We start from the raw sequence: 57671 nt of genomic DNA, 5'->3' as shown, positions 1-57671 counted from the left end.
CTAAGTGTTCAAGCATTAATACACCTGAAAGTAATACTGAAGATGGGTTTACTTTATCTAAACCAGCATATTTTGGAGCTGTACCATGAGTAGCTTCGAAGATCGCATGTCCAGTAACATAGTTAATGTTAGCTCCTGGAGCGATACCGATACCACCAACTTGTGCAGCAAGTGCATCAGAAATATAGTCACCATTTAAGTTCATTGTAGCTACTACATCGAACTCAGTTGGACGAGTTAAGATTTGTTGTAAGAAGATATCAGCGATAGAATCTTTTACTAAGATTTTACCAGCTGCTAAAGCATCAGATTGAGCTTTGTTTGCTGCTTCTTCACCTTGTTCAGCTTTGATTGCATCGTATTGGTTCCAAGTGAAAGTTTGATCAGCAAATTCTTTTTCTGCTAATTCATAACCCCATTTTTTGAATCCACCTTCAGTGAATTTCATGATGTTACCTTTATGAACTAAAGTAACAGATGGGCGTTTATGTTTAATTGCGTATTCGATAGCAGAACGTACTAAACGCTCAGTACCTTCTTTAGATACAGGTTTAACACCGATACCAGAAGTTTCTGGGAAACGGATTTGATTTACACCAAATTCAGATTGTAGGAAGTTGATGATTTTTTGAGCTTGTTCTGAACCAGATTCGAATTCAATACCAGCGTAGATGTCTTCTGTGTTCTCACGGAAGATAACCATATCAACGTCTTCTGGGCGTTTAACTGGAGAAGGCACTCCATCAAAGTGACGTACTGGGCGTAAGCATACATATAAGTCAAGTTGTTGACGTAATGCTACGTTAAGAGAGCGGATACCACCACCGATTGGTGTAGTAAGAGGACCTTTGATTGCAATTAAGTATTCATTAATTTTGTCTAAAGTTTCTTGTGGTAACCATTCACCAGTTTGGTTAAATGCTTTTTCACCAGCTAAAACTTCTAACCATTCAATTTTCTTTTCACCGTTATAAGCTTTTTCTACTGCTGCGTCGATTACGCGTGATGCTGCTGCCCAGATATCTGGACCAATTCCATCACCTTCGATGAAAGGAATTACTGGATTATTTGGTACATTAAGTACGCCATTTTCAACTACAATTTTGTTTGACATTCTGTTGCCTCCTAAATTCATAATCATAGGACTGTGTTAGTGATAACACAGTCCCAAACATTCTAGCATATTTTCCAAATTAGCGCTCGCTGATTGGAACATATTTTTGCATGCCTGGTCCAACATACTCAGCACGTGGACGGATTAGGCGGTTATTTGCATATTGCTCAAGGATATGTGCCACCCAACCTGAAGTACGTGATACTGCGAAAATTGGTGTGAACAGGTCATGATCAATACCTAAAGAATCATACACTGACGCAGAGAAGAAATCTACGTTAGCTGGTAATTTCTTTTGTTCAACGATCATGTCATGGATTTTAACTGACATTTCATAAAGCTCTGGTTTACCAGTTAGTTCAGTTAATTTTTTAGACATTACGCGTAAATGTGGTGCACGAGGGTCGCCTTTGCGATATACGCGGTGACCGAAGCCCATGATTTTTTCTTTGTTGTCTAATTTATTTTGAATGTAAGATTCAACATTTTCAAGTGAGCCAATTTCAGTTAACATCTTCATAACTTGCTCATTTGCTCCACCATGAAGTGGCCCTTTTAAAGCGCCGATTGCTGCAGTTACACCAGAATAAACGTCTGATAATGTAGCTACACATACACGTGCAGTGAATGTAGATGCATTTAACTCATGGTCAGCATGCAATACTAGTGCTTTGTCGAATGCTTCAATTTCAATATCTGCTGGCTCTTCGCCTTTAAGCATGTATAAGAAGTTTGCCGCATATCCTAGTTCAGGTTTTGGTGAAACTGGTTCTAAACCTTTACGAACACGTGCAAATGCAGTTACTACTGTAGCAATTTTAGCTTGAAGACGAATTGCTTTACGGTAGTTTGCTTCTGGGTCCATAACATCCGCTTCTTCATCGAATACACCAAGTAGAGATACTGCAGTACGTAGTGCAGCCATTGGATGTACAGTTGAAAGTGGGTATGTTTTGAATTGGTCGACAATCGCTTGCGGAATTGACATATTGTCTGCCAATTGTTGTTTTAACTCAGCTAGCTCGTCCGCTTTTGGTAAACGAGTATGCCATAACAAGTAAATTACCTCTTCAAATGACGCATTTTGTGCTAAATCATCAATGTTGTAACCAACATATGTAAGTGTGTCATCGATAATTGAACTGATTTTAGATTCCGCTGCTACGATACCTTCTAATCCTTTAGTTGCTGACATAAATTATCGCTCCCTCATATTTATATTTTGTTGTAAATGCGTTTTTTTCTTGCATTTACGGTTTTTGCTCATATGAACCATTAAGTAAATCGCTTACATTGCTATTATAATCATTTTTGACAGCTTTGTGAATGAAAATCCTCTAAATAAAGAAAAAGACGTCCGAACGACTATATATTTGTCCCAAAGAGATTTTATTGTATTTTTTGACATTATGATTTGAGGTGAATTTGTTAAAATGAGGAATTTAAAGTATTTTTCATACGAAAGAACCACAAGTATTTTACTTTTTATTTTTTACTTAGTCATACTTTGGTTTGTATTACCAGTATCACTTGCGATTTTTTTGTCATTTTCGACGTACCCTGTCATAAATTTCTTGCATAAATATTGCAGGATCGCCTATTGGATAGCAGCAATAATTGTGGAGGTATTGATTTTAACTTGTATTTTTTTGCTTGTCGTCATATCCATCAATAGTGTGATTGTCATCTTTCCGGAGATTCGTAATACATTACAAAACTTCCCACTTTTCAGTGAATATGAATCGATGTTTATACAAGTTTTAAAGGAGAAATCACTTTCTATTTTTGATTCGATCATCATATATACAGCTGATCTTTTCCAATTATTAATGAAACATGTCATTGAGGTATTCATTTTCTTGGTAGCTTATTATTTCGCTCTCCTAGAAACGCGTAAATCACGCTATTGGTTTTTTCAATATGTGCCAAAGAAATATCGTCAAGAATGGCAATCACATTTCGCGAAAATCATGCAACTTTTTCATTATTTTTTATATGTGGAATTTCAATTATTTACAATAACCTTACTTATTCTTTGTGGAGGCTTTATGATCCTTCAATTTGAACAAGCTATTATTAAAGCTTTTATTGTAGCTTTCGCAGATGTCCTGCCATTTTTCGGTATCGGTGTATTTCTTGTCCCGATGAGTATTTATTTTTATTTCAATGGAAATACATTTTTATGTGTAGCCATTTTACTGTTGTATTTATTTGTACAATTAACAAGGCAGCTAGCTGAATCAATGCTTTGGTCCAACACGCTTCAATTACGTACATTCCATACATTTTTCATCAGCGCCGCCTCTATTCTATTATTTGGCTTTTATGGAATATTACTTAGCCCGATCTTTTTATTTTTAGCGGTTAAGCTAAAAGAAAACTCTATCTTTGAACGATAATAAATTGACCTTTTTTCATTTTTTTACGCATCCAATAATAGACAACCGGTTGGAACATTTTTCGTGAAAAAGGCAAAAGCAGTAGTAAGCCAATAAGATCTGTCATAAAGCCTGGTAATGCTAAAAGCAGTCCACCACTAAAAGTTAATAATGTATCAACCAACGCAGATCCCGGAGCCTCTCCACGTGCTAATGTATTTTTTACATTTTGGACAGAATTCATACCTTTATTTTTCATTACATAAACCCCAAGTACACTAGTGGCAATAATGAGTAATAATGTACTTAAAACACCAATGTTTTGCCCAATAACTATTAATAACGCCAATTCGGCTAATGCGTAGACAATGAAACCAAGAAAAATTTTTCGCATATTTTTCTCCTTTCTACTTGAAAAGGTATACCTTTTATACGTTATTATAGCCCATTTAGTTTCATAAAAAAATGAATGCCTCCCATCAAATAATACCAAATCACTTATCTTTTTTGATGGAGATATAAAAAGTAGCTTTCCATATAGCACGAAATATAGTTAATTTGTACAACCCTTATTAAAAGCTCTAGTACAACAAATCGCACTAGAGCTTTTTGTTTATAATTAAAGAACGCTAGCATGTCCTTTATAGATAACGCCTGTTTCAGCGTCCATCGTAATTTCTTGACCATGGCGTAATAATGTTGTTGCTTCTTTTACGCCAACAATTACTGGAATACCAAGACTTAGTCCAACTACTGCAGCATGACTAGTTAGTCCACCTTCTTCAGTAATTAGCCCAATGCAATTTTCTATTGCTGGCATCATTTCACGGTCTGAACCAACTGTTACAAGTATACTTCCTTCCGTATCATAAGCAAGTGCCTCAGCCGCATTTTTAGCAATAACCGTTTTACCTACAACCGATGCCTTGCCAATCCCTTGCCCACGAGCTAGTAAATCGCCAATAATGTGTACTTTCATTAGGTTTGTAGTACCCGCTTCACCAACTGGCACACCTGCTGTAATTACAACAGCATCACCATGTGTGACAAAACCGTGTTTCAAGCTTTCATCTACAGCTAATTCTAAAATCTCATCTGTAGTTGTAACACGTTGGCAAACAATTGGGTGTACACCCCACACTAATGTTAATGTTTGAGCCGTATTTGTTGAGCCTGTTACTGCAACAATAGGTACACCAGGTCGGTATTTGGCAATCATTCTAGCTGTATTTCCACTTTCTGTTGGTGCTAATACGGCTTTGACACCTAAATTAATGGATGTATAAGCGACTGCTTGTGAAATAGCTTCTGTCATATTGGCTTCTTTTTCACGACTACGTGTAGAAACAATTGATTTATAATCTAATGAATTTTCAGTACGTTGAGCAATTTTATTCATTGTTTGTACTGACTCCACTGGATATAGACCCGCAGCAGTTTCTCCTGATAACATGATTGCATCTGTACCATCAATGATGGCGTTCGCTACATCACTTGCTTCTGCACGTGTTGGACGTGGGTTACGTTGCATAGAATCCAACATTTGAGTAGCCGTAATAACTGGTTTCCCTACTTGATTACATTTTAGAATTAACTTCTTTTGTACAAGAGGTACTTCTTCTGCTGGAATTTCAACACCTAAATCTCCACGTGCTACCATCAATCCATCGGATACAAGGATAATCTCATCGATATTATCGACACCCTCTTGGTTTTCAATTTTCGGGATGATTTGGATATGCCCACCGCCATTTTGCTCAAGTAACTCACGAATTTCAAGCACATCTTTTGCACGACGAACGAATGAGGCAGCAATGAAATCTACACCTTGTTCAATACCAAATAAAATATCCTGAGCATCCTTTTCAGTAATACCTGGAAGTTGTACAGAAACACCTGGTACGTTGACACCTTTTTTATTTTTCAATACGCCCGCATTTTCTACAATCGTATGAATTAAACCTTTTTCAACATCTGTAGCTAGTACACGTAATTGGATCAGACCATCATCAAGTAAAATAATTGAGTTTTGCTCAACATCTTCTACTAGTTGCTCATAAGTAACAGAAAAGCTTGTCTCCGTACCTTCTACTTCAGTCATTGAAATATCAATCACTTGGCCAGCTGATAAATGAAGCTCACCATTTTTCATGTTATGCGTACGAATTTCAGGACCTTTTGTGTCTAATAAAATTCCTACTGGTTTATTTAACTTTTGTGCCACTTCACGAATTAAATGAATTCGTCCCGCATGCTCTTCATGAGAGCCATGTGAAAAATTCAAGCGGGCTACATTCATACCTGCTTCAATTAATTTTTCTAATGTTTCTGGTGACTCACTTGCAGGTCCAATTGTACATACGATTTTTGTTTTTCTCATTTTTGCCCACTCCGTTTATAACAAATTATATTGATAGTTCTTTCATAAGTGTGTATAGACTTACATCTGCCTCATGATTTTTTTCAAAAGCCTCCGGCATATCATAATCGATAACCTGATGATTGCGAATACCTACCGCTCGGCCATATTTGCCTTCCATTAGTAACTCCACTGCATGTGCGCCAAACTGACTTGCCAATACGCGATCACGTGCAGTTGGGGAACCACCACGCTGAATATGACCTAACACAGAAACACGTGTTTCTTTACCAGTCTTTTCTTTTATCAACTTAGCTAGTTCATTTCCAGACATAACGCCTTCTGCCACAATAATGATACTATGCTTCTTCCCACGTGCTGCACCACGATCTAAGCGTGCCACAATATCATCTAAGTCATAATCCTCTTCTGGAATTAAGACTGTTTCAGCACCGGCAGCAAGTCCTGCCCATAAAGCAATATCTCCTGCATCACGACCCATAACCTCAACTATGAAAGAATTTTCATGAGAAGTAGCTGTGTCACGAATTTTATCGATGGATTCTACTACTGTATTGAGTGCCGTATCAAAGCCTATCGTATATTCTGTTCCTGGAACATCATTATCGATAGTTCCTGGTACACCTACAGCAGGGAAGCCTTTTTTCACTAAATCCATAGCCCCTCTATAAGAACCATCGCCACCAATGACAACAAGTCCTTCAATTCCGGCAGCTCGTAAATTTTCAATGCCTTGTAGTTGCACGGCATCTTCTTTAAATTCTGGACATCTCGCAGAATTTAAATGGGTACCACCACGCTGAATAATACCACCAACCGAACCTAGATCAAGTTCTTCTAAATAACCTTTTACTAAGCCCTCATAACCATGTTTAATTCCGACAACATCAATTCCATGGAATGCTGCCTTACGAACAACCGCTCGAATAGCTGCGTTCATTCCAGGCGCATCTCCACCACTAGTTAATACAGCAATTTTTTTCATTGTCGAACCTCCTGCAGTTACTATTATTATTCACATTAACATGAAAAAACAAACTATGTAAGGGTTCTGAGGCTACAAAAACATAACTTTTACATAAAAAATGAAAAGAATGCGCTTTCACACACTCTTTCCATCCAAAAACATCCTAAATCTAACAAATTTCCAAGAAGTCTGACGTTCAGATTGCGTAACTAGCTTCTTTAATTTTTATAGCTTTTTAATATGTTAAGAAACAAATTTTGTCTCTTAACGAGCAAATTCATATCCCCATATTTTTGCTGCTATCAGAAGATAGCCTTCCAAAAATGTGTTTTATACTTCTGTATATTGTCCGATTTTTTTGAACTTCTCATAACGATCTTCAATTAATTGTTCTCCATTTAGAGAATTTAATGCATGAAGTGTAGTGCTGATGCATTCTTTAATATAAAGTGCCTGTTTTGCTACATTGCGATGGGCACCACCAATAATCTCAGGGACGATACCATCTATAACACCAAGCTCTTTTAAATCCGGTGCTGTTATACGCATTGCTTCAGCCGCTTGCTTAGCAAGGCTACCATCACGCCATAAAATCGACGCCGCTCCTTCTGGAGAAATAACGGAATAGGTTGAGTTTTCTAGCATAAAGACACGGTTTGCAACACCTAATGCTAGTGCACCACCACTTCCTCCTTCTCCAATCACAATACTGATGACTGGTACTGTTAAGCCTGCCATTTCAACAAGGTTTCTAGCGATTGCTTCACTTTGCCCACGTTCTTCAGCAGCTTTACCTGGATAAGCACCTTTTGTATCAATAAAACAAATTATTGGTCGATTAAATTTTTCTGCTTGCTTCATCAAACGTAGGGCTTTACGATAACCTTCTGGGTGAGGCATACCAAAATTACGTCGTATATTTTCTTTTGTTGATTTTCCACGTTGGTGTCCGATTATTGTTACAGGTTGCCCTTCAAAAATACCTATTCCACCAAGAATTGCAGCATCATCACCAAAAGTACGATCTCCATGCAATTCAATGAAATTCTCACATATCGCTTCAATATATTGTAAAGTAGTAGGTCTTTCTGGATGTCTTGCTACTTGCACACGATCCCACGGCTTCATATTCGCATAAATCGATTGCTCTAATTGGGATAGCCGTGTTTCTAGTTTCTCGATTTCACCCGTCATATCGACATCAGCTTCAGTGGCTATTGTTTTTAATTCATCAATTTTTTCTCGTAATTGGATAACTGGTTCTTCAAACGCTAAATTTTTAGACATGTTGCACGCCGCCTTTCGTATGCATTTTTACAAGTAAAGAAACTTGTTTACGTAAATCTTTGCGAGGGAAAATGGCATCAAGTTGGCCATGCTCTAATAAAAATTCTGCCGTTTGGAAATCATTTGGTAGTTTTTCTCTTACAGTTTCTTCAATAACACGACGGCCTGCAAAGCCAATTAATGCTTGTGGTTCTGCAATATTTATATCACCTACAGAGGCAAAGCTTGCTGAAACCCCACCAGTTGTAGGATGCGTTAAAATGGAAATAAATAATAAACCTTGATCGCTATGACGCTTTAAGGCAACACTTGTTTTTGCCATTTGCATTAAAGATAGTACACCTTCTTGCATACGCGCACCGCCACTAGCCGTAAAAATAATAAATGGCACACCTAATTCAGTTGCTTTCTCTACTGCGCGAGTAATTTTTTCGCCCACAACTGAACCCATGGACCCCATACGGAAGTGAGAATCCATAATGGCAACAACAATTTCTTCTCCATCTAATGTACCAACGCCTGTTAGTACAGCTTCATTCAAGCCTGTTTTTTCTTGGTCAGCTGAAATTTTCTCTACATATGCTGGGAAATTCAATGGATTGCTTGTTTGTAAATGATCGTCCATCGAAACGAATGAACCTTCATCCAAGAAATAGTCCACACGTTCTTGTGCAGTCATTTTGAAATGATGACTACATTTTGAACACACTTTATCATTCTTTTCTAGTTCTTTCGTTAATTGAATATGGCGGCATTCAGGACATTTTGTCATTAATCCTTCTGGAAATGCCTTTTCCTGTCCATCCTCTTTCTTTTTTCGATTACCACTAAATAAGCTACGTATTGCCATGTTTGACTCCCCCTTTGTTGTTGTCTAAGTGCTTTGTACAGTACTCATCCACTGCTCATAAGCTTTTAGTGCTTCTTTTTCGTACCCTAGCTGCATCGATTTCAACATAGTTTGAATGATTATTTTTTCATCTTCTGTTGAGTTTCGATTTAAACGGTCGCCATCATAAGCTGCCAATTGAAACCAGATTTTTAATGATAAACGATTACCTGTTGTGATTAAAAGTTCTCGCAATATATCACGACAATTAATCATACCTTCTAATTCTAGTTTCACAAAAAAACTATCCCACACAGGTAGTGTGCGAAGAATCTCTGTACAACTTATTACGCGAATAGCTTCCTTTTCATGAATTTGTCGCGTAAATTCGACATCTTTTTTTGATTTTACATCTTCTAATATAAACATCGACAGGATTTCTACAAGCTGATGCTTATGTGTGGAAGCAAGAAAAGTACCACCACCATGTCTCGTTTCTATAAGACCTAGCAATTCTAGACTTCGCAATGCCTCTCTGACAGAGGATCGCCCGACACCTAGACGCTCAGATAAGACTCGTTCGGAGGGAAGCTTTTCACCTGCTTGAATTTTTTCCAATTTAATGAGTTGACGTAGTTGTTGGACGATTTCTAAAAACACTTTTTTTTGTTCGGTTTTTTTATCCATACGACTAACTCCCCTTATCAAAAAAGTGGTCAGACCACTTTTTAACGTTGACTCTAGCTTACAAAATAACTGCCCAAAAGTAAAGAAAAAACTGCATAAAATTTAATGCAGTTTCTAAATTTTCGTTTCATTTTATATCTTTTTCGTCGCTTGCGCATGTTTTACTTTAATTTGTGGTTTTCCAAAACGTCTTTCTATAGTTCCTTCTATAAACAGAATTTCATCTTCTATTAACAAGTCTTGAACGAATTGGAAAACTTGTGGGAATAACGTAGCGGAAACAGCTCCATGCTCATCCTGTAACTGGACAAAGGCCATCTGTTCTCCTTTTTTGGTACGAATTTTTTTTACTTCTTCAATGACACCAATCATTTTCACATACGTCCCATCTCGCATCTGCTTTAACTCACGACAAGTACTATTCACATCAGCCCAATATAGTCTTTCTTGCGTAACGGGATGGGCAGAAATGTAAAAACCTAAACTTTCCTTTTCATGCATCAATTTTTCCTTTTGTGGCATATCATCCACCTGCATATATTTTGGCTTTCCAAAGCTAAATTCTGTAGCAGTTGATATATCAATATCCTCAGTTGGTCGTAGGAGTTCAGCGTGTTTTAATGCAGCGTCTATTGTCATGATCAGTACTGCACGGTCTTTCTCTAAATAATCTAGGGCTCCAGCATAAATTAATGCTTCTATTACTTTCGGTTTAAAATGCTGTGCACTTAATGCCACAGCTAAATCAAAAAGATTATGCAATACCAGAGGGTTTGATTGGCGCAAAGTATGGATATTCTCTATAAAAGTATGAGGGACGCCTTTAATTCCTGATAAGCTATAACGTATCCCTTCTTGCTCAACAGTAAAATATTTTGTACTGTCCTTTAATGAAGGTGGATAAAATGGGATACCTTTGTCCTTGGCCTCTTGCACTAGCTGTTGAATTTTATCTATATTTCCCGTCGCATTAGATAATAATGCGGCGTAAAAGCTTTGAGGGAAATGAGCCTTTAGATATGCCATTTGATAGGAAATAACACTATAGGCTACAGCATGACTTTTAGGGAATCCGTAATCGGCAAAACGGACAATTAATTCGTACACCTCTGTCGCTACCTGTTGATCATAGCCTTGTTTTAATGCCCCTTGCACAAAGGAAACCTGTTGCTCCTCTAGCACTTGGCGATTTTTCTTACTAACTGCACGGCGAAGTAAATCTGCTTGTCCCATTGAGAATCCTGCAAGCACAGAGGCAATTTTGATAATCTGCTCTTGATAGACAATAACACCAAAAGTCTCTTGTAAAATGGGCTCTAGCACAGGGTGAGGCATAACAACCATTTCTTTGCCGGCTTTTCGTTTAGCATAGACAGGTATAAATTCCATTGGACCTGGACGATAAAGTGCGTTTACAGCAGCAATATCTAAAAAGTGTGTGGGATGAATGTCTCGTAATGCTTGTTTCATTCCTTCTGATTCTAATTGGAAAATACCTGATGTATCACCCTTTTGCAATAATTGAAAAGTCTTTTCATCATGCATAGGAATTCGTTCAAAATCAATCCACGGTCCACCAGCTTTATAAATGGACCAACGCATTTGCTCCAAAATAGTAAGATTACGTAACCCTAAAAAATCCATTTTGACGAGACCACATGCCTCGATATCCCCCATCGGCCATTGTGTGCAATAGATGCCTTCATGTCCATCCTCTATAGGGACTGTATTTACTAAGGGGGATGGTGCAATAACAACGCCTGCCGCATGGGTAGAGGAATTTCTCGGTAGCCCCTCTAATTTTAGCGCTACGTCAAACCATCGCTGATGTTGCTCATCCTCAGAGAGCCAGCCCTGTAAATCATAGGATTCTTCTAAAGCCTTTTGTAATGTAATGCCTGGTTTATTCGGTATCATTTTCGAAATTTTTTCCAATGTCTCTGCGCCGAAACTAAATACTCTCGCGACATCTCGAGCAACTGCTTTGGCAGACAATGTACCGAATGTAATGATTTGCCCCACATTGGCTTTACCATACTTTTGTGCAACGTATTGGATTACTTGATGTCGTTTACTATCGACAAAATCAATATCTATATCAGGTAAAGATATCCGTTCAGGATTTAAAAATCGTTCAAATAACAAACCATAGGCAAGGGGGTCCACTTGCGTAATAGCTAAACTATAGGCAACCAGTGACCCAGCGGAAGAACCACGACCAGGTCCAGTCAAAATGCGATTGTCTTTCGCAAAGCGCATAAAATCAGCTACTACTAAAAAATAATCAGCGTAGCCCATTGAACATATTATTTCAAGCTCATATTGTAATCGTTCTCGGTAACCATTCGGAATATCCATCTGGTTGAACCGCCCCTCTAATCCGGCAAATGCTTCTTTAACAAGTAAGCTCTCAGCTGTTTCACCAACTGGCACAGGAAATTTAGGCATTTGTACAGACATTTCTGGGATGATAGCGTGACAGCTAGCAAGCATTTGTCCACAAGATTCAAGCCATTCTGGTCGATCTGCAAACCAACTTTGCCACTCCTGTGCTGTAGGTGCAAAATAACCTTGTAAATTAGCTGTTAGCATCGTATCGCCAAGCTTGTCTCCTGTATCGATAGCTCTTGCTACCTCGTATGCAAAATGATCCTCAGGACGTAAAAAATAACAGCTTTGAACGGCTACAAGTGGGATCGCCTGCCCTTCACACCACTCTATAAGTTCTTTCTCATTAGCTTGCGTTACCCCTCCAGGTCTGGTAATTCCCATATAAAAATGATGCTGAAAGAGATGGGCTAAGGCAGATACTAATGCCTGCCAATCTTCTACATCACCTATATCATCTGAAGAAAGTAATGCCAAGCAGCCTGCTGCATAGCCCTCTAGCCATTTCCAAGGCAGCACTTCATCTTCCCTAATTGAAACTGCACTACTTATCTTCAATACATGCTGATAGCCCTCCTGAGATTGCGCATACAGCACAAGAGGAAACGTTTTATCATGCCATTGCACATTTATAGAAAGGCCAATGACAGCATGTATATTTGCTTGCTGCATGGCTTTACAAAAAGGCAAAAGCCCGTACAATTTCGTATTTACGATTGCACAGGCTTGTGTCTTTTGTTCTTGTAAAAAAGGAATCAATTGCTCAAGCCGAATTGTGCTTTTCAATAAATCCGCGCTCGTATGCATCTTTGTGTATACGTGTGTCAAATGAATCCCTTCCTTTTCTTTTTAATGATACGCTTTACAAATCTCTTGTAATCTTTCGATGACGTCATCTGCCTCTTTCCATGAATAAGCCGTAGCTCCAGAAGCGAGCGGATGTCCACCACCATTAAACTCTTTTGCTAATGTATTAATAATAGGACCCTTCGAACGTAAACGCACACGAATTTGATCCTCTTCTTCAATAAATACAACCCACGAACAGATCCCTTTAACACTTCCTAGGCATCCTACCAGTAACGATGCCTCTGATGGTACAATATCATGTTCTGCTAATAATTCTTTTGTTAGCTTTACATGGGCTGCTCCATACTCATCCATTGTAAAGTTTTGATAAATATAGCCCTGTAAATTCAGCAGTTTTTGCTCCATTTCATACATACCATCAAAAATTTGATTTCGATCAAAATCATATGTAATCAGGTCTGCGGCTACTTTAAATGTCTTAGCAGTAGTACTTGGGAATTGGAATCTACCTGTATCCCCTACAATTCCTGCAAATAATAATCGTGCAGCAGTATCTGACAGTTGCCAGTTCGCCACTTCCTTACCTTCCTCATACAGCTCGTAAATCATTTCACTGCAAGAACTTGCTGTCGTATTCACCCATAAAAGATCACCATAGGCATCATCATTTGGATGATGATCAATTTTAATCATCATTTTTCCCTTTGTATAGCGTTGATCGTCAACACGTTCTGTATTAGCTGTGTCAGTCACAATGACTAAAGCATGCTCATAAACGTCATCCAATACTTGATCAGGCTGTGCCATAAATGTTAAAGAAGCATCATGGTCACCTACAGCAAAAACCTTTTTCTCCGGATAATTTGCTAAAATCAATTCTTTTAACCCAAGTTGTGAGCCATATGCATCTGGATCTGGTCGTACATGACGATGAATAATGATTGTTTCATAGGCAGCAATTGTGTCGATGATTTGTCTTTTCACAATAAATTCCTCCAAAATGATAGTAAGAACCGTTAGCATTTTTTCAAAATTATCGTTACAATAATGTCTAGTTATGCTAGGAGGTTTACTATGCTCAATTTAATATTTGTGTTTGCGATAATTATATCTTTTGTCTTTTATTTTTATTTTAAAACAAAACAGTTCCGTTCTTCATTACCAATCGCTAAAAATTGGTATAAAAGTAAGGCGAATATCGGCTTCGGTTCCTTCCTACTGTTTTTCGGATTCAATCAAGCCTACTTATTCCCTAGCTTATATACATTTATAATTGTAGCAATTCTTGTCGTGCTAGGCATCTTTGTCGTTGTAGAAAATACGAAAAAAGCGCGTCATTATGGTCAGTTTGTTGAGGAAGAATTCCGCATTAATCGATAATATGTAACAAAGGGATGACCAAGCAATTGCGCTAGGCCATCCCTTTCAATCCTTAACGTTCTAAAAGCTGGAACATCATCATTGCCTTACCAACAAGTATTTGTTGATTATACACTTCAAAATCCATTTTCACAAACTTACGACTCATGTCTAATATTCGTGGCTTGACTGTAAGTGTACTTTCCATTTGTACTGGTTTAATAAAGTAAATGGTCATATTCTCGGCTACTGCATCTCCACGTTTTCGACGCTTTAATGCAAATGAACCCACTTCAGCTAATAGAGTCGTGAAAGCACCGTAAGAAATCGCCCCGTATTGATTCGTCATTTGCGGTGTAACTTTAAACTCCACAACGAGCTCTTCATCACCAAGTACCTTCATCTCATTTTTCACTAAATCATCAATAGTTTCACCATGCTGTGGCTGTCTTTGAGCTAGCTGTAATGCTTTAAGTACGTCCTGACGACTAATGACTCCTTGTAAAATATTATCATCATTTACGATTGGTAACAGATCAATACCTTCCCAAATCATACGATGCCCGGCTGAAGCAACACTCATCTTCATGGAGCCAGCAATTGGATTCTTCGTCATAACCTTTTCAACTAGCTCATTTTCTTCTCGACCAATAACGTCTTTTACAGTAATCATTCCGACAAGTTTATTTTGATGAGTGACAACTGGAAAAGCCCCATGTGTTGTGCGTTCATTCAACTTCTGGAAATGCCGGATAGTTTCATCATTTTTTAACGCTGCTGTGTCAGTCATAGGAACATAAATATCTTCAATAAATAAAATATCCTTTTTGATGAGCTGATCATAGATCGCTCGGTTAATCATCGTTGCTACAGTAAACGTATCATAGCTAGTTGAAATTATTGGTAAATCCAATGAATCTGCAAGCTGTTTATTGGCATCCGTTGTATCAAAACCACCTGTAATTAAAACAGCAGCACCTGCACGAAGGGCATTTTCATGGGCTTTAATACGATTCCCTACAATCAATAAGCTACCCGCATCTGTATAGCGCATCATGTCTTCTAATTGCATGGCCCCTATGACAAATTTCGTTAACGTTTTATGTAGACCAGATTTTCCACCTAAAACTTGACCATCTACGATATTGACAATTTCTGCAAAAGTTAAGCGTTCAATATTTTCTTTCTTTTTCTTTTCAATACGAATTGTTCCAACACGTTCAATTGAACTTACTAAGCGACGGTTTTCTGCTTCTTTTATAGCACGATATGCCGTCCCTTCACTCACTTGCATTTCCTTCGCAATTTGACGTACTGAAATTTTATCGCCCACTGGTAGTGACTCGATGTATTGTAAAATTTTCTCATGTTTTGTAGACAAAATATCACCTATTTCCTAAGCTTCAATTCTGCTCTTAGTGTACCATATTTTTTATAAAAATATTTAATATAAAGTGATCAAATTGTTTAAAAACCCCCACCATTTCAACTACCAGCGTGGTGTCAATTCATATAGTACAGCGTTATCAACGATTAGAAACAGTTTACTTTCTCACCAGCTTTTAAAATTTGAACCTCTGAAATTTGTACTAAATCAGCAAAAACCTGTGGATCTTGTTTGATAGGTGGGAATGTATTGTAATGAATAGGTACGACAATCTTAGGCTTTAAGAATGAAACTGCACATGCAGCGTCTTCTGGACCCATTGTAAAATTATCACCTATTGGTAGGAATGCTATATCTATTGGATGTCGTTCACCAATTAATTTCATATCACCAAATAGAGCTGTATCGCCTGCATGATAAATCGTTAACCCTTCAATAAATAGTAATATCCCTGCTGGCATACCCATATAAATAATTTCATTTGTATCTGTTACATAAGAAGATCCATGGAAAGCTTGCGTAAACTTCACCTTTCCAAAATCGAATTCCTTAGCCCCTCCAATATGCATTGGATGTGTTTTTACTCCCTGCCAGGAAATCCAATTGGCTAATTCATTTGGAGCAATAACTAGAGCATCCTTTTTCTTCGCTAGTTCTACGGTGTCTCCAACATGATCATTATGACCATGTGTTAATAAAATAATATCTGGTGCTTCCTCAGCAACCTTTAAATCTGTTTGTCCATTACCGTTAATAAAAGGATCAATTAAAATTGTTTTCCCATTTGTTTGTATTTTGACAATAGAATGTCCATGATAGCTTATTTCCATCTTCATGTCCTCCTTGATTTATAAATGAAAACCCCTCCATTTTAATTCGCTACCCATGCGCTTTTTCCCTTTTTTTGATATGCTTGTACAGAGAATAATCGTATCACTTCTAACAATTTTATACGTTGTTAGATCACAATTATTCAGTGATAAAAAGGAACAGCCATTTTCTTTAGAAAGTCGAAGGTTCCTCATTAAAATTTCCCATGTACTAAAAAGGAGGACATATTTATGTCAAAGGTTGAAGAAATCCAAAGTTATTTGCAGCAAAATCACATTGATGCGGCATTTATCACTACACCTGACAATGTTTTTTACGTTTCAGGCTTTAAAAGTAATCCACATGAGAGATTACTAGGTGTCATGATTTTTAAAGATGCTGAACCTTTTCTAATTTGTCCGCAAATGGAAATTCCAGATGCAAAAGCGGCTGGCTGGTCTTATGAGGTTATTGGCCACCAAGACACTGACAATTCGATGGAGGTCCTTGCACAAGCCATTACATCTCGTGACATTCAACCAACTACGTTTGCCATTGAAAAGGCACAGCTCATTGTGGAACGCTTAGAGGCCCTACAGCAATCCTTCCCACAAGCAAATTTTGTACGTCTAGACGAAAAAATTAATGCAATGCGCGTAATTAAGGATGAAAGTGAATTAGACAAATTACGCAAAGCTGCAGAGTTAGCTGATTATGCTATTGAAATCGGTTGCAAGGAAATTGCTGAAGGTAAAACAGAAATGGAAATTTTGACAGCCATTGAAAATGCTATTCAAGATAAAGGTTGTAAAATGTCCTTTGAAACAATGGTACTGAGTGGACCAAAAACAGCCTCTCCTCATGGTCATCCAGGTGCACGAAAAATAGAAAAAGGGGATATGGTACTATTTGACCTTGGTGTCATTTACGATGGCTATTGCTCTGATATTACACGTACAGTTGCCTTTGGAGAGCCAAGTGAAGCACAAAAAGAAATTTATCATGCTGTGTTAGCAGCTAACCAAAATGCCGTTTCAGCTGTGAAACCTGGTGTCCGTGCTATGGACTTAGATAAAATCGCACGCGATACGATTACCGAAGCAGGATTTGGAGAATATTTCACACATCGTCTTGGACATGGTCTTGGCATTTCTGTACATGAATTCCCATCTGTTACAGGAACAAATGACATGACAATGGAAGAGGGCATGGTCTTTACGATTGAGCCTGGAATTTATAAATCAGATGTAACAGGTGTACGTATTGAGGATGATGTTGTTGTAACAAAAGATGGTGTGGAAGTATTAACAAAATTCCCGAAAGATTTAATCATTCTATAAGATAAAAAGGAAGCGTCCAAATACCTTCCTTCAGACTGTAGACAAACTCAAAAACTTTGAGAGTTTGCCTATAGTCTTTTTATTCCATTGAACTATGATCTTTACTAGAGAAATGTTTGGAAGAAAAATCACAAAATCCTTCGAGAGTGATTTTCTCGAAGGATTTTTTATTTTTACATCTAATTATTGAATAAGCTCATCCACATTTACATATGGAAGTCCTTGTGAATCTGCAACAGCTTTATATACTAGTTGTCCATCTAAAGTATTAACACCTTTTTTCAGTGCAACATTGTCTAGGCAAGCTTGTTTATAGCCTTTATTCGCAATTTGAAGTGCGTAAGGAATTGTATTATTTGTTAAAGCAATTGTTGATGTACGTGGTACTGCTCCAGGCATATTCGCAACTGCATAATGTACAACGCCGTGTTTTACGTATGTTGGATCATCATGTGTTGTGACACGATCTGAAGAAGCAAAAATACCGCCTTGGTCAATAGCTATATCCACTACTACAGAGCCTGCTTGCATTGATTGAATCATTTCTTCTGATACAAGCTTTGGTGCTTTTGCGCCTGGAATTAATACGGCACCAATTACTAAATCTGAAGTTTTTACAGATTCTGCAATGTTATAAGGATTAGAAATCAATGTTTGAACATCACGACCAAACATATCTTCTAATTGGCGTAAACGCTCAGGGCTTAAATCGATAACTGTTACGTCTGCTCCCATACCAACAGCGATTTTCGCAGCGTTAGTTCCCGCGATACCACCACCGATAACTGTTACTTTACCGCGTTGTACACCTGATACACCGCCAAGTAAAATACCTTTACCAGCATGATTTCTCTCTAAGAACTGTGCTCCGATTTGTGTAGCCATTTTACCTGCTACTTCACTCATCGGTGTTAATAATGGTAGTGAACCATTTGCTAATTGAACTGTTTCGTAGGCAATCCCTACAACTTTTTTATTTAAAAGTGCCTGAGTCAATTCAACTTCTGGCGCTAAGTGTAAGTAAGTGAATAAGATTTGACCTTCATAGAAGTAATCATACTCAGAAGCTACAGGCTCTTTTACCTTCATAATCATCTCTTGTGACCAAGCTTCTTTAGCCGTTTGCACAATATGGGCACCAGCTGCAATATAATCAGCATCCGTAAAGCTTGATCCTAAGCCTGCTCCAGTTTCAATGTACACCTCATGGCCTGCATGTGTTAAAGTAACAACTCCTGCTGGTGTCATTGCTACACGATTTTCATTGTTTTTAATTTCCTTTGGAATACCAATTTTCATAGTTTCCTATCCCCTTCCATTACGTAAAAAATCAGCATCATTTATGTAATTAAAAATTGATGCACCCCTTGCAATTCCATATTACCAAACAAATAAAAAAAAAGCTTTAATTAAAATAAATACAAATAAAATTTCTAACATTTTCAAAATACAAAATATTTAAACGGTGATTTTACAATTTAAATTATTATATTTATAAAATAAAAAGGAAAATTATAGTGATATATACTCCTCCATTTCGAAAGCCAAAATTACGTTTACACGTTGCTAATAGTGGGAATTAAGTAATTATATTTTCTTCATGAAATGCCTTCACTTTTTCATAATTTTTCTTCCGGAAAGTATTTCCTTTAGGAAATCATTTGGTATAATCAACATATACAAATCAGGGAGGTTTTTTAAATGGCTAATCATTATAAAAGCATTGTGGTTGCAGTAGACGGTTCTAAGGAAGCTGAATACGCTTTTCGTAAATCAATTGACGTGGCGAAGCGTAATGAGGGTTCTGTATTAAATTTAGTGAATGTTATTGATACACGTTCATTCGCTGCAATTGAAGCATACGACCGTTCCATTGCAGAACGTGCTCAAGCATTCTCTGAAGAACTATTAAATGGTTACAAAAAGCAAGCTGAAGATGAAGGTATCGCAAATGTTAACCTAATCATCGAATATGGTTCTCCAAAAAATATTATTACTAAAGAGCTTTCTAAAATTGTAGACGCAGATCTAATCATTTGTGGTGCAACAGGTCTAAATGCAGTAGAACGTTTCCTAATTGGTTCAGTATCTGAAGCAATTGTACGTTCAGCTAATTGTGACGTTCTTGTCATCCGCACACCTGAAAACTAATCAGCAATACATAAAAAGGTATCCTACTGTAGGATACCTTTTTGAATTCTATGAGCAATTACTTGCCCTCTTTCCACATTTTCACTTTTTCAAAGAATAAAGCAAGTGCCTGCTTATTTTGCATATTTGGTACTTTTGCTAAAAGCACTTCTTTAGGTGATTTACATTCCTTCGATTGCTTTTGCAAGATGACAATGCTCTTTTCTAATGATTTATTGGCAAACATGGAATCAGGTAGTTGAATAATCGCTTGAATCCAAGCATGCTTTTGAATGTATTTATGAAGTTGCTTAGACTGCTCTGAATCAAAAAGATGTGATGGCGCAAGGAAAAATAAGTAGCCACCTTCCTTTGTATAATTCATAGACTGCTCAATAAATAAATGGTGGGCATAGCTCATTCCCTCAGGCGCGCACAATTCATACTCAAGGGCAATTTCTTCATTTGGATAATAACCAACAGGTAAATCACATACTACTGCATCAACAGGATTTGCCAATAAATCTTGTAAGGCATCCTGACGATATAAAGAAATCGGTTGCTCTGTTAAATCAGCTGTAGCTGCAGCCAAACGTATAAGTAGCTCATCTACCTCTACACCAGTAGCCTCCACTTTACCATCTAATAAATTCATAACTGTTAGTAATAAATTTCCTGTTCCTACTGCTGGATCCATAATCGAAATTTTGTCATGCTCAAGACGTTCAGCAAAGATTTGTTCAACAAAATAGCCCACTAATAACCCTAACGTATCAGGCGTCATTTGATGGTTTGGTTGTGAACTTTTACGCATTCCTTTTAGAATGGCAATTTGAATAGACTTGCGAATATCCTCTTTTGTTGCATCCTTTTGTGAGAAATCCACTTCTCCATCAAGCCATGCCTCTAGCCCATCTAGTAACCCCTCTAACAAAGTTGTATTGTGTTCTTTTTCGATTTTTTCAGCATGCTCATTTAGCATACCAAATAATTTCTCGATGTTTTCCATAGATAACTTCCTTTCAAGCAGAAAAGAGCCGTGACAAACACTCGTCACAGCCCCTTTGTCTAGTATTATCTTAGCCTAAAAGCAGGCCATTATGCTAGTGCTTTAACAGCTTCAATAGCCGCTTCATAGTTTGGATGGTCTGTTGCCTCAGGTACATACTCAACATATGTTACTTTATTGTTTGCATCCACAACAAATACTGCACGTGTCAGAAGACGTAATTCTTGAATGTACACGCCATAAGCCTCACCAAATGAAAGGTCGCGGTGATCAGAAACCGTTTGAACGGCATCAATACCTGCTGCCCCACACCAACGTTTTTGAGCGAATGGAAGATCTACAGATACTGTATAAATCACTACATTATCGCCTAAGTTAGCTGCTTCTTCATTGAAACGACGTGTTTGCGCATCACATACACCAGTATCTAATGATGGTACTACACTAAATAAACGAATTTTCCCCTCGGAATCTTTTAATGTTACAGGTGAAAGGTCATTCGCTAATACTGTAAAATCTGGTGCAGAATCGCCCACCTTTACTTCATTACCTACTAGTGTCACTGGACCATTTTTAAATGTTACTTGTGCCATATAAACGCCTCCTAATCTTCATATGTACATAATATTACTAAATGAAGGGAATTAATTGCAACTAAGATAGCTTACTTTATTCTAAGTGTTAGCTAGTAATAGAAAAGACTGTCTCTTCATTTGAGACAGTCTCTTGTTTATTGTTCATTTTTTTCTTCTAGTTTTTCTAGCTCAGGTTTTCCCTCTTGTTCAATAGACACTATAAGCTCTTCCTTTTTCTCTATAGCAAGTGGCGCCAAGTTCTTTTCAATATAGACTTTCTCATGCACCACTGTTGTATCGGCAAAATAGTCATGCAACCCTTGATTGTCTGGCAAAATAACTACCAAAATATAGAGAGGCATCACAATATTATTAATAATACGCCCAATCCATTCACGGAATAACACATCTGACCAAGTAAGGTTATCATGCTTTAATGAAATTACACGTAACCCAAATACCATCTTCCCTAGCGTTTGACCAAAGAATTTCGTCATAAGGACAAAATAACTGTAATAAAGAATCGCCGATATAATGGAGATTGGAGCATACCAAACTGATTCTGATAAGGACCAGTCCATTAAATAAAAGATAGGGTTAATGAGTATGCCAACTACAGCAGATACAATAAATCCATCCAATAAAAATGCCCACAATCTGATCCAAAAGCCTGCCGTTTTTAATGTGTAGTTTTTTTGACTTGTTGAATCTTCCGTGCCATTGTTAAAAAAGCCATTTTCCATTGAGGGTGAACCTTGCATAACAACTTCATTGTTTGTCATTGAACTCCCTCCTTAATATTCACCGTATAAATACATCATTTTCGGTGCATTGTAATCCGTCATAATTTTCATTAGCATTTTTTCCTCTGCAGAAGGACCGAACATAGAGCCAATTTTCATTCCAACATAAGATTGCCATCCGCCCATATCATAGGCATATTCAAATAATGCAGCATCTTCTAGTCCAAAATCTGCGCGTAAGGCTGCAATGGCAGCTTCTTCGTCGCCAATTTCATCAACTAAACCGGCTTCAAGTGCTTTTGTACCGCCAAGGATACGTCCATCCGCCACTTTCTTCACATCAGCTTCTGACATATTACGTCCTTGTTCAACGATATCTACAAATTCTTCGTATGTTTCATTAATCATATCCTGCATCATCGCTCGTTCCTCTGGTGTCACATCACGCATTGGACTTAGCATATCCTTATGCTCGCCAGATTTAAACGTTTCGAATTTGACACCTACTTTTTCAGCCAATGCTTGATAATTAATAGATTGCATGATTACACCAATCGAGCCTGTAATTGTATCCCGATGGGCAAATATTTTATCTGCTGGAGCAGAAATATAATAGCCACCAGATGCTGCCATCGAATCCATCGATACATAAATTGGAATTTGTCGTTCTTCTTTAATTTTTAATAGCTTTTTATAAATTTCAGCAGATTCTTTTACCCCTCCACCCGGAGAGTTAACACTTAAAACAATTCCTTGAATCGTATCATCGTACAAAATATTATCCAATTGATCTAAGAAAAATTGATGATCATATGCAACAGGTTGCCATAGTGAACTTGATCCAATATCTTGGATTGTTCCATCTACCTTTAAATAGGCAATCCTTTTATCATAATTATCTCCTTCAATTACATTTTCATATACATCTAGGTTATTTCCTGCCATTAAACTGTCAAAATTACCTAGGAAATCTGCTTTAAATAGTGCAAAAATGGTATTAATCCCTAATGAAAACAGTAAAAGAACACCAGCCACTATTAATGCAACCCACCTTTTAACATTCATGTCTTTCCGCCTCCTTAACTCGTAATACGTATGACTTGCTCATTTGTTTCATTTTTTTGCAATAATATGCAAAAAGTTTTATTCTATTTATTTCCTCATAATACCTTACCTAAAAATATAAAAAAAATCAAAGTTCATTTCTTTGCATGAACTTTGATTTTCGACATTATTTCCTAGGAAATGATTATTGTACAAGATGTTTTAATTCTTGTTGTCTTAATTCAACACGTCTAATTTTACCAGATGCAGTTTTGGGTAACTCAGTAACAAATTCAATAGCACGTGGGTATTTATAAGGTGCCGTTAATGATTTGACATGATTTTGAAGGCATTGAATAAGCTCTTGATTACCATTAACACCATTATGAAGGATAATGAATGCTTTAACGATGTTCCCGCGAACTTTATCGGGACTTGCAATGACAGCAACCTCTTTCACAGTCGGATGCTTCATCAGCGCATCCTCTACTTCAAAAGGTCCAATTGTGTAACCTGAGGAAATAATAACATCATCTCCGCGGCCTTCAAACCAAAAGTAGCCGTCCGCATCTTTATAAGCTCGATCCCCTGTTATATACCAATCACCACGGAATTGTAAATTAGTACGTTCAGGATCATTTAAATATTTTTTAAAAAGTGCAGGTGTTTCTCGATGAACAGCAATATCACCTACTTCTCCTATAGCAACTGGCTCGCCAAAATCGTCTATAATGTCAACGGTATTGCCTGGCGTAGGTTTACCCATCGAACCAACTCTTGCGTCCATACCAACCATAGTCCCTACAAGAAGTGTATTCTCAGTCTGACCATAACCATCTCGCACTTGTAGATGGAAAGTGTCTGAGAATTTTTTAATGACATCACTGTTCAATGGCTCACCTGCTGAAACAGCTTGTCGAATTGAACTGATGTCATACTCCTGTAAATTTTCAAGTGCTGCCATAAAACGATATTCTGTCGGTGTGCAACATAAGACATTCATCTTAAATTTTTCAAGCAACGCTAAATATGTTGCTGCATCAAACTTTCCTTTATAAACAAATGCAGTGGCACCGCTGCCTAAAATCGCGAGAAACGGACTCCAAATCCATTTTTGCCATCCTGGTGCTGCAGTTGCCCATACAATATCATTTTCTTGTACTCCTAGCCAGTGTGGGGCTGTTGTCCGTAAATGTGCATAGCCCCAGCTATGAGTATGCACAGCAGCTTTCGGGTTACCTGTTGTGCCACTTGTGTAAGCTAAAAAGGCATGGTCTGTACTTTTTGTTGGTGTAGAATTTATGTAAGTTGTTGGTTGCTTTCGCATTTTGTCTACTAACGGCTGCCATGGTTCATGTGCATTTCCGATAACAAATTGCTGTATATTTTGGAAATTTCCTACTTGATCAAATTGCTCAATATAAGGCTCAAAGGCTACAACAGCTTTAGCATCAGCATGATGAATACGATACTCAATATCTTTTGTTCTTAGCATTTCAGAGCTTGGAATGATTATTAAACCCGCTTTTAATGCAGCAATATAGACAATGTATGCTTCTACTGAGCGTGGTACCATCACTAAAATGACATCACCTTTAGTTAATCCACTTTTTGTAAAGACATGTGCCGCCTGATTCGCTCTTTCAAGTAAATGTGCGTAGGTGATAAATTGTACATCAGAATGCTCATGATAAATAATCAATGCATTTTTAGTTGAATCCTTTGCATATTTTTCAAATTCATCTGTTATGTTATACCATTCTGGTGCTACTAATTCTTGTCTATTCATGGCAAATGCCTCCTTTTGTTAAGACACATTATACTCCTTTTTTAGTATTTTCAATGGTTTACACTTGATTTAAGTAAAGTCATGACAACTATCATGCTTAGCTATATGGCATCAGTCACGTTTTGTCGATAGGAAAACTTGCTATTGAATACATACGAAAAGTATGGTACATTTTGGTCAACTAACAGCAAGATTGCAGGGGGACTCATAAAGAGTTGAGAAGGTAAAACCTGACCCTTTGAACCTGTTAGTTAATACTGACGTAGGGAGCAATGAACATCGTTTTTTCAGATGAAAGGCTCTTTTTCGTGCATTTTTACGTAAAAGGGCCTTTTTTGCATGCTTACGTCCACCCATAAAGGAGGACTAAAATGATTTTTCAAACAATTCGTCAACAACAACCGCTTATTCACTGTATAACTAATTATGTCGTGGCTAATTTCCAAGCCAATGGTCTATTGGCATTAGGTGCCTCTCCTGTCATGGCTGATGATAGCCATGAGGTGGAGGAAATGGTCGCCATTGCAGACGCTCTTTTAATCAATATTGGTACACTAAATGACCGAACAAAAGAATCAATGCTGTTAGCAGGAAAAAAAGCAAATACCCTTGCCATTCCTGTTATATTAGATCCGGTTGGCGCAGGTGCCACAGTTTATCGCAAGGAAACCGTACACCTATTACTTTCAGCTATACAATTTGCAGTCATACGCTGTAACAAGGGTGAGCTTGCGGCATTAGCCAATGTAGAATGGCAACAAAAAGGTGTTGATAGTGGTGAGGGATTTATTGCCATAGAGACTGAGGCTACACTATTGGCTCAACGCTACAACTGTATAGTCATTGTTACAGGCAAACATGATTTTATGACAGACGGTGTGCAGAGCCAATGGATTACAGGTGGAAATTCACAAATGACTGAAGTAACGGGTACAGGCTGTTTACTTAGCGCTATATGTGGAGCAGCCTTCTCTTCAGGAGATGATCCGTATAGCCAATTAGCGGAAACACTGACATACTATAAAAAAGCAGCTGAGTTAGCATCCGCATTTACAGAGGATATCGGGGATATTCAAATTGCTTTGCTTAATGCCTTACATCGTCTTTCAAAGGAGGGTGAGGCATCATGCATATTGTAACGACAATTGCAGGCTCGGATAGTGGCGGTGGCGCTGGCATTCAGGCTGATTTAAAAACATTTCAGGAATTAGGGGTTTTTGGCACCTCCGTTATTACAGCATTAACTGCTCAAAACACAATTGGTGTAACAGGGGTTTTCCCAATTGACGTTGACTTTGTTGAAAAACAATTTCATGCATTACTTGAAGATTTTTCGATTGCTGCGATTAAAACAGGGATGCTTTATTCCTCGGAAATTATTCAAGGTATTGCACACATTATTGACGATTTAAAAATCCCACTAATTGTTGATCCCGTTATGATTGCAAAAGGTGGAGAAAGCTTACTGCAGCAAGAGGCTATCGAGGCCATGCGCATGTCTTTACTTCCTCTTGCTACAATTGTGACACCAAATATACCAGAAGCAGAGGCACTTACGGGAAGAAAAATAAATCATTTCTCGGATATGGAGGAAATTGCTCAATGCTTTTTCCAACTAGGTGTTCAATGTGTCATCATTAAAGGTGGGCATCTACCCAATTCGTTATATGCAATTGATTATGTATTTATAAAAAATGACAAATCATTTTCCATGCAGTCTCCTCGTATTTCGACGGAAAACACACATGGTACAGGTTGTACATTTTCAGCAGCTATCACGGCTTTCCTTGGTCAAGGTTTGTCCATTGAAAAAGCTATTATCGAAGCTAAAAAATTTATACAATTAGCCATTATGCACGATTTAGACATTGGTAATGGTCATGGGCCCACAAATCATTTTGCTTATCAGTTGCATAAAGGTGCCTGCGAGGTGAAATTACTTGAAACGTGAAGATTTACAGCTTTATTTTATTATGGGTACAAGCAATGTTTCCCAACAGGAACCTTTAGCTGTACTCGAACAAGCGCTGCGGGCTGGCATTACTATGTTTCAATTACGTGAAAAGGGTCCTAATGCATTAACAGGATTAGCTTATGAGCAATTTGCCCGCCAATGCCAAAAACGATGTCAACATTACCGTGTGCCGTTTATCATTAACGATGATGTGGATCTAGCAGTTCGACTTGGTGCAGATGGTGTTCATATTGGCCAAGATGATGAACAGATTGCCATTGCACGTAAAAAAATGGCAAACCGGCTCCTTGGCGTTTCTGTACATTCACAGGAAGAGCTACAAACGGCTATTGACCATCATGCGGACTATGTAGGAATTGGACCTATTTTTGCCACAACATCTAAAAGTGATGCACAACCACCATGTGGCACAATTTTTTTACAGCAAGCTTCCAAATTGCAGCCTAACTTGCCCATTGTAGCCATAGGTGGAATAAATTGGACAAACGCTAATGTTGTTTTGCAAGCTGGTGCTGACGGAGTTGCTGTTATTTCTGCTATCTGTGACAGTAAGGATATTGAACAAACAGTATCCATGTTTAAGTCTTTATCTCGCATAAAAAAATGATTGATAAACAAACTAAAACCAGTGCCTTTTACGGTCACTGGTTTTGAGTTTATAAATGCTTAGTTAGCATTTATTAGTTGTTGTTGTTTGGCATACCTTTTAATTGAGATTCTGCCATTTGTACAAGACGTTTAGTGATTTCACCACCAACGGAACCGTTAGCACGAGCTGAAGCGTCAGCCCCTAATTGAACACCAAATTCTTGTGCAATTTCGTATTTCATTTGATCAAGTGCTTGTTGTACACCAGGTACTGCAAGCTGGTTTGAACTGCGGTTGTTGTTTGAAGCCATGTTTCTCACCTCCTTGTGAATATAGAATGTGCGTTATTAGATTTTTAATACAAAAAAAATAAAGGTAAAATGTACCTCTATTGGCATTCGGCGAACTATACAAAAAAGCCGTCTCAAATAAGCTATTTGAGACGGCTTTTGAAATTTTGATTTATAAAAGATCAGCAAACTTATCTTGCTTTTGCTCTTCTTCTTTCTTAGGGAAAATATAGACCTCACGATTTTTGACCGCGCGTGCTATCAGTTCATCAAAATCAGAAAAGCTTTCGTAATGCTCAACCTTTTCGAGCTTAGGCTTTGTTTTAGGACTAGCAGGCGTAAAGATTGTACAGCAGTCCTCAAAAGGCTGAATAGATGTTTCATATGTGCCGATTTGTTCAGCTAACTCAATGATTTCTAATTTATCTGATGAAATTAACGGTCGTAAAATAGGTGTATTCGTTACTGCATTTATTGCTGTTAAGCTTTCAAGTGTTTGACTTGCTACTTGTCCAAGACTTTCTCCTGTGACAATCGCAAGAGCACCGATTTCTTCTCGCACTTGATCAGCAACTTTTAACATCATACGCCGAGTTGTTGTCATTGATACATTAGAAGGTACTTTTTCTTTAATCAGAACTTGTATTTCAGTAAAAGGAATAACATGTAATCGTATATTAGCTCCAAACTTCGTTAACTCATTTGCAAGCACTTTTACTTTTTCCAATGAATTTTCGCTTGTATAGGGCGGACTAAAAAAGTGAATGGCTTCTAAACGGACTCCGCGTTTCATCATTAAATAACCTGCAACTGGACTATCAATACCACCTGAAAGCATTAACAATGACTTCCCGTTTGATCCTACAGGCATTCCGCCTGCACCTGGAATGACTTGTGCCATCATATAGGTTGCATCATGGCGGACTTCTACACGTAACTCAATATCAGGTCGCTTCACTTTAACAGATAAATTATTAAATTGAGGTAAAACATATCCACCAATCTCCCGTTGAATCGCGTGTGATTCTAATGGGAAGGTTTTATCGGTACGTTTCACTTCCACTTTAAATGTATATGGCTTTTCTTTAAATGTCTCCATTATCGTAATCGCCAGTTTTTTCATACTTTCCATATCTTTTTCACATGCTGCAACCGGACTAAATGATTGAATACCAAAAATTTTAGGCAAACCTGTTACTAGTGTTTGCATTTGTTCTTCATTCTCTATCGCAATAAACATTCGATCACGTTCTGTACGAATATGGAGATGTCCTAAATCAGCAAATGCATGACGGATATTTTCACGTAAACGGCGGATAAAATCCATCTTGTTGCGACCTTTTGTAGAAAGTTCGCCATATCTAATTAAAATTTCTTTCCAAATCATTACTTTATTTCTCCTTTAAGCTCTAGCATTACTTCTGCTAATACTTGTTTAAACTTTTCAATATCTTCGACCGTGTTATGTGCACCAAAACTAATACGGATAACACCTTTTTTATAATGCTCATCTAGATGCAATGCTTCAACAACATGACTTGTTTTAGTTTGCTTCGAAGAACAAGCACTGGATGTAGATACAATAACGCCTCGTTTTTGCATCGCATTAATGATGACTTCTCCTTTTAAATCGCGAACACTGAAAGATATAATATGTGACGCTCCCTGCGGAGTCGATAAAATATGAATAGCTTCTCCATATTCGTGTAACTGTGCAAGTATTTCATCATGCCATTGACGATAAATTTTTGCATGGTCATTCATGGTTTCAACCGCCATCCGAGCTGCCTTAGATAAAGCGACAGCTTGTGGAACAGCAACAGTCCCACTACGCAATCCAAATTCTTGGCCGCCACCAAGTGCATATGGCTGCCATCTTATCGCTTTACGGAATGCTAATACACCAGAGCCTTTAAAGCCATGAATTTTATGACCTGAGATTGAAATACAATCCGGTCCCTCTTCACCCTTAAAGGATACAGCCAATTTTCCAAAGCTTTGTACAGCATCCACATGTAAGGCTGCCCGACTCATTTCATGGATTAATTTAGCAGCTTCCTCTATCGGTTGAATCGCACCCATTTCATTGTTTACATGCATCACACTTACTAAAATTGTATCTTTTCGTATTTTTGCACGAAGTTCATCCAACGAAATAACACCACGCTGATCAACATTTAAATATTCCACTTCAAAGCCCTCTTTTGAGAGCTGTTTAACAGTCTCTAAAACTGAAGGATGTTCTATTTCAGTCGTTAAAATATGCTTTCCTATATGTGTATTGCTACGTGCTATTCCAAAAATCGCCGCATTATTCGATTCCGTACCACCTGAAGTAAATAGCACATTTTTTGCTTCTGTTTGCAAAATATCTGCTACTTGCTCACGTGCACGCATTAATAAATCATTTGCTTCAACACCCATCGCATGGATAGATGCAGGATTGGCATAATACTGCTCATTCACAACCATAAACGCCTGTAGAACTTCTTTTAATGGTTTTGTTGTGGCACTATTATCCAAATAAATTGTCTCGTTCATTATATTTTCACACACTTTCAAAACGTTGATGTAACGGTTTTTATCATAACGCAATCTGTGGAGATTGACCACTAACTTTAACGATAATTCATATTTTAATCATTAGAAAGGATCGCTCTTACAATTTTTTTAACATCGTAATAAATTCCGTTGGCGTACTAAATTCAAGCTCTTTCACAAATCCTAATTTTTCATAAAGGAATATCGCTCGCTTATTGAATTGGGCAACTGTTAAACGAAGTGGCGTAGCGTATTCTTGCTGGATATTCTTGATGATGAATGAAAAGAATTTTGTACCAAAACCTTTTCCTGTTAGCGTTGGCTTCATGCCAATACCAATATCTATATACTCTTCTGAATAAGCGTTAAAATCATGTCCTTTTGGCACTTGGGCAGCTGACCCCGTGCAATAAAAACCGATTAACTCCTCTTGTTCATTCATAATGGCGAAGTAAGGATTGTCAAGAAATTCCCGCAAGGATTCCTCGGATAATTCATTATTATAAAAATCATAGGGCTCTTCGTATTGCCAACATATAATTTCCTGAGCATACTTTTCGTTCATATTTCGAATTAATAGTTCCACTCGTATCACATCCTTTACAAAATTTAAAAAGAAAGCTGTCTAAAAAGTAATTGCTATACTTTTTAGACAGCACAAATGTAGTTTTAATTTTTTGCCATAGACTGTTCTGCAACCATTTCTTGGATGCGTTTTAATGCACCTGGCTCCATTTCTTCCACTGCTGTCCCTGCTTCCTCTAATGCTTTGGAATAACGGAATTGATGGAATGCTTCCTCAGCCTCTTTTAAACGTGCATTTAATGTCGGATTAGATGCACGATGACGATTGCCATACTGAATAATGCGTTCAATAAGCATTACATTCTCTATTAATTCATGAGCTTTTGCTTTAACATCCTCTACACAAAGTGTCGCAGCATTTAAATTATTATGAACCGTTCCCATATTAAGCGGAACTTCCTGCAGACTTTGCATAACTACATATATATGCTCTGCCGCTTCATCAAGTCGTGCGTCCATCTCCTCTGGGACTCCTGGAATATTCGCCTTATTTAGGAGACGATCTGTATCTTGTAATATTTTCTTTAAGTTTTCGACTTGAGCACGGGCCTTATTTTCATCAATACGAAGTTTCTTCATTGTATTAGACAGATGACCTTGCTCTTCATGGATTCGTTCAAGCTCTTCACTTATTTCTATTAATTCTTCTTGCAAGCTTGAATACGCAGACTTTTCTTCTTTGACACGCATGGATAATAAATCATAACGACGTTGCAGTGCTTCCAATTGCTTTAATGCAGCTTTTGGAATTTCAGCATCCTTTTCGTTTAAGTGATAGCTTTGTTGTACATAGGTTGCCTCATCACTCACTGATTTTGTAGACGTTATAACGTTTGTGATTGAGCTTAATAAACGATCACAATTTTGATCCACATAATTTTTGGCAATAACCTCTTTTTCCAGTAAATCATAAAAATGATCGATTTCTTCATTTATTTCTGTTACACGAGGTTTAACAACCATTAAATTTAGCTCTGCTAGGTCATTTTTTAACGAAGCAAATTCTTTTTCATATTTATTTAATGCTTCTGCTAATTCTAAATGCTGCAGATAGTAAGATTGGTCTTCCATTTCCCGTTGACCATTACGCAATTCCTGAACTGCTCCTGGGAGCTTAACTTGTAATTCCGTCAAAATCGTTGGGACATCATTTATATATTCGAATGTCTGCTGTGATTCCTGATTTAGGCTAATTACAATTTCCCTTGCTTGCAAGTAATTACCCTCATTCGTCAGAACATCAAATTTTTCAAACTTCTCAACAAATTCCTCGAGCTTTTTCTCCAGTGCAGGTAATGCTACACCGAAGGAATGCTGGTGTGCTAGCAATGTTTTTCTCGCAGAACGGTAATATTCCTTTAACTGTTCAATTTCAATTCTATTTTTTTCTTCGCTGCCAATTAATTCATTTAATTCTTCTAAAATTTTATCTTTATCTTGGTCACATTTTTCGATATAGTCTTCGATTTCACGTTCAATTAATGTCGCTTTTTTAAAACGAAGTCGATTAATTTGATCTTCTGCATCAAATAAAAGTGAATCGATTTTAGTCATATGTACATCGATGACTTCATCCCAAATATTGCGCCATCGTTCAAACATTTCTTCCGTTTCACCGTTCATGTTCAAAGATTTTACTTTTGAAATTTCTTCATTTATAGGTTTATGTTGTATTTGTAATTTTTCATTTTCAAGTTTTGCAATAATTGCAACATGTTTTCTTCGCATCATAAATCCTACTATGGCTAAAATTAATAGTAGGATTATCGGAATGATGATATACTCCATCGTAAGCCTCCTATTCTACAATAAACGAATTGGCTAGTTGTATTTATTATATACTATGTTTTCGCCTTTTGTACTAAAATTTAAGTGATTTTCAGAAAACTGTATTTTTGCTATTGTAAAATATTAAAATAGCGGTCTATAGATCTAAAGGAGTGGTACATTTTGAAACGTGATGGGCATATACATAGTCCTTATTGTCCACATGGCAGTTCGGACACGTTCATTCAATATATTGAAAAAGCAATTTCTCATAATTTCACAGATATAACGTTTACAGAACACGCCCCATTACCAGACGGTTTTATTGATCCTACACCACAGCAAGATAGTGGGATGAAAGCCGGGTATCTTATGCCATATATTGAAGAATTACAATGCCTGCAAAAACAATATGCGAAAGATATTCACATTCGTATTGGGTTAGAAGTGGATTATATCAAAGGATTTGAACAAGAAACTCGTCATTTTCTTGATACATATGGACATTTTTTAGATGATGCCATCTTGTCAGTTCATTTTTTACAGTGGCAGGACACCTTTGAATGTATCGACTACTCTCCCGAATGCTTTATTGATTTCTCTAAGAAAGTTGGCTCTGTTGAACAGGTATATCATTTATATTATGATACAGTCCTACAATCTATAAAGGCAGATCTTGGTCCCTATAAACCAAAACGGATTGGACACCCATCACTTATTCATAAATTTCAGCTAGCACATCATGAGAAAATAAATGACAACACTCGAATTCACCAGGTTTTAGACATTATGAAGCAAGATGGCTATGAATTAGATGTAAATAGTGCTGGTTTAAGTAAGCCATTTTGTCAGGAGCCCTATCCACCATTTGCCTTTATCAATTATTGTCATGCTATTGAATTACCTTATGTATTTGGTTCAGATGCCCATAGCGTGGCTGATTTACATCAACATTATAATGTTATATTACCGATCTAAATAACTTTTAAACGAGGTGCATATATGTTTACACAAATTAATTATGAAGGATCTATTGCTGACCAATATCTTACACTATCTAAGCAATTAGATGCACTACTAACTGGCGAAACAGATCAGATTGCAAATTTAAGCAATGCTTCTGCCATTCTTAATCAATTTTTAACAAATATTAACTGGGTTGGCTTCTATCTCTTACAAGATGATGAGCTTGTACTTGGACCATTCCAAGGTCTGCCTGCCTGTGTTAGAATTCCGGTTGGCCGTGGAGTTTGTGGAACTGCAGTGGCAACAAAAGAAACGATTGTTGTCAAAGATGTACACGATTTCCCAGGACATATCGCCTGCGATGCTGCCTCCCAATCTGAAATTGTCATACCCTTAATGAAGCAAGGTGAGATTATTGGTGTACTTGATATCGATAGTCCTACTGTAAATCGCTTCTCTCAGGATGATCAAGATGGCTTAGAGCAATTTGTTCAAACATTACTGCTTCACATATAAGGTGTTAAAAAATTGCCCTGAAATGCATTGTCATTTCAGGGCAATTTATTTTATAGTACCATTTACATTAACGCCATCCATCTTATTGGTTTGTTTGAAAAGAATCACCATGGATGCAAAAACGATTTTTACCACTATTTTTTGCTTCATATAGAGCAGTATCGGCATGTAAGAAAACAGATTGGAATGCCGGTCGGTCTTGATCATTCCATGTAATGAGACCTGCTGAAATCGTTACTTGAGGGTCCGTGGCACTTGGGATTACCTCAACGATGGCTGCTGCTAATTCTAAAGCTTCTTTTTCACTGATATTAGGTACATATACAGACATCTCTTCACCGCCCCACCTTGCACAAATCCCTCGACTACCTATTGTTTCCCTCAACTGAACGGCAATCTGCATAAGAATTTTATCACCTACTTGGTGACCATACGTGTCATTAATACGTTTAAAATTATCAATATCAATAAGTAAAAACATCCCTGATTGATCATATTCAAGCGACTTTTCTACAAAATGATCTAGGTAACTACGTGCATATAGTTTTGTTAAATGATCCAAATCGACCATTTCCTGAAGCTGTGTTCGTAAAATAGAGTTTGCAATTGCTAAAGATGAGTGGTGGATTAAAGACTGCATTAATTTAAAGCTATCAAACGAAAAGAAATACGGCTCTTTATGTAAGACGATACTAAAGCCATTGATCTTTTCTTCCATTAGAATAGGGATAGCCATTATGGAACGATAATCAATTTGTTTAGAGGTTAATCGACTAAAATCAGCTATAAACAGCGGATCATTAGTTTGAGTAAAATGTTGTTCAACATGCTTAATATACGTTTGACCCTCTTCAGAACTAAATAACGAAGTACTTGCCCCCGTTACTTCAAAGGTGTCATCTTTTTTAAATGCGAAGCAAACTTCCATTGGTTGAAAAGATTTTAGTAACTGCTTTTGTAGGAAAAGTAACATTTCATGAATGTCAATCCTCATATTTAAACGATGTGATGTTTCATTGATAAGTTGTAAGTCACTGACGAGGCGATGCGACTGATGATATAACTTTGCATTTTCTAGTGCATTTCCTGACGCCTGTGCAAGCATCCGTACAAAATCTTTTTCAGTCGTTGAAAAAAGGTAAGTAGTTGGAGCACTTACTTGTAATATGCCATAAATTGCCTGCCTGCCTTCCTTTAATAGGTGCATTTAATAATCGGCAATTTAAATCACTCGCAAGTTCAGTTGTTAACTCTCCTGATACAAAAGCCTCAATAGTTGTAGGTCTTTCGGATAAATAATCAAAAAGCTTAATATCGATGGTCGTGTGTCGGTCTTGATCATTCGATAATATAAGCTCTACATTAAATTCAGGGAAGTTATCCCTTATATTTTTCAATACATTTTCTAAAATTAAATCGATATCCATTGTTGAATGAAATAAATCAGTCATGTTATATAGTTTTCTATATTGGTCTTCATTTATTTTTACATCTAAATTATCTCTCATCATTTGAAGAACCTGAGAAAGTATTTCTATACATTTTTCGCCGTAATCTGAGGTCATAAAGTCTGTCCAAGACTCTGTTGCCTCCACAAGTAATACACCAATGGGATTATTGCCCTCTGCTTGGAAAAGCACCATATCTGTCATCATTGAATAGGCCTGTCTTGCCTTTAATATATAAGGAATTTTCACTACTTTTTGTTGATAAAAACTAGCTTCGATCATCAGCCATGACACAGCATTTAGCTTTGTTTCAATTGTTAATGAAGCCATCTCCTCAATAGGTATTAAAGAATTACCTTCAAAACTAAGAAAAGCTGCATTATCAATTTCCAAGTGTTTCTTAAGACACTGTTTTAATGAATAAAAATACCCATTAAAACTAGCTTGTTCTTCATTAGAACTCACCCAAAAGCTCAAAACATCAGATTTTATATATTTTAGCGTTTGTAAATGGTCTGTCATGAAATCACCTTTTCTATATAACGTCCAAATCAATTACTATTAACTTATAATATATTATACATAATTTGTGTCATTTTGACTATGTAATTTCTCCCTTACTTTTACATTTTAGATTTCACAGCGTATCTTTAACTATTTCTGACACATTAGGAATGTACAGTGAGGAATTTTCTACTATACGCCTGTTACAAAATTTTAAATACTAATAATTGACGTACAAGTCCTAAGCAGTTACAATGAGGGTTGTGTAAAATAAACGCAGCAGTGGTATAAGCTTATATTGTATTTTATTCCTCTATTTTCTTCTGTACAACTACTTAGATAGTCAGCTATTAAAAATAGATGGTGTATTGTGTAACCTAACGGCTGCATAGGCGAAAATACATGAAAATAAAATGCGTGTAAGAATGGGTACTACTGGTTTTTGTTTTACAACAAAAAAACCAAATTTAAAGGAGGAGACAACAATATGTCTCGTTATACAGGTCCATCTTGGAAATTATCTCGTCGTCTTGGTATCTCACTAAGCGGTACAGGTAAAGAAATCGAAAAACGTCCTTACGCACCAGGACAACACGGTCCAAACCAACGTAAAAAATTATCAGAATACGGTTTACAACTTCAAGAGAAGCAAAAACTTCGTCACATGTACGGCATGAACGAACGTCAATTCCGTACACTGTTTAACCGCGCTGGTAAAATGAAAGGTGTACACGGTGAAAACTTCATGATCCTTCTTGAAACTCGCCTTGACAACTTAGTTTACCGTTTAGGTTTAGCTCGTACTCGTCGTGGAGCTCGTCAATTAGTTAACCACGGTCACATCTTAGTAGATGGCAAACGCGTTGATATTCCATCATTCAGCGTAAAACCAGGTCAAACGATTTCTCTTCGTGAAAAATCTCAAAACCTTGCTGTTGTAGGTGAAGCAATCGAAGTAAACAACTTCGTACCTGACTACTTAACATTTGACGCTGACAAAAAAGAAGGTACATTCACTCGCCTTCCAGAGCGTTCTGAGTTATCAGCAGAAATCAACGAATCATTCATCGTAGAGTACTACTCTCGTTAATTTTTTAACGATAGAAATCTTCGGATTCTTAAACCCCGTAACCTTGGTATACCAAGTGTTTACGGGGTTTTTGTTTTGTATTTCACTTTCGATATTTAGTATTTCTTACTGGGGGTTTAGGGGAGCGACTGGAGGAGCGTTTTTTGCTTACTTAGTTTTTAAAAAACAAACAACGGACAGGTGTACTTTATTTTTATTTTAAGCCCTAGGTATTTCGACTATTCAAAGTTAAGCCTAATCAGAACCACCAGTCTAACTGGTGGTTTGCTCTACGCGTGAAACGCTGGGGTACTGGCCCATGTCTAAAGACACACTGAAAGGTCCGCCAACCGCACTCCGTTTTCACGCTACCACTAAAGTGGTTTTATCATTTTCGCTTTTTTGCTTTTATTTCTTCTCCTGTAAATGGATCAATGAATTCTTTCATGGTCATTTGATCCTCAAGAATATCCTCTTGTAATTGATTTTTTATATATTCCTGAATGATTTTTCTGTTTCTTCCTACTGTATCTACATAATATCCGCGACACCAAAACTTCCTGTTTCCATATTTGTATTTTAGGTTCGCATGTCGATCGAATATCATTAAACTACTTTTCCCTTTCAAATAACCCACAAACGATGAAACACTTAATTTGGGTGGGATACTTACCAACATATGAATATGATCAGGACATGCTGTTGCTTCAATAATTTCTACTCCTTTTCTTTCACATAACTGGCGAAGAATTCTACCTACATCTACTTTAATTTGTCCATAAATAATCTGCCTTCTATATTTTGGCGCAAAGACGATGTGATACTTACAATTCCATGTTGTGTATGCTAAACTTTTATTATCCATTTGGATCCCCTTTCGTACGAAGTCGGTTGACCAGACCTGAATTCATTGTACGGCTGGGGTTTTTTTCTTGTCCATAGCTAGAAGCTCTTTAGAACCCCTCGCATAGCAAGGGGTTTTCAAAAGATACAATAATAGTCACTCATTTTTCAAATGAGCGACTTAAATAATAACTAATAATTACTTTAAGCTTTTTACACAATGTAAATATGGCTTATTTGTTCTGTATTTTAAATAAGAGAATCATTTAATCTTACAATGTTTATTAACATATACTCTTTTATTTATTTCTTTATCATTACTTCTCCCGATAAATGATCCTTCTGCCCACTCAGCACGAATATATTCATTCCATTCCTTATAACTAATTAGGGGCACAAAGACTTTTTTAATTTTAAGTTGTTCGACTTTCTGATAATCCATCTGTAGTGACTTTACTGCTAGTTCTATTAATAAGTATTTGTGTAAAAGCTGGCGTTGCTCTGGATTAATCATCAGCGTCTACCAATGACGCCTTTCGGATCATATCAAAGGTAATATGCTTAATTGATAAATCTGTTTCTAATAGTAATTGCTTTTTATAAACATCGGTGCCAGTTATTAACCCTACCTGGCCTAGAAGTTTATTCTGGTGCCATAGCATTAATTTAACTAATTTTTGCAATTTAAACGCTCGCTGTATGGTTTGTTCTATTTCCTCTAACTCCCACTGAGTTAGGTCACGTTTTTTATCATATTTGATTAACCATCATAGATACTGCATTCTGCATCGCACGCATCGGTTGACTTAAACGATCTTCAATCTGAATTGCTGTTTGGATGGTTGCCATGTCATCACATCCTTTTTTGGCATAATAAAAAGCCACTCAAAGGTGGCTTTATTAATTAATTTAATTTTATAATTCCTGTTTCTGTACCCCAAAAACCTGTTTGTACTTGTAAGTCTAGACCTGTTAATCCAGTTGGAACTTCGAATAGTACGTTACCTGTAAGTGCTAATCCAGGATTAATTCCTTCAAAAGTAAAATATTTATCATCCGCTACGATAATAGTTGATGGTGAATATGATGCTCCATTAGCAGCTTTTAATTTAAAGAAACTCGAATCTGTTTGAATCATTTCTGTTCCACTATTTTTTACAGTCACATTTACATTCAAAAATACTGCACCTTCTGCATCAGGTTTATATTTCATGTATCCATTAGCAGCACTAATCTCATTAACTTCGTTTATTGAATTAACTTTAAAAATAACTTTTCCAACTGATAATTCTTCACCTATACTAACCTTTTTGTCCTTCCCAGCATCTGGTTTATCATTTTTTGAATCAGTGTTAGTTGATGCCGTAACTGGTTCTTTCTCTTTATCTGTTGTTTCTTTATTATCATCGCCAACAAACATCCCGATAATTATTAACAAGATAAATAAAGCAATAAAACCACCACAACCTATTTTTAAAAATTTTTTCATTAAAATATCCCTCCTTATACACAAATATACATGGATAATCGAGGTAAATCTATTACTTTTTTCATATTTCTACATTTTTCATCACTCTTTTCATTGAAAAAACACCCTCAAATGAGAGTGCTTAATAGTTGTCTTTTTTCGATTTGCTTTATTAATAACTGGTTCATTCGCTTAAGATTTGGCTGATTGCTTTTAGAAAAGAAACCAAAATTTTTAAGATTCAATAACTGAGGTCGCTCATTTTTTCTACTGACTCCTGCCACCAATACCCTATGTTATTACACCCTTATTGAAGGATTACAAACCTTCAATATTTCGACTATTTCATCGTGTTTAAAGTTACAGTTAATGTGGCTGTTGATGCGGAATTAATCCCTCGTAATCGTTTTACTAAAGTAGTTATTAACGACGAAGAACGAGAAGAACCTAATGTACTGAATATCCAGCAGCTTAATCGATTACTTGAAATTGCAGAATTAGCTGAACCTTTAACCTCTTATGCCATTAGAGTGTGGAGTTCTGGAATTCTATTAGAAGATGGTGAACAACTTAAAGAAAGTGGTTATGTATTTATTTCTTCACATACTAAAGAGCCGTATGCAGATAACTGTCTATTTTATGCATTCAAACGTTTATCAGAAAAGATGGGTATTTAGTTTTTATTTTAGGGGATTTTTAAGGGGGCAGACAGGAGTATAATTATCTTCTTATTTATCCTCGCGTACTTCAGCCTTTCATATTATAACTACGCGTTCTTACTTCAACAAAATTATTTACTACTACAAGTATAAGTGAATAAAGAGTAAATCTGTTTGCAGTCCAGTCACTTATCGATAAAAGAAAAACCAGAATGGATTTCTCCATTCCGGTTAAAGTCATACTTTTTGGTTTCCCATAAAATAAATAGCTTGATTATAAACTTATCTTACCATTCGTTAATTATAATCGCTCTAAATCTTGGTACTCTTTCATATAAGGGCCATCCTCTGCAACAAATGAATGATACATGGCCTTTACTGCAAAATTTTTCTCTAATCCCATTTCAGATTTTAGCTTTTTTAATTCATCATGCAGTACTCGATGTTCATTGATAAGCTTTAGCATAACTGTTTTATTATATTTCATTACATCCGTCCTTTTGTTTAACTACAACTTTAAAAATTAAATTCTGTTCTGTGGTTCTGCATTTAATCGATTTTTTCCTTCTAAATACGCATTAATGCACCATTAGGTTTTGGTAATTCTTGAGCTGATATTTGATTCATTTTACAAAAATGTTGAAAAAATTGTTGTGCCTGCTCTCGTTCATTTGGGTCACTTTTCAATGACATAATATCAAGTAAAATTTGAGCCATCCATAAATTTTCAAAATATCGGTATTTACCTGTATTCCATGTCATTTTTTCAGGAGATTTTTCATTTAAATAATATTTCCAGAAAAGCAACTGATCCGACTCCTGTTCTGTAAGCTGCAATCTGTATATGGAATGAGCAGGAATATATCCATCTTCACAAATTTTGCCGACAAAATCTTCTTTCACCATATAGACGCCTAAGATACGTCTTTCTTTTTCTAGCTTGCTCGAATCTACTGCTGTTAATAACACAGCGCTATTTGGATGCAAGCGACTCGGCTTGTTTGGTTTTCCTTTGTTATTGCCACTTTTTAAGACTCCTGAAAAAACTTTCCACTCTGAAAAAGAAGTAGTCTGTTCTTCAGTGTCACACCAAAAAACCATTTGTGATGAGGGATGAAGTTTATGGTTTTTCATAAGCTTTTCATGCTCCAAGCGAAGCGCCAGCTTTTTTCGTTGTAAAACTTTTTCCTCTTCCTTCTTCAATTCCTCCTCTTTTCGTTCATTTTCCTTTTTTTGTATAATTTCTTCAAGTGACCTAGCATCACTTTTATCATGTAGCTTTAGATGCGTTCCAAATACATCAGGGAAAACAAACTTCTTATTTTCAGATGCGAAATGTATTTCAATACTAGAATCATTATGCTTAACGATACTACCTACGCCAAAACGCTTATGCGTAACTTTCTTATTGATTAGATTCATTATTCTAGTCCTCCTTAGGGAATAAAAAAATTCGGTTACTATTAGATAATAAATTAATAATTATTCAACTAACGTCCTTAAAAGCTCACATAAACTGTTTTGATTTTTTTCTTTAGCTTAAAAAAGATTTAAAAAAGTCCCAAATTCAATCTGTAAAAATAGACATCGGATTTCGAAATACGATTTCAAAAAAATGATTATAAGACTATTATAACATTTTTTTAAAATTTCACAAATTTATTATTGACAACATATTTTATCATAAGGTAAAATTATAATTTATTCTCTGAATTACTTTAAAATAAAGGCCTCCAACAAACTTCTGGCAAATGCCAGTATCTTGTGATCAGTACCCCTCTGTAAAAGAAAACGAATAGTCTAAGGGAATGATTCCACAATCATGCACCAAAAAAGACCCCAATTTTGCAAAAGGTTATTGCAAAAATTAGGGCCAGAATTTGTTTAAACCAAGCCTATCTCTCTAGATACCAGCTCAATTAATTATTGACGGTCTGTCTACGTTCCTGTGAATTTCTTTTTGTAAATATCCTCTCCTATTATGTACATCCATTTTTGAAACTTCCTCTGTTTGTAGGTTTTCCCATTTGTAAATGTAAAAAATTTAGTCTGTATTTGTCTATCAAGGTTCAGGGCTTTTTTCACCATTTAATCGTAATTTATGAACAATCAATTTGAACCTACGTTTTTTCCACTTTTAATCAATAGCGCAGAAACTAATCCAATACTAAGTGTTGTAGCAAGAAGAAGGAAGGCTACAGTAAAGCTACCAGTTTGAATTAAATAAACAGATATGAATGGTGCAATACTTGTTCCAGCAAATAAAATGACTGTATACATAGAGACCGCAATCCCTCCCATATTCCAGCCTAACTGACTAACAAGTGTTACTAATGAAGGAACCGCCAGTGCAATCCCACCGACAAATAAAATACTAATAATCGTTAAACCAGCTATAGTTGAAATAAGGCTCATCACGGTTAGTGAGATAATCGAAAGACATAAGGCCATTTTTAATACAAATAGTACATTAAAACGCTTCGCTAATTTACCTGCAAATGGTGACATCACCATTCCTACTATCCCAAAGGCACGAATGTAAATGAGGTTTTGACTATTCATACCGAAGGAATCACTCGTTAAATATGCACCTAAAATAATGTACATACTGACAAATGACATTAATAATACAAACGAAATGATATAACTAAATATCAAATTTCTATTGGTAAAAATAATACCGATTCTCTTCAGAGGAACCCATATATTTTTAGATTCGTTCTGAAGTACTCCCTTCGGTAAGATCCACACGACTAACAAAGCAGTTATAAGATACACTGCAGCAAGCACATAAAAAATGACGTGCCAATGACTATGTTCACTTACATATCCACTAAACACTTGCCCAACTATACCCGCAACAAGAAATCCCGTACTGATAAAACCAATTGCCCCAACCTTTCGATCATTGGGAAAAACCTCAAGAGTATAAGCAAGTGCTACTGGTGAAAATGTTGCTGCCGCAAGCCCTTGTATTCCTCTCAATAAAAGAATAATAGAAAAATCATTAACTAATCCTAGAAGTAACGTGATCATGCTTAGTGAAAAAAGCCCAAATACAATGACATTTTTTCGACCATATTTTTCTGATATCGCACCATAGAAAAAACAACCTAGTGCAAATCCAAGTGAAAAAACACTTGATGTAAAGCCTGCCTGAACCAATGAAATATTAAAATAATCACTGAATAAACTAATCAGAGGTATTGTTAAATAGAGACTAGACATCACTACCATACCTGTCCAGGATAAAATAGTTGTCATTAAAGCATAATTTTCTCGATTACCTGAAATTACAATATTCATTAAATAAATCACCCTTTTTAGTTTGATTAACTTATAGTTAGATAATCTAATTAAATGACTAAAAATTAAACTGTACCAACATAGCTACAGTTTAACGCTCCACATTTAGTTTTCTTTGTATTGATGTTAATAATTTACTCACTAGCTTCTCAAATACTTTTCGTTCATCAGGCTCCAAATCGATTAAATTAGAAGCACACGACGACCAATATGTCGGTAAAACTTCAGCTATAAAAGTACGACCTTCATCCGTTAAACTTACATATATCTTCCTCCGATCTTCCTTACTATGATTCCTTACAACAAGATTTCTTTTTTCTAACCAATCGAGCATTGACGTTGCAGATGCTCTCGTAATTCCCAGTCGTTTGGCTAAAGCAGACGGAGTCGCACGTCTTTCTCCATGTAATGTCAGTAATAGCAATAAGTCCAATTTACTTTCTGTAATACCAAATGGAGCTAACTCATTGTCTGTTACATCTAAAACATAATCGCTTAACCATAACAACATTAAACCCAATTTCGCATCTTCATGATTTGTTTCATTTGATGAAGACATCTGAATCAGTTCCACATACGGCTCTATCCCTAAGGCTGGTAAATCACCTTCATTCATGTACGTTTTCTTAAGTTTTGTCATTGAATCACCTTTTAATTAGATTATCTAACTATCAACTATTCTAACTATAAATTTAGTTGAAGGCAAGCACTTTTATTTCCACAAATTTCTTCAAAATAAAAGCTACTCCTTTTTTAGCGCAAACACAATGCCTCTCAACGATCATAAACCCTTCTCATTTTGTGACAATTTTATGTACTTTAAAATAGTAATTACATAGTTTCAAAATAATATATCCACTACCTTAATATTAAAAACAAAATATCAGTTATTTACTATTCCTAGACCACTTCAAATAGAACCTTTTCTCAAAAAATATATTTTATTTTTATAGTAAAACATTTTCTAAACATTATTATAATCAACATTCTTATACAATTCTTGTTTTCAAAGAATCATTTAATAAGCTAACTTTTTTGTAAAATAATAACAAGAATAAAATGAACAATTTTAATAAAAATACGAGTTGAACTTTAACAAAAAATAGAATACGATGAATTCCGAAAGGTGGTTCACCATCATTCAAGCAATAATAATTTTTAAAAAGGGGTTGGAAGTATGTCAGACGTTCTAAAGCAATTTGTTATGCCGAAAACAAACTTATTTGGACCTGGAGCAATTCAAGAAGTTGGTAAACACTTAAATGATTTAGAAGTGAAAAAGACATTAATCGTAACAGATGAGGGCTTACACAAATTAGGTCTCTCTGAACAAATTGCAAACATCATTACAGCTGCTGGAATTGATGTAGCAATTTTCCCTAAAGCAGAACCAAATCCAACAGATCAAAATATTGAAGATGGCATTGCAGCTTACCATGCTGAAGGCTGTGATTCAATCGTTTCTCTTGGAGGAGGGAGCGCTCATGATGCAGCAAAAGGTATCGGACTTATTGCTTCGAATGGTGGACGCATTCACGATTATGAAGGCGTTGATAAATCACAAAATCCACTTGTGCCATTAATTGCTATTAACACAACGGCTGGTACTGCTAGTGAAATGACTCGTTTCACCATTATTACAGATACAGCACGTAAAGTGAAGATGGCCATTGTTGACAAACATGTGACTCCGTTAGTTTCGATTAACGATCCAGAACTGATGATTGGATTACCTCCTGCTCTAACAGCAGCTACTGGTGTAGATGCATTGACACATGCTATTGAATCATTTGTTTCGACAAATGCTACACCAATTACGGATGCTTGTGCTGAGAAGGTACTTCAACTAGTTCCTGAATTCCTACCACGTGCCTATGCAAATGGAGCTGATTTAGAAGCACGTGAACAAATGGTATATGCACAATTTTTAGCAGGTATGGCCTTTAATAATGCTTCACTTGGCTATGTCCATGCAATTGCTCATCAGTTAGGTGGCTACTATAACCTACCTCATGGCGTATGTAATGCTATTTTATTGCCACATGTTTGCCGCTACAACGTAACAGCACGTACTGAGCGCTTTGCTCGCATTGCTGAATTATTAGGTGAAAATGTGGAAGGATTAAGTAAACGAGATGCTGCTGAAAAAGCTATTTCAGCGATTGAAAAGCTATCAAAAGATTTGAATATTCCTAGCGGCTTCCGCGAACTAGGTGCAAAAGACGAGGATATTGAAATTTTAGCAAAAAATGCGATGTTAGATGTATGTGCTGAGACAAATCCTCGTAAGGCAACACTAGAGGATATTAAACAAATTATTACAAATGCAATGGGCCCTATCGTGAAAAAAGAGGCATCGCTTGAAGCTGTTGCTCTTTCATAATTAATTTTAAAAACAAAAGGTGGAGATAAACAAAGCGTTTTCTCCACCTTTTTCCTATGCACTAAGATAAAAAAAAACGTACACACATTGTTTAGATTGTTTAGAATGCAAACTCTCGCTATACTTTTCTTAAAAAAGAATAGGAGATAACAATATGCGTTTAATCTCGATATGCCCTAGCAATACGGAGCTTGTAGCCTATTTAGGACTGACAGACCAGCTTGTTGGAGTAGATGATTTCTCCGATTGGCCATCCAGCGTTAAAGATTTGCCACAGCTCGGCCCAGATTTATCTATTAATATGGACGATTTAGAGGATTTACAGCCCGATCTTGTTCTTGCTTCATTAAGTGTGCCTGGAATGGAGAAAAACATCGAGGAATTGCAAAGAAGAAATATCCCACATATTGTTTTTAATGCTAACTCGTTAGAGGAAATTGCTCAAGATCTCCTTTCACTCGGGAGAGCTTGTCATGTAGAAGAACGTGCTAAAATAATTGCGGAAGAATATTTGCAATCGATTGACAAAATGCGTACAGTTGCAAACTCCCTCATGAAGAAACCTACCCTTTATTGGGAATGGTGGCCGAACCCTATTTTTACACCAGGAAAAATAAATTGGCTAACAGAAATTAGTGCTATTGCAGGTGGAGTCAATTTATTTCAGGATGTCGAACTAGCCAGTGTTCAAACAGATTGGGCAGATGTTGTTAAACGAAAGCCTGACTACATCATGATGGCTTGGGTAGGCGTAGCTTTTGAGCGTATACAGCCATCCAACTTATTAAAGCGCCCTCATGCTAGTGAGCTACATGCCGTGAAAATGAAACAGCTCCATGTGATGGAGGAATGGCTTTATTGTCGCCCTTCTCCCCGCCTTATTGAAGGGGCTATAAAGCTAGCTAAAATATTGCACCCTCAACAATATGAACATATAAAATTGCCAAGTTTTTTATCATAAAAAAAAACATCCCCTTTTGGGTCGGGGGATGTTGTTTCAATCATTACACAAACTTCACCATATGATATTTTTTCTTACCGCGACGAACAATGCTAAATGCATCCTCTAGACGATCCTTTGCACCGAATACATATTCTAAATCCGTCACTTTTTCTCCATTGACACTAATTGCACCATTTGAAACGTCCTCACGCGCCTGACGTTTCGATGATGAGATGCCAGCTTCCACTAGAAGGTCTACAATATTTTTATCTTCCTTAGCCATTTCAATAGAAGGAACGTCTTTAAAGGCATCCTTCATTTCTTCAGCAGAAAGTGCTTTTAAATCGCCTGAAAATAATGCTGCTGTAATACGGATAGCTTGCTCTAATGCCTCTTGACCATGAATTAATCGTGTCATTTCCTCAGCAAGTGCTTTTTGAGCATTACGTAAATGTGGCTCTTCCTCTACAGAAACAGCTAATGCTTCAATCTCTTCACGAGTAAGGAATGTGAATATTTTTAAGTATTTGATCACATCTGCATCCGCAGCATTGATCCAGAATTGGTAAAACTCATATGGAGATGTTTTCTTCCCATCTAACCAAACAGCACCACCAGCTGTTTTACCAAATTTCGTACCATCAGCTTTCGTCACTAATGGAATCGTAATCCCAAAGGCTTTAGTTTCTTCTTCATGAGTTTTACGAATAACCTCTAAACCTGTTGTAATATTACCCCATTGGTCAGAACCCCCTACTTGAATACGACAATTGTAGTGGTTGTATAGATGATTGTAATCAATCCCTTGAATTAATGTATAAGCAAACTCTGTGAAAGATATCCCCGTATCAAGTCGAGAAGCAATTGTATCTTTTGCCAACATGTAGTTAACATTAATTAATTTCCCATAATCACGTAAAAATTCAATTGTATTTATATTGCCGATCCAGTCACGATTGTTCACAAGCTGAGCACCATTACCAGCTTCAGCAAAATCAAAAATACGTTCTAGTTGACCGCGGATACCTTGAACATTTTTATCGATTTGCTCCACAGTTTGTAATTGACGCTCTTCTGAACGACCTGAAGGATCTCCTATCATGCCTGTAGCCCCACCCACAAGTAAAATTGGACGGTGTCCCGCTTTTTGGAAGCGACGTAAAGTTAAAAGCGGAACAATATGTCCAATATGCATAGAATCTGCTGTTGGATCAACACCACAGTATAAAGAGACAGATTGTTCTTCTAATAATTTTGCCATACCATCAGCATCTGTTTGTTGATATAGCAGTCCACGCCATTCTAAATCTTGTAATAATTCGTTTGTCATGATGATTCCTCCTAATTGATTGAAATTCGCTACGTGCATGGACAAATTCATGAGAAAAAAAAAATCCCTACACGCAAAATAATTGCATGCAGGGACGTTAAATTGTAAATTAACGCGGTACCACCCGGCTTGAAGATGTCATCCACCTTCCACTTCATTCAACCGCCTTTATCGCAGGCGCGCACGTCTAAGCTCCAAGCACGTAATTCATCTCTACATTATGACCAGTTTTCACCAACCACTGGCTCTCTAAACAGGGAATATAGAAACTACTCCAAACTCTTCATCACTAGAAAACTATAACCATTATTCTATACGAATCTATTTCAATGTCAATAACTATGTTCGAGCTAAAACAATATGTGCTATAATAAACAAGATTTTAGGAGGTCGATACATTGAAAGATTGGATTGAAAAAATCAATGCAAAGATCGATACATTAATTGAACAAAAATGGATGAAGAAATTACGTATTTCAGGTAGCGTTACCTGGAACTTATTTTTACTATTTTTAGTTTTTGCATTGGTTGGCACTGTATTTGTCGGTTCAGTAGGAGCTGGTTATTTCGCTTCTCTTGTAAAAGAAGAACCCTTACGCTCAAAAGAAGAATTGCGAGATCAAATTTTTAGCTATGAAGAAACAAGTGAGATTTATTTTGCCAACGATATTTATATCGGAAAATTACGGACAGATTTAGATCGCCGTGAAACTTCACTTAAAAATGTTGCACCAGATGTTCTTAATGCTGTACTAGCAACAGAAGATGAATATTTCCGTGAACATAACGGAATTGTACCAAAAGCGGTTATACGAGGCTTATTACAAGATGTTACGAATTCTGCTACACAGACAGGTGGCTCTACCCTTACGCAACAACTTATAAAAAACCAAGTATTAACCAATGAAGTTTCCTATGAACGTAAAGCAAAAGAAATTTTACTTGCTATGCGTTTAGAGCATTTTATGACAAAGGAAGAAATATTAGAGGCTTATTTAAATATTATTCCATACGGTCGTAACTCTTCAGGGCGCAATATTGCAGGTGTAGAAACAGCCGCGGAAGGGATCTTTGGTGTGAAAGCTAAAGATTTATCACTAGCGCAAGCAGCTTACATAGCTGGTATTCCTCAGGCGCCATTTGCTTACACACCGTTTACAAATACGGGTGAACTGAAAAGTGAGGAAGCTTTAAAACCAGGTATTGATCGTATGAAAACAGTTCTTTATCGTATGAAAGAAGCTGGTTATATTGACGATGCGCAATATAAAGAAACACTTAATTATGATATTGCTGCTGACTTCCGTGGTCCAGAAATGCGAGCGGAGGATCGTTATCCATGGCTTACATATGAGCTTGAGAGTCGTGCAAAAGATATTATTGCAGAAAAACTCGCAGAAGATGACGGTATTGACCCAGAGCGATTAAAAACAGAAAAGAAATTAAAAGATAAATATAAAATCTTAGCTGATCGTGATGTTCGCTCAAAAGGTTATCGTATTTATTCAACCATTAACAAAGATATGTATGATGCCATGCAAAAAGCTGCTAAGGACTTCCAATATTATGGCCATACGTATACTGGTAAAGGGAAAGACCCTGTAACTGGTGAGGAAATTGATATCGAAATGCCCGTACAAGTGGGTAGTATTTTAATGGAAAATACGACGGGTCGAATTTTAAGTTTTGTAGGTGGTCGAGACTTTAATACAACTCAAGTTAACCACGCAACACAAGCTTATCGTTCAAATGGTTCTACGATGAAACCATTACTTGTTTACGCTCCTGCTATTGAGTACGGTGTAATTGGCGCAGGTAGCCCACTCGTTGACGTAAAATTCTCAATCGGTTCATGGAGCCCAAGTAACTATATTACTAGTGATGAACGAGGACTTATTCCCGCACGTGAGGCTTTAGCAGATTCTCAAAACATATCAGCGTTACGTTTATACAATGATATTATTAACAAACGTCCTGCTGATCTATTAGTAAAAATGGGATTCACAAAATTACACCCCGATGATTTCACTAACCTAGCAACTGGTATCGGTGCTTTAAGTGAGGGGACTACCGTAGAAGAGAATACGAATGCCTTTGCTACTTTTGCAAATGGTGGTCAATTCGTTGATGCTTATATGATTGATCGAATTGAAGATCAAGAAGGAAATATTATTTACAAACACGAAGTAGAACCCGTCCAAGTATTCAGTCCAGAAACGTCCTATATTGTGACGGATATGCTACGTGACGTATTAACAAAAGGAACAGGAACTCTTGCACGTAATACATTAAAATTCTCTTCAGATTTTGCTGCAAAAACAGGGACTTCTCAAGAGTATAAAGATGTTTGGTTAGTTGGTTATAATCCAAATGTATCTCTAGGTGTTTGGATGGGTTACGACCAACCTCGTACATTGTACGCATTTAATAATACGTACCAACAGCCAAGCGTTCGTGTCAATAAACTATGGGGTACTTTAATGAATTCCGTTTACGATGTGGCTCCTGAGTTTATTGATCCACCAACAAGCTTTAAGGCACCTAAAAATGTGGTGACCGCTTCGTTCTGTGGTATTTCTGGGATGGCACCTTCTGCAGCCTGTGCAAACGCAGGTTTAGTCCGTTCAGACTTATTTAATGCGAAAGTATTTTTACCTACACAACCAGATGATAGTTTAGCTGCTTCAAGTGTTGTAACGATTAAAGGAAAAACTTATAACGCATTACCAAGTACACCAGCTGAATTTGTTAAATCAGGTGGCGCAGGTATTAATCAAGCGTTCATTAAACGCATGTTAGGCCGTCTTGGCGGTAATCCAGCAAGTTTACTACCAAAGAATTCAACTTTATCAAATTCATCTGTTTCAGCAGTTGATTTCCCTGCAGATGGAAGTGCACCTGCAGCGGTAACGGCATCCGTAAATGGCTCAACTTTATCTTGGACAGAGTCATCAAACGATGTAGTTGGTTATCGAATTTATAATGTTACAAATGGTGGCAACACATTAGTAACGTCCGTTCTTGAATCTACACAAAGCATTACGGTTGCTAGTGGACAAGCCTATGTTGTAGTGGCTGTAGATATTACAGGCTTAGCATCACCACATTCTAATGTAGCCTCTACTGGTGGTAATGATGATGAACCTGACCCAGAGGATAATGGTCAAGAGACAATTCCACCGACAACACCGCCTACAAATGGCAATGGGTCTGGTAATAATGGCAATGGTTCAGGAAACGGCAATGGATCTGGTGGCAATGGCAACGGCTCTAACAACGGCAATGGATCTGGTGGCAATGGCAACGGCTCTAACAACGGCAATGGTAACGGTGGTAACGGCAACGGCTCCAACAATGGCAACGGATCTGGTGGTAACGAATCAGGCCAACCGGAAGATGGCTCAAACGGCGGAGACAACAGCAATACAACTCCCCCAGAAACGTCAAGCCGATAATCAATTTCGTTTCAGTATCAAACAGACTTACTACATTTCACTTTTGATTTGTAGTAAGTCTGTTTTTTTGTCATTATTAAGAAGACTACTATTTTGAAGGAGAGGGAAAATATGAACATATTAGTTTTAGGTGGCACACGTTTTTTTGGAAAAAAATTAGTGGAACTTTGCATTGAGAATGGACATGATGTAACGATTTTAACACGCGGGCAAAGCGGCAATCCTTTTGGGACAGCTGTTAAACAATTAATAGTTGATCGGGATGACCATGACGCATTAGAAAATGCTCTCGCCCATACAACGTGGGATATTGTTTATGATAATATTTGCTACTCTCCTAACGAGGCACATACCATTTGTGAGCTTTTAAAAGGGAAAACGAAAAAACTTGTCTTTACGTCTACTCTTTCAACCTATGAGGTAGATGGAAAGATGAAAAAGGAAGAAGATTTCGATCCTTACCATTATCAAATTCTTATGGGGGATCGAGAAGAATTTTCCTATGGAGAAGGAAAACGACAGGCTGAGGCTGTGTTGTTTAAAGAAGCTTCATTCCCAGTTGTTGCCGTACGTTTCCCCATTGTTATGGGCGAACATGATTACACACGTCGCTTGCACTTTCATGTTGAACGTATTTTACACGATCAGCCAATCTCATTACCAAATATCGATGCACAGATGAGCTATATTACAGATGAGGAGGCTGCTGAATTTTTATATTTTGTAGGCGTTACTCCTATAGAAGGACCGTACAATGCTACTGCTTCTGGTGCCATTTCATTGAAAGAACTTCTTGCATTGATTGAAGAAGAGAGTGGAAAGCGCGCAAAAATTTCGCTTGTTGGTGGCGATGAAGAATCACAATCACCATATGGTGTACAAGCTGATTGGTATATGACGAATGCGAAAGCAGAGAAAGCAGGATTTACATTTAGTCAGCTTCGTGATTGGTTGCCAAATTTAGTTAAAACTTTAGTAAAACAACTTCAATAAAAAAAGAAAGACAAAGAGTCCGCTAAATACGCAGCAGATTCTTTGTCTTTATATTAATATAATATAGTCTTTAAAATAGCTACGGCTTCATCAATCTCTCCCTTCGTTACCGTTAATGGTGGCAATAAACGAATAACATTTGGACCTGCCCCCACTAACAAGAGACCCTTTTCCTCTGCCGCTGCGATATAAGCCGCTACTTCTGTTTCACCACAGCCAATTCCAAGCATTAAGCCTTGACCCTGAATGGTATAGTTAGAAGGTAAATGCGCTTTTAATTGTGCTACAATATACGCTGACTGATCTTGTACTTGCTGTAAAAATGCCGGCTCAAAAACATGGCTTAAGACAGCTTGAGCTACACTCATCGCAAGAGGGTTGCCACCAAATGTAGTGCCATGTGCACCTGGACTAAAGGTTGCATAAAGCTCGGCAGTTCCTAGCATTGCCCCTACTGGGAAGCCACCACCTAAGCCTTTCGCTAATGTCACAATATGGGGCTTTAACACAGTTTGCTCAAAGGCATAGCGTGTTCCTGTTCTTCCTATTCCTGTTTGTACTTCATCAATAATGAGTAATATCCCCTTGTCATCACATGCTTTCGCAATTGTGGTAGCGAATTCTAACGATACACAATTAACGCCACCTTCTCCTTGAATCATCTCCAGCATAATGGCTGCCACAGAGTCATCAATAGTAGCTTCTAGTGCGGCAGCATCATTGAATGGCAATATCGTAAATTTTTCAACGAGTGGTCCAAAGCCGTTATGTATTTTGCCTTGACCTGTTGCAGACATTGCTCCAAATGTGCGACCATGGAATGATTTTTCGAAAGTAATAATATGATTTTTCCCTGTATGTTTACGCGCTAACTTAATGGCTGCTTCATTTGCCTCCGCTCCACTATTACAGAAAAAAGCATGTGCAAGATGCGTATGAGCGATTAATTTTTGAGCCACCGTTTCCTGACCAGGGATATCAAAAAGATTCGATATATGCCACAGCTTTTCACTTTGCTCTTGCAGTGCCTGCACAATGGCAGGATGGGCATGCCCCAGACTTGCTACTGCAATGCCACTAGTAAAATCTAAATATTGTTTTCCTGTAGAATCCTCTACAACGGTGCCCTGCCCTTTGACAATTTGTGCACGACGTTTACCGTAGTTCCCGAATAAAGCACTCATATTATCATCTCCGCTATTATTTGAAATGGTCTTCTTTCAACATCTATACTTTTAATACGATCTTATTAGAACACTAGGTAGCATGAAGTTTGTCGGAAGTGACAATCGTAGTGCCAATCAATGTCTCTCCAACAATTTGCACAGAAGGTATACCTGCATATAAACAATCGATAGCTCCTTGTACTTTTGGAATCATCCCCCCATAAAGATGCCCTTGTTCTATCCATTGATGAATGAGAGAGGGCGTTGCCATTGTTTGATATTCATCGTAAACTCGAATACCACTTACATCTGTAACAAGTAATAAGCTATCTGCCCCTAAGGCTAATGCCATTTCACTTGCGACTGTATCACCATTAATGTTTAAAGCCAGACCTGCTTCACTTGCTCCAACACAAGCAATAACGGGTATAATTCCCACTGTCAATAAAGTTTCAAGTAAGGCTGTATTAATGGCTTTTACTGCTCCAACAAAACCATACACGTCTTTATCCAAATAATCCGCCACCATTAATTGACCATCAAAACCGTTTAGCCCAATGGCCTCAATGCCAGCACTTGTTAATTCATGAACTAAAGCAGGGTTAACCTGCCCGATCAAAGTTGATTGGACAACATTCATAGCTGCCTCATTTGTCACACGTATACCATTTAATGTATGCGATTCTATGCCTCGAGCAGCTAATTCACGATTAATAGCTGGGCCACCGCCATGAGTAATAATAAGCTCCACACCGCTATCTTGAAGCTTTTTAAAATTTATAAAAAAGTCTTTATTTAAGCCCTCTAGTGTACTACCTCCGAGCTTGATTACCATTCGTTTACGAGCGGTATGATGCGTTGATTTGGACGTAGTCATAGGTTAAGTCACATCCCCAAGCATGCCCCTTACCTTCACCCATACCAAGGGACACATATATTTTCACTTCATGCATTTTTAAAATTTGTATTAATTCATCCTCCGAGAAAGGGATTGGTTCGCCGTTTTCTACCATTGTAGCGCCACCAATTTGAATCGTAATTTTATCTGGATCTACAGCGGCACCACTATACCCTACCGCTGCAATAATTCGTCCCCAGTTCGCATCACAGCCAAAAACAGCAGTCTTTACAAGTGGTGAACCTACGACGGTCTTCGCAATCTTTCGTGCCTCTTCATCTGAAATTGCGCCAACAACTTCCACTTCAATAAGCTTGGTTGCCCCTTCCCCATCCTTAGCAATCATTTTTGCTAAATCTTCTGCTACTGTTTTCAATGTGTAATAGAAATTTAACCAATCTGGATGCTCAGGTGTTAACGTCTGATTTCCAGCGAAACCGTTCGCCAATACAACAACAGTGTCGTTTGTAGATGTATCCCCATCGACTGTAATGGCATTAAACGTGAGGTTGGTAATATCGGATAATGCACTTTGTAGTACATCAGATTCTATTTGGGCATCTGTCGTAATAAAGCCCAACATTGTTGCCATATTTGGTTCAATCATGCCTGAACCCTTCGCAACACCAGCGATAATGACTTCCTTGCCATCTACCGTTGTACTATAGCTTGTGTTTTTCATAACTGTATCTGTCGTTAAAATCGCCTGTGCAAAGTCAATGGCACTTTCTAAATTGTCCTTCGGTTCTAGCTGTTGAAGACCGTTTATTACTGGCTCCAACTTCATCATTTCGCCAATGACACCCGTTGAACAAACTCCCACTAATTCAGGAGCAATTCCTAGTTTTTCAGCCGCTTGCGCCTGCATGGTTTGGGCATCCTTCACGCCCTGCTTCCCTGTACAAGCATTCGCATTACCCGAATTCACGATTATCGCCTGCATTTTTTTTGTTGTGTAAACAACTTCCTTTGTTACTTTTAATGGGGCTGCCTGCACAGCATTTGTTGTAAAAACACCAGCAACACTAGCTGGTACCTCGCTTACTAAAATCGCTAAATCTTTCTTCTTATGTTTTAAACCACAATGTAACCCAGCTGCCTTAAACCCTTTTGGTGAAACGATATTTTTACTTGATAACTTTTTCATTACATTTATTGAAGTAGTAACTGTCATCCATAATTCCTCCTTATTTTTTCATCAAATTGGATGTGTTAAATAAAGAACGGTACGACATCCAGACCAGTCGTTTGGGGTAAGTCAAATTGTACATTCATATTTTGAATCGCTTGCCCTGCAGCCCCTTTGACTAGATTGTCAATCACACTAACTATCGTGGCACGGTTTGTACGAGCATCTACTTTCACCAAAATATCGCAATAATTGGATCCCTTAACACGATTAGTCCCTAAGCTAGTTGCACCTGTAACAATTCGAACAAAAGGATGCTTATCATAAGTCTCCTGCAGGCAAGCAACCAACTGAGCCTCTGTAACGCCTGCCGTTACAGGCGCATAGGATGTTGCTAAAATCCCTCGTGTCATAGGTACTAAGTGAGTATTGAAAGTAATACTTGTTTCTACATGAGCAAACATAGATAAGGCTTGTTCTATTTCTGGTATATGTTGATGTGTATTTACTTTATAGATAGAGAAGTTCTCATTCGTCTCGCTAAAATGAGTTGTTTGTGACGGCTTATTGCCAGCTCCTGAGATGCCACTTTTCGCATCAATCACTAAAAAGCTCGGATCAATTAAGCGTTCTTTCACTAGTGGTAGTAATGGTAACAACACCGCTGTTGGGTAACAACCAGGGTTAGCAATAAGAGTAGCTTGCCGTATATGCTCTGAATTCCATTCCGTTAAACCATAAACACTTTGCTGCACCGCATTAAATGGCGCTGCTTTTTTGCCATACCATGCTTCATAGCTTGCAAGGTTTTTCAACCGGAAATCACCAGATAAATCTATTAATTTCGGACCTGTGTTCACCAATGATGGTAATAACTTACTTGTTACGCCAGATGGTGTACTTGTAAAAACTACATCAAATTCCGCTAAAGTATCTTCCTCTATTTTTTGTAAAGGCCTATCAACAATCGTCATAAGATGACCAAATTTTGAAGAAAAAAGAACTCCCTCCTCGGAAGAAGTAAATAATGCTAGCTGCTCTACAGCCGGATGATTATGTAAAAACCGAATAAGCTCTAGCCCACCATAACCTGTTGCTCCAACAATTCCTACGTTCAATGCACTCACCTCTAAAATAAGTTAAAAATAGTATACGTCTGCATAAATATTAAGTCAACTGAATTTTTATTTATTTCTATATTTTTTTCGTACAACATGACGTCTCTTTAAAACACGTCTTCAGTATTGTAAATGCAGAAAAAAGAAGGCAAGAATCCTTTCAACGATTGAATGAACCCTTGCCTTCTTTTTATGCATATAATGTATAAATATCAATTGATGTCTTTTACTTTATCAATCTTCCATCGTCGATAAGTCACCCGTAGGTAAATTTAACTCCCACGCCTTCAGCACACGACGCATAATCTTACCACTGCGTGTTTTTGGTAGTTTTTCCTTAAATTCAATTTCACGTGGTGCAGCATGAGCCGATAAGCCTTTTTTAACAAAATCTTTTATATCCTCAATTAATTGATCTGAAGGTTCAACACCCTCTCGTATGGATACAAAGGCTTTTATGATTTCCCCTCGTACTGGATCTGGTTTTCCAATGACTCCTGCTTCAACAATATCTGGATGCTCCAATAGCTTGCTTTCCACTTCGAATGGTCCCACACGCTCTCCGGCCGTCATAATGACATCATCCACTCGACCTTGGAACCAGAAGTATCCGTCATCATCCATATAGGCAGAATCTCCAGATACATACCATTGCCCTTTTAAGAAATAAGATTCATAGCGCTCTGGATTGCCCCAAATTTGACG

54 protein-coding genes, 1 riboswitch and 1 other annotated feature (2 of these 56 running past the window's edge) are annotated in these 57671 nt (G+C 37.2%); of the genes, 15 read left to right on the top strand and 39 right to left on the bottom strand.

Annotated features, from left to right (window positions below; genetic code table 11):
* Both icd and citZ read right to left on the bottom strand, forming a co-directional pair.
* Nucleotides 1-1114, bottom strand: the 5' portion of a protein-coding gene (icd, locus tag C9J29_RS15340; RefSeq protein ID WP_025114483.1) for an NADP-dependent isocitrate dehydrogenase. It extends 149 nt beyond the left edge of the window; only the first 1114 of its 1263 coding nucleotides appear in the window; its start codon is at nt 1112-1114; its stop codon lies off the left edge, out of view.
* Nucleotides 1115-1193: 79 nt separating this feature from the next.
* Nucleotides 1194-2309, bottom strand: coding sequence for a citrate synthase (gene citZ, locus C9J29_RS15335; protein WP_025114482.1), 1116 nt, complete (start codon nt 2307-2309; stop codon nt 1194-1196).
* Between the two features lie 238 nt (nt 2310-2547).
* Between citZ and C9J29_RS15330 the strand changes: the two genes are divergently transcribed.
* Nucleotides 2548-3513 (top strand): AI-2E family transporter, encoded by a 966-nt coding sequence (locus C9J29_RS15330; protein ID WP_089985702.1) that lies wholly within the window; start codon nt 2548-2550, stop codon nt 3511-3513.
* Here the strand turns inward: C9J29_RS15330 and C9J29_RS15325 are convergent.
* The 8 genes from C9J29_RS15325 to C9J29_RS15290 all read right to left on the bottom strand — a co-directional run bounded on the left by C9J29_RS15325 (nt 3497) and on the right by C9J29_RS15290 (nt 13824).
* Nucleotides 3497-3886, bottom strand: a complete 390-nt coding sequence (locus C9J29_RS15325; protein ID WP_008176844.1) for an FxsA family protein — start codon at nt 3884-3886, stop codon at nt 3497-3499. The two genes, C9J29_RS15330 and C9J29_RS15325, sit on opposite strands and share 17 nt — an antisense overlap.
* Nucleotides 3887-4111: 225 nt before the next feature.
* Entirely contained in the window at nt 4112-5872 is a 1761-nt protein-coding gene (gene pyk, locus C9J29_RS15320) for a pyruvate kinase (RefSeq protein WP_008176842.1), read from the bottom strand.
* 25 nt (nt 5873-5897) lie between these two features.
* Complete coding sequence (gene pfkA, locus C9J29_RS15315; protein WP_008176840.1) at nt 5898-6857, bottom strand: 6-phosphofructokinase; 960 nt, start codon at nt 6855-6857, stop codon at nt 5898-5900.
* Between the two features lie 312 nt (nt 6858-7169).
* Nucleotides 7170-8126 (bottom strand): acetyl-CoA carboxylase carboxyltransferase subunit alpha, encoded by a 957-nt coding sequence (locus tag C9J29_RS15310; protein WP_008176839.1) that lies wholly within the window; start codon nt 8124-8126, stop codon nt 7170-7172.
* Nucleotides 8119-8976 (bottom strand): acetyl-CoA carboxylase, carboxyltransferase subunit beta, encoded by an 858-nt coding sequence (accD, locus tag C9J29_RS15305; RefSeq protein WP_008176835.1) that lies wholly within the window; start codon nt 8974-8976, stop codon nt 8119-8121. The genes C9J29_RS15310 and accD overlap by 8 nt, the downstream gene beginning before the upstream one ends.
* A 24-nt stretch (nt 8977-9000) precedes the next feature.
* Nucleotides 9001-9642, bottom strand: a complete 642-nt coding sequence (locus C9J29_RS15300) for a FadR/GntR family transcriptional regulator (RefSeq protein ID WP_008176833.1) — start codon at nt 9640-9642, stop codon at nt 9001-9003.
* 132 nt (nt 9643-9774) lie between these two features.
* The gene (dnaE, locus tag C9J29_RS15295) at nt 9775-12858 is read right to left on the bottom strand and encodes a DNA polymerase III subunit alpha (protein WP_107922398.1); all 3084 of its coding nucleotides are present in this window, start codon (nt 12856-12858) and stop codon (nt 9775-9777) included.
* Between the two features lie 21 nt (nt 12859-12879).
* Nucleotides 12880-13824: a DHH family phosphoesterase gene (locus C9J29_RS15290; protein WP_107922397.1), complete on the bottom strand. Its 945-nt coding sequence runs from the start codon at nt 13822-13824 to the stop codon at nt 12880-12882.
* Nucleotides 13825-13914: 90 nt separating this feature from the next.
* Between C9J29_RS15290 and C9J29_RS15285 the strand changes: the two genes are divergently transcribed.
* Nucleotides 13915-14220: a YtpI family protein gene (locus C9J29_RS15285; RefSeq protein ID WP_008176828.1), complete on the top strand. Its 306-nt coding sequence runs from the start codon at nt 13915-13917 to the stop codon at nt 14218-14220.
* Nucleotides 14221-14272: 52 nt separating this feature from the next.
* On the opposite strand, the gene C9J29_RS15280 is transcribed toward C9J29_RS15285, so the two are convergent.
* Together C9J29_RS15280 and C9J29_RS15275 are read right to left on the bottom strand one after the other, a co-directional pair.
* Complete coding sequence (locus tag C9J29_RS15280) at nt 14273-15580, bottom strand: DRTGG domain-containing protein (RefSeq protein ID WP_008176826.1); 1308 nt, start codon at nt 15578-15580, stop codon at nt 14273-14275.
* Nucleotides 15581-15732: 152 nt separating this feature from the next.
* Nucleotides 15733-16416, bottom strand: a complete 684-nt coding sequence (locus C9J29_RS15275) for a metal-dependent hydrolase (protein ID WP_107922396.1) — start codon at nt 16414-16416, stop codon at nt 15733-15735.
* A gap of 231 nt (nt 16417-16647) precedes the next feature.
* On the opposite strand from C9J29_RS15275, the gene C9J29_RS15270 reads away from it, so the two are divergent.
* Nucleotides 16648-17736 carry a M24 family metallopeptidase gene (locus C9J29_RS15270; RefSeq protein WP_025114471.1) on the top strand — a complete coding sequence of 363 codons (1089 nt, stop codon included), beginning with the start codon at nt 16648-16650 and terminating at the stop codon, nt 17734-17736.
* 183 nt (nt 17737-17919) lie between these two features.
* Here C9J29_RS15270 and ald read toward each other — a convergent pair whose 3' ends face one another.
* Nucleotides 17920-19035 (bottom strand): alanine dehydrogenase, encoded by a 1116-nt coding sequence (ald, locus tag C9J29_RS15265; RefSeq protein WP_008176820.1) that lies wholly within the window; start codon nt 19033-19035, stop codon nt 17920-17922.
* A gap of 402 nt (nt 19036-19437) precedes the next feature.
* Between ald and C9J29_RS15260 the strand changes: the two genes are divergently transcribed.
* Entirely contained in the window at nt 19438-19887 is a 450-nt protein-coding gene (locus C9J29_RS15260; RefSeq protein WP_008176818.1) for a universal stress protein, read from the top strand.
* 58 nt (nt 19888-19945) lie between these two features.
* Here C9J29_RS15260 and C9J29_RS15255 read toward each other — a convergent pair whose 3' ends face one another.
* The 5 genes from C9J29_RS15255 to mbcS all read right to left on the bottom strand — a co-directional run bounded on the left by C9J29_RS15255 (nt 19946) and on the right by mbcS (nt 25026).
* Nucleotides 19946-20875, bottom strand: coding sequence for a class I SAM-dependent methyltransferase (locus C9J29_RS15255; RefSeq protein ID WP_008176816.1), 930 nt, complete (start codon nt 20873-20875; stop codon nt 19946-19948).
* An 89-nt stretch (nt 20876-20964) separates the two neighbouring features.
* Nucleotides 20965-21468, bottom strand: a complete 504-nt coding sequence (gene tpx, locus C9J29_RS15250; protein WP_036119564.1) for a thiol peroxidase — start codon at nt 21466-21468, stop codon at nt 20965-20967.
* A 137-nt stretch (nt 21469-21605) separates the two neighbouring features.
* Nucleotides 21606-22232 (bottom strand): RDD family protein, encoded by a 627-nt coding sequence (locus C9J29_RS15245; protein WP_008176812.1) that lies wholly within the window; start codon nt 22230-22232, stop codon nt 21606-21608.
* Between the two features lie 12 nt (nt 22233-22244).
* Nucleotides 22245-23258 (bottom strand): signal peptide peptidase SppA, encoded by a 1014-nt coding sequence (gene sppA / locus C9J29_RS15240; RefSeq protein ID WP_008176810.1) that lies wholly within the window; start codon nt 23256-23258, stop codon nt 22245-22247.
* A 184-nt stretch (nt 23259-23442) separates the two neighbouring features.
* Entirely contained in the window at nt 23443-25026 is a 1584-nt protein-coding gene (mbcS, locus tag C9J29_RS15235; RefSeq protein WP_107922395.1) for an acyl-CoA synthetase MbcS, read from the bottom strand.
* Nucleotides 25027-25213: 187 nt separating this feature from the next.
* Nucleotides 25214-25312: riboswitch (TPP riboswitch) on the top strand.
* An 85-nt stretch (nt 25313-25397) separates the two neighbouring features.
* Here mbcS and thiM point away from each other — a divergent pair.
* From thiM to thiE, 3 genes are read left to right on the top strand one after another with little or no spacing between them, the layout of a single operon-like run.
* A complete protein-coding gene (gene thiM, locus C9J29_RS15230) occupies nt 25398-26165 on the top strand; it encodes a hydroxyethylthiazole kinase (RefSeq protein WP_008176807.1) in 768 nt (255 codons plus the stop codon).
* The gene (gene thiD / locus C9J29_RS15225; RefSeq protein WP_107922394.1) at nt 26153-26977 is read left to right on the top strand and encodes a bifunctional hydroxymethylpyrimidine kinase/phosphomethylpyrimidine kinase; all 825 of its coding nucleotides are present in this window, start codon (nt 26153-26155) and stop codon (nt 26975-26977) included. The genes thiM and thiD overlap by 13 nt, the downstream gene beginning before the upstream one ends.
* Nucleotides 26967-27608, top strand: coding sequence for a thiamine phosphate synthase (gene thiE, locus C9J29_RS15220; RefSeq protein WP_089985683.1), 642 nt, complete (start codon nt 26967-26969; stop codon nt 27606-27608). Before thiD ends, thiE begins: the two co-directional genes overlap by 11 nt.
* Before the next feature lie 73 nt (nt 27609-27681).
* Here thiE and C9J29_RS15215 read toward each other — a convergent pair whose 3' ends face one another.
* The 5 genes from C9J29_RS15215 to ezrA all read right to left on the bottom strand — a co-directional run bounded on the left by C9J29_RS15215 (nt 27682) and on the right by ezrA (nt 32793).
* Nucleotides 27682-27900 carry an alpha/beta-type small acid-soluble spore protein gene (locus tag C9J29_RS15215; protein WP_008176803.1) on the bottom strand — a complete coding sequence of 73 codons (219 nt, stop codon included), beginning with the start codon at nt 27898-27900 and terminating at the stop codon, nt 27682-27684.
* A gap of 151 nt (nt 27901-28051) precedes the next feature.
* Nucleotides 28052-29266 (bottom strand): tRNA uracil 4-sulfurtransferase ThiI, encoded by a 1215-nt coding sequence (gene thiI, locus C9J29_RS15210; protein WP_008176801.1) that lies wholly within the window; start codon nt 29264-29266, stop codon nt 28052-28054.
* On the bottom strand, nt 29266-30420 hold the full coding sequence (locus tag C9J29_RS15205; protein WP_107922393.1) for a cysteine desulfurase family protein: 1155 nt from the start codon (nt 30418-30420) through the stop codon (nt 29266-29268). Before C9J29_RS15205 ends, thiI begins: the two co-directional genes overlap by 1 nt.
* Before the next feature lie 118 nt (nt 30421-30538).
* Nucleotides 30539-31006, bottom strand: coding sequence for a GNAT family N-acetyltransferase (locus C9J29_RS15200; protein ID WP_043990211.1), 468 nt, complete (start codon nt 31004-31006; stop codon nt 30539-30541).
* A gap of 83 nt (nt 31007-31089) precedes the next feature.
* On the bottom strand, nt 31090-32793 hold the full coding sequence (gene ezrA / locus C9J29_RS15195) for a septation ring formation regulator EzrA (RefSeq protein WP_107922392.1): 1704 nt from the start codon (nt 32791-32793) through the stop codon (nt 31090-31092).
* 162 nt (nt 32794-32955) lie between these two features.
* On the opposite strand from ezrA, the gene hisJ reads away from it, so the two are divergent.
* Nucleotides 32956-33750: a histidinol-phosphatase HisJ gene (gene hisJ / locus C9J29_RS15190; protein ID WP_090002339.1), complete on the top strand. Its 795-nt coding sequence runs from the start codon at nt 32956-32958 to the stop codon at nt 33748-33750.
* Between the two features lie 24 nt (nt 33751-33774).
* Nucleotides 33775-34254 carry a GAF domain-containing protein gene (locus C9J29_RS15185; protein WP_008176791.1) on the top strand — a complete coding sequence of 160 codons (480 nt, stop codon included), beginning with the start codon at nt 33775-33777 and terminating at the stop codon, nt 34252-34254.
* Between the two features lie 82 nt (nt 34255-34336).
* Here C9J29_RS15185 and C9J29_RS24735 read toward each other — a convergent pair whose 3' ends face one another.
* Complete coding sequence (locus C9J29_RS24735; RefSeq protein WP_237068851.1) at nt 34337-35461, bottom strand: sensor domain-containing diguanylate cyclase; 1125 nt, start codon at nt 35459-35461, stop codon at nt 34337-34339.
* Entirely contained in the window at nt 35376-36224 is an 849-nt protein-coding gene (locus C9J29_RS24730; protein ID WP_237068850.1) for a hypothetical protein, read from the bottom strand. Before C9J29_RS24730 ends, C9J29_RS24735 begins: the two co-directional genes overlap by 86 nt.
* Before the next feature lie 469 nt (nt 36225-36693).
* On the opposite strand from C9J29_RS24730, the gene rpsD reads away from it, so the two are divergent.
* Nucleotides 36694-37296 carry a 30S ribosomal protein S4 gene (gene rpsD / locus C9J29_RS15175; protein WP_008176787.1) on the top strand — a complete coding sequence of 201 codons (603 nt, stop codon included), beginning with the start codon at nt 36694-36696 and terminating at the stop codon, nt 37294-37296.
* 367 nt (nt 37297-37663) lie between these two features.
* Here rpsD and tnpA read toward each other — a convergent pair whose 3' ends face one another.
* The 4 genes from tnpA to C9J29_RS15155 form a co-directional block, all read right to left on the bottom strand.
* On the bottom strand, nt 37664-38140 hold the full coding sequence (gene tnpA / locus C9J29_RS15170) for an IS200/IS605 family transposase (RefSeq protein WP_107922391.1): 477 nt from the start codon (nt 38138-38140) through the stop codon (nt 37664-37666).
* 240 nt (nt 38141-38380) lie between these two features.
* On the bottom strand, nt 38381-38632 hold the full coding sequence (locus tag C9J29_RS15165; RefSeq protein ID WP_089985677.1) for a hypothetical protein: 252 nt from the start codon (nt 38630-38632) through the stop codon (nt 38381-38383).
* Nucleotides 38625-38879 (bottom strand): YolD-like family protein, encoded by a 255-nt coding sequence (locus tag C9J29_RS15160; protein ID WP_089985675.1) that lies wholly within the window; start codon nt 38877-38879, stop codon nt 38625-38627. The genes C9J29_RS15165 and C9J29_RS15160 overlap by 8 nt, the downstream gene beginning before the upstream one ends.
* 143 nt (nt 38880-39022) lie before the next feature.
* Nucleotides 39023-39607 (bottom strand): DUF4352 domain-containing protein, encoded by a 585-nt coding sequence (locus C9J29_RS15155; protein WP_089985673.1) that lies wholly within the window; start codon nt 39605-39607, stop codon nt 39023-39025.
* 329 nt (nt 39608-39936) lie between these two features.
* Here C9J29_RS15155 and C9J29_RS15150 point away from each other — a divergent pair, with 329 nt between their 5' ends.
* Nucleotides 39937-40263 (top strand): hypothetical protein, encoded by a 327-nt coding sequence (locus tag C9J29_RS15150; protein ID WP_107922390.1) that lies wholly within the window; start codon nt 39937-39939, stop codon nt 40261-40263.
* 283 nt (nt 40264-40546) lie between these two features.
* On the opposite strand, the gene C9J29_RS15145 is transcribed toward C9J29_RS15150, so the two are convergent.
* The 4 genes from C9J29_RS15145 to C9J29_RS15130 all read right to left on the bottom strand — a co-directional run bounded on the left by C9J29_RS15145 (nt 40547) and on the right by C9J29_RS15130 (nt 44191).
* A complete protein-coding gene (locus C9J29_RS15145) occupies nt 40547-40732 on the bottom strand; it encodes a hypothetical protein (protein ID WP_008176785.1) in 186 nt (61 codons plus the stop codon).
* Nucleotides 40733-40812: 80 nt separating this feature from the next.
* Complete coding sequence (locus C9J29_RS15140) at nt 40813-41667, bottom strand: hypothetical protein (RefSeq protein ID WP_008176782.1); 855 nt, start codon at nt 41665-41667, stop codon at nt 40813-40815.
* Nucleotides 41668-42354: 687 nt separating this feature from the next.
* Nucleotides 42355-43551, bottom strand: a complete 1197-nt coding sequence (locus tag C9J29_RS15135; RefSeq protein ID WP_107922389.1) for an MFS transporter — start codon at nt 43549-43551, stop codon at nt 42355-42357.
* 91 nt (nt 43552-43642) lie between these two features.
* Entirely contained in the window at nt 43643-44191 is a 549-nt protein-coding gene (locus C9J29_RS15130; protein ID WP_107922388.1) for a MarR family winged helix-turn-helix transcriptional regulator, read from the bottom strand.
* Between the two features lie 537 nt (nt 44192-44728).
* Between C9J29_RS15130 and C9J29_RS15125 the strand changes: the two genes are divergently transcribed.
* Both C9J29_RS15125 and C9J29_RS15120 read left to right on the top strand, forming a co-directional pair.
* Entirely contained in the window at nt 44729-45934 is a 1206-nt protein-coding gene (locus C9J29_RS15125; RefSeq protein ID WP_008176772.1) for an iron-containing alcohol dehydrogenase, read from the top strand.
* A 154-nt stretch (nt 45935-46088) separates the two neighbouring features.
* Complete coding sequence (locus C9J29_RS15120) at nt 46089-46895, top strand: cobalamin-binding protein (protein WP_089985667.1); 807 nt, start codon at nt 46089-46091, stop codon at nt 46893-46895.
* Nucleotides 46896-46938: 43 nt separating this feature from the next.
* Here C9J29_RS15120 and tyrS read toward each other — a convergent pair whose 3' ends face one another.
* Entirely contained in the window at nt 46939-48207 is a 1269-nt protein-coding gene (gene tyrS, locus C9J29_RS15115; protein ID WP_107922387.1) for a tyrosine--tRNA ligase, read from the bottom strand.
* Between the two features lie 87 nt (nt 48208-48294).
* Nucleotides 48295-48503: a binding site (T-box leader), on the bottom strand.
* A 102-nt stretch (nt 48504-48605) separates the two neighbouring features.
* Between tyrS and C9J29_RS15110 the strand changes: the two genes are divergently transcribed.
* The gene (locus C9J29_RS15110; RefSeq protein WP_008176767.1) at nt 48606-51662 is read left to right on the top strand and encodes a transglycosylase domain-containing protein; all 3057 of its coding nucleotides are present in this window, start codon (nt 48606-48608) and stop codon (nt 51660-51662) included.
* Nucleotides 51663-51773: 111 nt separating this feature from the next.
* A complete protein-coding gene (locus tag C9J29_RS15105; protein WP_089985663.1) occupies nt 51774-52655 on the top strand; it encodes an NAD-dependent epimerase/dehydratase family protein in 882 nt (293 codons plus the stop codon).
* Between the two features lie 53 nt (nt 52656-52708).
* Here C9J29_RS15105 and C9J29_RS15100 read toward each other — a convergent pair whose 3' ends face one another.
* The 5 genes from C9J29_RS15100 to acsA form a co-directional block, all read right to left on the bottom strand.
* Entirely contained in the window at nt 52709-53839 is a 1131-nt protein-coding gene (locus C9J29_RS15100) for an acetylornithine transaminase (protein WP_089985661.1), read from the bottom strand.
* 73 nt (nt 53840-53912) lie between these two features.
* Nucleotides 53913-54698 carry an acetylglutamate kinase gene (argB, locus tag C9J29_RS15095; protein ID WP_089985659.1) on the bottom strand — a complete coding sequence of 262 codons (786 nt, stop codon included), beginning with the start codon at nt 54696-54698 and terminating at the stop codon, nt 53913-53915.
* Nucleotides 54661-55893 (bottom strand): bifunctional glutamate N-acetyltransferase/amino-acid acetyltransferase ArgJ, encoded by a 1233-nt coding sequence (argJ, locus tag C9J29_RS15090; RefSeq protein ID WP_089985656.1) that lies wholly within the window; start codon nt 55891-55893, stop codon nt 54661-54663. The genes argB and argJ overlap by 38 nt, the downstream gene beginning before the upstream one ends.
* Before the next feature lie 38 nt (nt 55894-55931).
* Complete coding sequence (gene argC / locus C9J29_RS15085) at nt 55932-56966, bottom strand: N-acetyl-gamma-glutamyl-phosphate reductase (RefSeq protein WP_043990207.1); 1035 nt, start codon at nt 56964-56966, stop codon at nt 55932-55934.
* A gap of 234 nt (nt 56967-57200) precedes the next feature.
* Nucleotides 57201-57671: the 3' portion of an acetate--CoA ligase gene (gene acsA, locus C9J29_RS15080; protein WP_371861904.1), read on the bottom strand. It continues 1257 nt past the right edge of the window; only the last 471 of its 1728 coding nucleotides appear in the window; the start codon falls outside the window, past its right edge; it ends in the stop codon at nt 57201-57203.

The organism is Lysinibacillus fusiformis (genome assembly GCF_003049525.1).
Lineage (GTDB): Bacteria > Bacillota > Bacilli > Bacillales_A > Planococcaceae > Lysinibacillus > Lysinibacillus fusiformis.
This window is presented reverse-complemented; position numbering and strand designations above follow the sequence as displayed.

Coding starts and splice junctions, on each gene's coding strand:
- citZ (WP_025114482.1), bottom strand. CDS start 2,309: ATGTCAGCAACTAAAGGATTAGAAGGTATCGTAGCAGCGGAATCTAAA.
- C9J29_RS15330 (WP_089985702.1), top strand. CDS start 2,548: ATGAGGAATTTAAAGTATTTTTCATACGAAAGAACCACAAGTATTTTA.
- C9J29_RS15325 (WP_008176844.1), bottom strand. CDS start 3,886: ATGCGAAAAATTTTTCTTGGTTTCATTGTCTACGCATTAGCCGAATTG.
- pyk (WP_008176842.1), bottom strand. CDS start 5,872: ATGAGAAAAACAAAAATCGTATGTACAATTGGACCTGCAAGTGAGTCA.
- pfkA (WP_008176840.1), bottom strand. CDS start 6,857: ATGAAAAAAATTGCTGTATTAACTAGTGGTGGAGATGCGCCTGGAATG.
- C9J29_RS15310 (WP_008176839.1), bottom strand. CDS start 8,126: ATGTCTAAAAATTTAGCGTTTGAAGAACCAGTTATCCAATTACGAGAA.
- accD (WP_008176835.1), bottom strand. CDS start 8,976: ATGGCAATACGTAGCTTATTTAGTGGTAATCGAAAAAAGAAAGAGGAT.
- C9J29_RS15300 (WP_008176833.1), bottom strand. CDS start 9,642: ATGGATAAAAAAACCGAACAAAAAAAAGTGTTTTTAGAAATCGTCCAA.
- C9J29_RS15285 (WP_008176828.1), top strand. CDS start 13,915: ATGCTCAATTTAATATTTGTGTTTGCGATAATTATATCTTTTGTCTTT.
- C9J29_RS15275 (WP_107922396.1), bottom strand. CDS start 16,416: ATGGAAATAAGCTATCATGGACATTCTATTGTCAAAATACAAACAAAT.
- C9J29_RS15270 (WP_025114471.1), top strand. CDS start 16,648: ATGTCAAAGGTTGAAGAAATCCAAAGTTATTTGCAGCAAAATCACATT.
- ald (WP_008176820.1), bottom strand. CDS start 19,035: ATGAAAATTGGTATTCCAAAGGAAATTAAAAACAATGAAAATCGTGTA.
- C9J29_RS15260 (WP_008176818.1), top strand. CDS start 19,438: ATGGCTAATCATTATAAAAGCATTGTGGTTGCAGTAGACGGTTCTAAG.
- C9J29_RS15255 (WP_008176816.1), bottom strand. CDS start 20,875: ATGGAAAACATCGAGAAATTATTTGGTATGCTAAATGAGCATGCTGAA.
- tpx (WP_036119564.1), bottom strand. CDS start 21,468: ATGGCACAAGTAACATTTAAAAATGGTCCAGTGACACTAGTAGGTAAT.
- C9J29_RS15245 (WP_008176812.1), bottom strand. CDS start 22,232: ATGACAAACAATGAAGTTGTTATGCAAGGTTCACCCTCAATGGAAAAT.
- sppA (WP_008176810.1), bottom strand. CDS start 23,258: ATGAATGTTAAAAGGTGGGTTGCATTAATAGTGGCTGGTGTTCTTTTA.
- mbcS (WP_107922395.1), bottom strand. CDS start 25,026: ATGAATAGACAAGAATTAGTAGCACCAGAATGGTATAACATAACAGAT.
- thiM (WP_008176807.1), top strand. CDS start 25,398: ATGATTTTTCAAACAATTCGTCAACAACAACCGCTTATTCACTGTATA.
- thiD (WP_107922394.1), top strand. CDS start 26,153: ATGCATATTGTAACGACAATTGCAGGCTCGGATAGTGGCGGTGGCGCT.
- C9J29_RS15215 (WP_008176803.1), bottom strand. CDS start 27,900: ATGGCTTCAAACAACAACCGCAGTTCAAACCAGCTTGCAGTACCTGGT.
- thiI (WP_008176801.1), bottom strand. CDS start 29,266: ATGATTTGGAAAGAAATTTTAATTAGATATGGCGAACTTTCTACAAAA.
- C9J29_RS15205 (WP_107922393.1), bottom strand. CDS start 30,420: ATGAACGAGACAATTTATTTGGATAATAGTGCCACAACAAAACCATTA.
- ezrA (WP_107922392.1), bottom strand. CDS start 32,793: ATGGAGTATATCATCATTCCGATAATCCTACTATTAATTTTAGCCATA.
- C9J29_RS15185 (WP_008176791.1), top strand. CDS start 33,775: ATGTTTACACAAATTAATTATGAAGGATCTATTGCTGACCAATATCTT.
- C9J29_RS24735 (WP_237068851.1), bottom strand. CDS start 35,461: ATGCACCTATTAAAGGAAGGCAGGCAGGCAATTTATGGCATATTACAA.
- C9J29_RS24730 (WP_237068850.1), bottom strand. CDS start 36,224: ATGACAGACCATTTACAAACGCTAAAATATATAAAATCTGATGTTTTG.
- rpsD (WP_008176787.1), top strand. CDS start 36,694: ATGTCTCGTTATACAGGTCCATCTTGGAAATTATCTCGTCGTCTTGGT.
- tnpA (WP_107922391.1), bottom strand. CDS start 38,140: ATGGATAATAAAAGTTTAGCATACACAACATGGAATTGTAAGTATCAC.
- C9J29_RS15165 (WP_089985677.1), bottom strand. CDS start 38,632: ATGATTAATCCAGAGCAACGCCAGCTTTTACACAAATACTTATTAATA.
- C9J29_RS15155 (WP_089985673.1), bottom strand. CDS start 39,607: ATGAAAAAATTTTTAAAAATAGGTTGTGGTGGTTTTATTGCTTTATTT.
- C9J29_RS15145 (WP_008176785.1), bottom strand. CDS start 40,732: ATGAAATATAATAAAACAGTTATGCTAAAGCTTATCAATGAACATCGA.
- C9J29_RS15140 (WP_008176782.1), bottom strand. CDS start 41,667: ATGAATCTAATCAATAAGAAAGTTACGCATAAGCGTTTTGGCGTAGGT.
- C9J29_RS15135 (WP_107922389.1), bottom strand. CDS start 43,551: ATGAATATTGTAATTTCAGGTAATCGAGAAAATTATGCTTTAATGACA.
- C9J29_RS15130 (WP_107922388.1), bottom strand. CDS start 44,191: ATGACAAAACTTAAGAAAACGTACATGAATGAAGGTGATTTACCAGCC.
- C9J29_RS15125 (WP_008176772.1), top strand. CDS start 44,729: ATGTCAGACGTTCTAAAGCAATTTGTTATGCCGAAAACAAACTTATTT.
- C9J29_RS15120 (WP_089985667.1), top strand. CDS start 46,089: ATGCGTTTAATCTCGATATGCCCTAGCAATACGGAGCTTGTAGCCTAT.
- tyrS (WP_107922387.1), bottom strand. CDS start 48,207: ATGACAAACGAATTATTACAAGATTTAGAATGGCGTGGACTGCTATAT.
- C9J29_RS15105 (WP_089985663.1), top strand. CDS start 51,774: ATGAACATATTAGTTTTAGGTGGCACACGTTTTTTTGGAAAAAAATTA.
- C9J29_RS15100 (WP_089985661.1), bottom strand. CDS start 53,839: ATGAGTGCTTTATTCGGGAACTACGGTAAACGTCGTGCACAAATTGTC.
- argB (WP_089985659.1), bottom strand. CDS start 54,698: ATGACTACGTCCAAATCAACGCATCATACCGCTCGTAAACGAATGGTA.
- argJ (WP_089985656.1), bottom strand. CDS start 55,893: ATGACAGTTACTACTTCAATAAATGTAATGAAAAAGTTATCAAGTAAA.